At 42.6% G+C, this 57,671-nt stretch carries 56 protein-coding genes and 4 pseudogenes (2 of these 60 running past the window's edge); all 60 read right to left on the bottom strand.

Going from position 1 to position 57,671, the window contains the following annotated elements; all coding sequences use genetic code 11:
- Positions 1-281: the 5' portion of a dipicolinate synthase subunit B gene (dpaB, locus tag B9Z54_RS18910; RefSeq protein WP_113929943.1), read on the bottom strand. It extends 316 nt beyond the left edge of the window; only the first 281 of its 597 coding nucleotides appear in the window; it begins with the start codon at positions 279-281; the stop codon falls past the left edge of the window.
- Positions 282-286: 5 nt separating this feature from the next.
- Positions 287-1,180 carry a dipicolinic acid synthetase subunit A gene (dpaA, locus tag B9Z54_RS18905; protein WP_113929942.1) on the bottom strand — a complete coding sequence of 298 codons (894 nt, stop codon included), beginning with the start codon at positions 1,178-1,180 and terminating at the stop codon, positions 287-289.
- Between the two features lie 336 nt (positions 1,181-1,516).
- A complete protein-coding gene (locus tag B9Z54_RS18900) occupies positions 1,517-1,765 on the bottom strand; it encodes a hypothetical protein (RefSeq protein ID WP_113929941.1) in 249 nt (82 codons plus the stop codon).
- 187 nt (positions 1,766-1,952) lie between these two features.
- Positions 1,953-2,327, bottom strand: a complete 375-nt coding sequence (locus B9Z54_RS18895; protein ID WP_162785290.1) for a hypothetical protein — start codon at positions 2,325-2,327, stop codon at positions 1,953-1,955.
- A 137-nt stretch (positions 2,328-2,464) separates the two neighbouring features.
- Positions 2,465-2,698: a YlmC/YmxH family sporulation protein gene (locus tag B9Z54_RS18890; protein ID WP_113929939.1), complete on the bottom strand. Its 234-nt coding sequence runs from the start codon at positions 2,696-2,698 to the stop codon at positions 2,465-2,467.
- 172 nt (positions 2,699-2,870) lie between these two features.
- Positions 2,871-4,115, bottom strand: a complete 1,245-nt coding sequence (locus tag B9Z54_RS18885) for a M16 family metallopeptidase (RefSeq protein ID WP_113929938.1) — start codon at positions 4,113-4,115, stop codon at positions 2,871-2,873.
- A gap of 33 nt (positions 4,116-4,148) precedes the next feature.
- Complete coding sequence (locus B9Z54_RS18880; RefSeq protein WP_113929937.1) at positions 4,149-5,147, bottom strand: polysaccharide deacetylase family protein; 999 nt, start codon at positions 5,145-5,147, stop codon at positions 4,149-4,151.
- Positions 5,148-5,496: 349 nt separating this feature from the next.
- Positions 5,497-7,617, bottom strand: coding sequence for a polyribonucleotide nucleotidyltransferase (pnp, locus tag B9Z54_RS18875; protein ID WP_113929936.1), 2,121 nt, complete (start codon positions 7,615-7,617; stop codon positions 5,497-5,499).
- Between the two features lie 359 nt (positions 7,618-7,976).
- Positions 7,977-8,246, bottom strand: coding sequence for a 30S ribosomal protein S15 (gene rpsO, locus B9Z54_RS18870; protein ID WP_113929935.1), 270 nt, complete (start codon positions 8,244-8,246; stop codon positions 7,977-7,979).
- Positions 8,247-8,380: 134 nt separating this feature from the next.
- Positions 8,381-9,325 (bottom strand): bifunctional riboflavin kinase/FAD synthetase, encoded by a 945-nt coding sequence (gene ribF / locus B9Z54_RS18865; protein ID WP_113929934.1) that lies wholly within the window; start codon positions 9,323-9,325, stop codon positions 8,381-8,383.
- A gap of 19 nt (positions 9,326-9,344) precedes the next feature.
- Entirely contained in the window at positions 9,345-10,250 is a 906-nt protein-coding gene (truB, locus tag B9Z54_RS18860; protein WP_113929933.1) for a tRNA pseudouridine(55) synthase TruB, read from the bottom strand.
- A 470-nt stretch (positions 10,251-10,720) separates the two neighbouring features.
- Positions 10,721-11,893, bottom strand: a pseudogene (gene tnpB, locus B9Z54_RS18855) (IS200/IS605 family element RNA-guided endonuclease TnpB).
- Between the two features lie 253 nt (positions 11,894-12,146).
- The gene (rbfA, locus tag B9Z54_RS18850) at positions 12,147-12,506 is read right to left on the bottom strand and encodes a 30S ribosome-binding factor RbfA (RefSeq protein ID WP_113929932.1); all 360 of its coding nucleotides are present in this window, start codon (positions 12,504-12,506) and stop codon (positions 12,147-12,149) included.
- A gap of 47 nt (positions 12,507-12,553) precedes the next feature.
- Positions 12,554-12,832 (bottom strand): DUF503 domain-containing protein, encoded by a 279-nt coding sequence (locus B9Z54_RS18845; protein WP_113929931.1) that lies wholly within the window; start codon positions 12,830-12,832, stop codon positions 12,554-12,556.
- The gene (gene infB, locus B9Z54_RS18840; protein ID WP_113929930.1) at positions 12,832-14,979 is read right to left on the bottom strand and encodes a translation initiation factor IF-2; all 2,148 of its coding nucleotides are present in this window, start codon (positions 14,977-14,979) and stop codon (positions 12,832-12,834) included. The genes B9Z54_RS18845 and infB overlap by 1 nt, the downstream gene beginning before the upstream one ends.
- Positions 14,980-14,983: 4 nt before the next feature.
- A pseudogene (locus B9Z54_RS18835) lies at positions 14,984-15,303 on the bottom strand (YlxQ family RNA-binding protein).
- A gap of 11 nt (positions 15,304-15,314) precedes the next feature.
- Entirely contained in the window at positions 15,315-15,584 is a 270-nt protein-coding gene (gene rnpM, locus B9Z54_RS18830; RefSeq protein WP_113929929.1) for an RNase P modulator RnpM, read from the bottom strand.
- An 11-nt stretch (positions 15,585-15,595) separates the two neighbouring features.
- The gene (gene nusA, locus B9Z54_RS18825; RefSeq protein ID WP_113929928.1) at positions 15,596-16,720 is read right to left on the bottom strand and encodes a transcription termination factor NusA; all 1,125 of its coding nucleotides are present in this window, start codon (positions 16,718-16,720) and stop codon (positions 15,596-15,598) included.
- Between the two features lie 38 nt (positions 16,721-16,758).
- Entirely contained in the window at positions 16,759-17,229 is a 471-nt protein-coding gene (gene rimP / locus B9Z54_RS18820) for a ribosome maturation factor RimP (protein ID WP_113929927.1), read from the bottom strand.
- 465 nt (positions 17,230-17,694) lie between these two features.
- Positions 17,695-21,967: pseudogene (locus tag B9Z54_RS18815) on the bottom strand (PolC-type DNA polymerase III).
- Between the two features lie 207 nt (positions 21,968-22,174).
- On the bottom strand, positions 22,175-22,312 hold the full coding sequence (locus B9Z54_RS24995) for a hypothetical protein (protein ID WP_162785289.1): 138 nt from the start codon (positions 22,310-22,312) through the stop codon (positions 22,175-22,177).
- A gap of 381 nt (positions 22,313-22,693) precedes the next feature.
- Complete coding sequence (locus B9Z54_RS18810; protein WP_113929926.1) at positions 22,694-24,400, bottom strand: proline--tRNA ligase; 1,707 nt, start codon at positions 24,398-24,400, stop codon at positions 22,694-22,696.
- A 208-nt stretch (positions 24,401-24,608) separates the two neighbouring features.
- Positions 24,609-25,865: an RIP metalloprotease RseP gene (gene rseP / locus B9Z54_RS18805; protein WP_113929925.1), complete on the bottom strand. Its 1,257-nt coding sequence runs from the start codon at positions 25,863-25,865 to the stop codon at positions 24,609-24,611.
- Positions 25,866-26,236: 371 nt separating this feature from the next.
- Positions 26,237-27,388, bottom strand: coding sequence for a 1-deoxy-D-xylulose-5-phosphate reductoisomerase (gene dxr / locus B9Z54_RS18800; RefSeq protein WP_113929924.1), 1,152 nt, complete (start codon positions 27,386-27,388; stop codon positions 26,237-26,239).
- 71 nt (positions 27,389-27,459) lie between these two features.
- A complete protein-coding gene (locus B9Z54_RS18795) occupies positions 27,460-28,254 on the bottom strand; it encodes a phosphatidate cytidylyltransferase (protein ID WP_113929923.1) in 795 nt (264 codons plus the stop codon).
- Positions 28,251-29,045 (bottom strand): isoprenyl transferase, encoded by a 795-nt coding sequence (locus tag B9Z54_RS18790; RefSeq protein WP_113929922.1) that lies wholly within the window; start codon positions 29,043-29,045, stop codon positions 28,251-28,253. The genes B9Z54_RS18795 and B9Z54_RS18790 overlap by 4 nt, the downstream gene beginning before the upstream one ends.
- A gap of 797 nt (positions 29,046-29,842) precedes the next feature.
- Positions 29,843-30,400, bottom strand: coding sequence for a ribosome recycling factor (gene frr, locus B9Z54_RS18785; protein ID WP_113929921.1), 558 nt, complete (start codon positions 30,398-30,400; stop codon positions 29,843-29,845).
- Positions 30,400-31,125: a UMP kinase gene (pyrH, locus tag B9Z54_RS18780; protein ID WP_113929920.1), complete on the bottom strand. Its 726-nt coding sequence runs from the start codon at positions 31,123-31,125 to the stop codon at positions 30,400-30,402. The genes frr and pyrH overlap by 1 nt, the downstream gene beginning before the upstream one ends.
- Before the next feature lie 120 nt (positions 31,126-31,245).
- Positions 31,246-32,130 carry a translation elongation factor Ts gene (gene tsf, locus B9Z54_RS18775; protein ID WP_113929919.1) on the bottom strand — a complete coding sequence of 295 codons (885 nt, stop codon included), beginning with the start codon at positions 32,128-32,130 and terminating at the stop codon, positions 31,246-31,248.
- 220 nt (positions 32,131-32,350) lie between these two features.
- Entirely contained in the window at positions 32,351-33,061 is a 711-nt protein-coding gene (rpsB, locus tag B9Z54_RS18770) for a 30S ribosomal protein S2 (protein ID WP_113929918.1), read from the bottom strand.
- A 156-nt stretch (positions 33,062-33,217) separates the two neighbouring features.
- Positions 33,218-33,754 (bottom strand): hypothetical protein, encoded by a 537-nt coding sequence (locus tag B9Z54_RS18765; RefSeq protein ID WP_162785288.1) that lies wholly within the window; start codon positions 33,752-33,754, stop codon positions 33,218-33,220.
- A 96-nt stretch (positions 33,755-33,850) separates the two neighbouring features.
- Positions 33,851-34,606 carry a FliA/WhiG family RNA polymerase sigma factor gene (locus tag B9Z54_RS18760; protein WP_113929916.1) on the bottom strand — a complete coding sequence of 252 codons (756 nt, stop codon included), beginning with the start codon at positions 34,604-34,606 and terminating at the stop codon, positions 33,851-33,853.
- Between the two features lie 67 nt (positions 34,607-34,673).
- On the bottom strand, positions 34,674-35,027 hold the full coding sequence (locus B9Z54_RS18755) for a hypothetical protein (RefSeq protein ID WP_162785287.1): 354 nt from the start codon (positions 35,025-35,027) through the stop codon (positions 34,674-34,676).
- Positions 34,990-35,445, bottom strand: coding sequence for a chemotaxis protein CheD (locus B9Z54_RS18750; RefSeq protein ID WP_113930126.1), 456 nt, complete (start codon positions 35,443-35,445; stop codon positions 34,990-34,992). The genes B9Z54_RS18755 and B9Z54_RS18750 overlap by 38 nt, the downstream gene beginning before the upstream one ends.
- A 38-nt stretch (positions 35,446-35,483) precedes the next feature.
- Positions 35,484-36,119 (bottom strand): chemotaxis protein CheC, encoded by a 636-nt coding sequence (locus B9Z54_RS18745; RefSeq protein WP_113929914.1) that lies wholly within the window; start codon positions 36,117-36,119, stop codon positions 35,484-35,486.
- An 85-nt stretch (positions 36,120-36,204) separates the two neighbouring features.
- Positions 36,205-36,645: a chemotaxis protein CheW gene (locus B9Z54_RS18740; RefSeq protein ID WP_113929913.1), complete on the bottom strand. Its 441-nt coding sequence runs from the start codon at positions 36,643-36,645 to the stop codon at positions 36,205-36,207.
- Between the two features lie 16 nt (positions 36,646-36,661).
- Positions 36,662-38,731: a chemotaxis protein CheA gene (locus tag B9Z54_RS18735; RefSeq protein ID WP_113929912.1), complete on the bottom strand. Its 2,070-nt coding sequence runs from the start codon at positions 38,729-38,731 to the stop codon at positions 36,662-36,664.
- Between the two features lie 15 nt (positions 38,732-38,746).
- The gene (locus B9Z54_RS18730; protein WP_113929911.1) at positions 38,747-39,823 is read right to left on the bottom strand and encodes a protein-glutamate methylesterase/protein-glutamine glutaminase; all 1,077 of its coding nucleotides are present in this window, start codon (positions 39,821-39,823) and stop codon (positions 38,747-38,749) included.
- Entirely contained in the window at positions 39,820-40,692 is an 873-nt protein-coding gene (locus B9Z54_RS18725) for a MinD/ParA family protein (RefSeq protein WP_113929910.1), read from the bottom strand. The genes B9Z54_RS18730 and B9Z54_RS18725 overlap by 4 nt, the downstream gene beginning before the upstream one ends.
- On the bottom strand, positions 40,689-41,837 hold the full coding sequence (gene flhF, locus B9Z54_RS18720; protein WP_113929909.1) for a flagellar biosynthesis GTPase FlhF: 1,149 nt from the start codon (positions 41,835-41,837) through the stop codon (positions 40,689-40,691). Before flhF ends, B9Z54_RS18725 begins: the two co-directional genes overlap by 4 nt.
- Positions 41,834-43,870 carry a flagellar biosynthesis protein FlhA gene (gene flhA / locus B9Z54_RS18715; protein ID WP_113929908.1) on the bottom strand — a complete coding sequence of 679 codons (2,037 nt, stop codon included), beginning with the start codon at positions 43,868-43,870 and terminating at the stop codon, positions 41,834-41,836. The genes flhF and flhA overlap by 4 nt, the downstream gene beginning before the upstream one ends.
- Positions 43,871-43,895: 25 nt before the next feature.
- Positions 43,896-44,978: a flagellar biosynthesis protein FlhB gene (gene flhB / locus B9Z54_RS18710; protein ID WP_113929907.1), complete on the bottom strand. Its 1,083-nt coding sequence runs from the start codon at positions 44,976-44,978 to the stop codon at positions 43,896-43,898.
- Between the two features lies 1 nt (position 44,979).
- Positions 44,980-45,756 (bottom strand): flagellar biosynthetic protein FliR, encoded by a 777-nt coding sequence (gene fliR, locus B9Z54_RS18705; RefSeq protein WP_113929906.1) that lies wholly within the window; start codon positions 45,754-45,756, stop codon positions 44,980-44,982.
- A 5-nt stretch (positions 45,757-45,761) separates the two neighbouring features.
- Positions 45,762-46,031: a flagellar biosynthesis protein FliQ gene (fliQ, locus tag B9Z54_RS18700; protein WP_113929905.1), complete on the bottom strand. Its 270-nt coding sequence runs from the start codon at positions 46,029-46,031 to the stop codon at positions 45,762-45,764.
- A gap of 13 nt (positions 46,032-46,044) precedes the next feature.
- Positions 46,045-46,595 (bottom strand): annotated as a pseudogene (fliP, locus tag B9Z54_RS18695) (flagellar type III secretion system pore protein FliP).
- Positions 46,596-46,701: 106 nt separating this feature from the next.
- Positions 46,702-47,367 carry a flagellar biosynthetic protein FliO gene (locus tag B9Z54_RS18690; protein WP_113929904.1) on the bottom strand — a complete coding sequence of 222 codons (666 nt, stop codon included), beginning with the start codon at positions 47,365-47,367 and terminating at the stop codon, positions 46,702-46,704.
- Positions 47,368-47,443: 76 nt separating this feature from the next.
- Complete coding sequence (locus B9Z54_RS18685) at positions 47,444-47,806, bottom strand: response regulator (RefSeq protein WP_113929903.1); 363 nt, start codon at positions 47,804-47,806, stop codon at positions 47,444-47,446.
- Positions 47,807-47,822: 16 nt separating this feature from the next.
- Positions 47,823-49,019 carry a flagellar motor switch phosphatase FliY gene (gene fliY, locus B9Z54_RS18680; protein ID WP_113929902.1) on the bottom strand — a complete coding sequence of 399 codons (1,197 nt, stop codon included), beginning with the start codon at positions 49,017-49,019 and terminating at the stop codon, positions 47,823-47,825.
- Positions 49,009-50,007 carry a flagellar motor switch protein FliM gene (fliM, locus tag B9Z54_RS18675; protein ID WP_113929901.1) on the bottom strand — a complete coding sequence of 333 codons (999 nt, stop codon included), beginning with the start codon at positions 50,005-50,007 and terminating at the stop codon, positions 49,009-49,011. The genes fliY and fliM overlap by 11 nt, the downstream gene beginning before the upstream one ends.
- 30 nt (positions 50,008-50,037) lie before the next feature.
- Positions 50,038-50,460 (bottom strand): flagellar basal body-associated protein FliL, encoded by a 423-nt coding sequence (fliL, locus tag B9Z54_RS18670; RefSeq protein WP_113929900.1) that lies wholly within the window; start codon positions 50,458-50,460, stop codon positions 50,038-50,040.
- Positions 50,450-50,671 carry a flagellar FlbD family protein gene (locus B9Z54_RS18665; protein ID WP_113929899.1) on the bottom strand — a complete coding sequence of 74 codons (222 nt, stop codon included), beginning with the start codon at positions 50,669-50,671 and terminating at the stop codon, positions 50,450-50,452. The genes fliL and B9Z54_RS18665 overlap by 11 nt, the downstream gene beginning before the upstream one ends.
- Positions 50,672-50,729: 58 nt before the next feature.
- Complete coding sequence (locus B9Z54_RS18660) at positions 50,730-51,947, bottom strand: flagellar hook protein FlgE (RefSeq protein ID WP_205207735.1); 1,218 nt, start codon at positions 51,945-51,947, stop codon at positions 50,730-50,732.
- 73 nt (positions 51,948-52,020) lie between these two features.
- Positions 52,021-52,410: a TIGR02530 family flagellar biosynthesis protein gene (locus tag B9Z54_RS18655; RefSeq protein WP_113929898.1), complete on the bottom strand. Its 390-nt coding sequence runs from the start codon at positions 52,408-52,410 to the stop codon at positions 52,021-52,023.
- 16 nt (positions 52,411-52,426) lie between these two features.
- Complete coding sequence (gene flgD, locus B9Z54_RS18650) at positions 52,427-53,068, bottom strand: flagellar hook assembly protein FlgD (protein WP_113929897.1); 642 nt, start codon at positions 53,066-53,068, stop codon at positions 52,427-52,429.
- 9 nt (positions 53,069-53,077) lie between these two features.
- Positions 53,078-54,430: a flagellar hook-length control protein FliK gene (locus B9Z54_RS18645; RefSeq protein ID WP_113929896.1), complete on the bottom strand. Its 1,353-nt coding sequence runs from the start codon at positions 54,428-54,430 to the stop codon at positions 53,078-53,080.
- Between the two features lie 28 nt (positions 54,431-54,458).
- On the bottom strand, positions 54,459-55,004 hold the full coding sequence (locus B9Z54_RS18640; protein ID WP_240190003.1) for a MotE family protein: 546 nt from the start codon (positions 55,002-55,004) through the stop codon (positions 54,459-54,461).
- 67 nt (positions 55,005-55,071) lie between these two features.
- Entirely contained in the window at positions 55,072-55,515 is a 444-nt protein-coding gene (fliJ, locus tag B9Z54_RS18635; RefSeq protein ID WP_113929894.1) for a flagellar export protein FliJ, read from the bottom strand.
- On the bottom strand, positions 55,512-56,834 hold the full coding sequence (gene fliI, locus B9Z54_RS18630; RefSeq protein ID WP_113929893.1) for a flagellar protein export ATPase FliI: 1,323 nt from the start codon (positions 56,832-56,834) through the stop codon (positions 55,512-55,514). Before fliI ends, fliJ begins: the two co-directional genes overlap by 4 nt.
- Positions 56,835-56,847: 13 nt before the next feature.
- Positions 56,848-57,609, bottom strand: coding sequence for a flagellar assembly protein FliH (fliH, locus tag B9Z54_RS18625; RefSeq protein WP_162785286.1), 762 nt, complete (start codon positions 57,607-57,609; stop codon positions 56,848-56,850).
- Positions 57,602-57,671, bottom strand: partial view of a flagellar motor switch protein FliG gene (gene fliG / locus B9Z54_RS18620; RefSeq protein WP_113929891.1) — the end only. The gene runs 947 nt beyond the window's last position; the window shows 70 of its 1,017 coding nt (coding positions 948-1,017); its start codon lies off the right edge, out of view — the gene reads right to left on this strand; it ends in the stop codon at positions 57,602-57,604. Before fliG ends, fliH begins: the two co-directional genes overlap by 8 nt.

Raw genomic sequence — 57,671 nt, 5'->3', positions numbered from 1 at the left:
GTTAATGGAGCAATGACCATGCAGTCAAGCGGCAGCTTAGGACCAAGAGGCTCAGCTTTCACGATGGTATCGACTACCTTATTTCCTGTCACCTCTTCAATTCTCTGGATCCAGTCTTCGCCATCTCCAAATCTTGTAACCGTGTTTTTAACTGTAGAAGTAACGACCGGGATGACATCGGCTCCTTCGTTCACCAATCTTTCAATCTCTGGGAATACAGCGTCATAGGTACAATGTGAGCCAGTCAAGCCAAAGCCGATACGTTTTCCTTTTACACTCATTTCAACTACTCCTTTCTTGATGTTGAGTCTTGAAGCAAGAGCTGTGATAAAACGTTGGCCAGAATCTGTCCGGCTGACTTAGGAGCCACAATGCCCGGCAGGCCCGGAGCAAGCAGGGCTTTCACTCCACGTTTTTCTGCATAACGAAAGTCGGTTCCTCCTGGTTTCGATGCAAGATCGATAATCAAGGTGTGAGCCGGCATCTTTGCAATGACTCCAGCCGTCACCACTTGTGCGGGAATGGTATTAATAAGCATGTCACAATCCCTGACTTCCTTTTCCAGGTCATCCATATGAAACGGAGACAGCCCCATTTCAGAGATACGTGCTAAATGTTCGCTCTTCCTGGCCCCTACCTTCACCCTGGCTCCTAAATGGTGGAATGTCCGGGCAACACTCATTCCCACACGTCCAAGACCGAGAACAATTAAATTGGAGCCGTGAATGGTAAAGTCCGTATGCTGGATAGCCATCATGATCGTTCCTTCCACAGTTGGGATAGAATTATAGATGGCCACATCATCCCTCTCAAACAGCTGTATCAGCTCTCTCCCGGAAGAAGAAGTAATATCGCTTAGGTACTTATTCGAAATTCCTGAATAGATTTTGCAGTGGGAAGGGGTCTCTTTCAAAACTTCTTCCGTAAGTTTTATCTTTTCATTAGAAAAAATCGTTTCGATTTCTCCCTCCAGATTCGTTCCGGGTACCGGGAGGATGATCGCGTCGACCGTATTGAATTCGACTTCATCTATCTTTTCTTTAACCGCACCTGTAAAAGCATGGTCCAATTGCTCAAATCCTATCAAGGATATTTTCGCATCGAGCTCTGTAAGCTTACGAATAATCTCGAGTTGACGAGCATCTCCGCCTAAGACTGCGATCTGCATTCCAGTCAACATCAATGCTTTCACCTTCTTTTTACGTAATCGCGTTGCCACCTGCAAAGGTTTATCACTTCAACATTGTATGAAGGGGAAAGGGAATGGGTGAGTGGCGCATGAAAAAAACCATATTCTTAGGGTAATCAGGGCTCTTTTGAAAGAGTGAACCTTAGTTCGGATAATAAATTTATGGTTGTTGAGTTTCAATAATTGTTGCTCAAAAACTGCTCACTCGTGTATCCACCTCTCTCTTCTGAGGACATGAGTTGCCTAAAAACCGCTCACTCATGTATCCGCCTCTCTCTTCTGAGGACATGAGCTGCCTGAAAACCGCCCACTCGTGTATCCACTCCATTATTTTGAGTACACGAGTTGCTTTATTAACGTCCACTCGTGTATCCACTGCTCTCTTCTGAGGTCATGAGCTGCCTGAAAATCGTTCACTCGTGTATCCACCGCTCTCTTCTGAGGACATGAGTTGCCTGAAAACCGTTCACTCGTGTATCCACTGCTCTCTTCTGAGGACATGAGTTGCCTGAAAACCGTCCACTCGTGTATCCACCGCTCTCTTCTGAGGACATGAGCTGCCTGAAAACCGCTCACTCGTGTATCCACCTCTCTCTTCTGAGGACACGAGTTGCTTTATTAACGTCCACTTATGTATCCACCGCTCTCTTCTGAGGTCATGAGATGCCTGAAAACCGTTCACTCGTGTATCCACCGCTCTCTTCTGAGGACATGAGCTGCCTGAAAACCGGCTCACTCGTGTATCCACCGCTCTCTTCTGAGGTCATGAGATGCCTGAAAACCGTTCACTCGTGTATCCACCGCTCTCTTCTGAGGACATGAGATGCCTGAAAACCGCCCACTCATGTATCCACCGCTCTCTTCTGAGGACATGAGTTGTCCATAAACCGCCCACTCGTGTATCCATCTCTCTCTTCTGAGGACATGAGATGCCTGAAAACCACCCACTCATGTATCCACCTCTCTCTTCTGAGGACATGAGTTGCCCATAAACCGCCCACTCGTGTATCCACCGCTCTCTTCTGAGGACATGAGATGCCTGAAAAGCGTTCACTCGTGTATCCACCTCTCTCTTCTGAGGACATGAGATGCCTGAAAAGCGTTCACTCGTGTATCCACCTCTCTCTATTGAGGTCATGAGCTGCCTGAAATCCTTCCTCACTTCTCTGCACTAGCAGTCATATGAACTTACCTATAAATAAACGTAAATCTTCCCTTGATCTTCAAAAGTTTCTATCCATAAAAAACCTCCTTAGGCAAGGAGGTTTTTTACTGCTAATCTTCCGAAACTTCCAATATAATCATGTCTGAACCAATTGTTCTGATATGATGCCAGGGCACCCTGATTTCAGCGCTCTGCTTTCTCATCCACTTGCCAGTAGGAATGACAAGTGCATTGATTTGACCTGTTCGTTCATTGAATTCAAGGTCGGTCTGCCCGAGCACCCCAAGTCTCTCAGCTCTTTTGTAATCCACTATTTCCTTTCCGCTCAACTCACTAAGACGCATATGAATCCCCCGCTTTTTAGTTATAGACCCTTCGAGATCCAGCTCTATATATTTTAATCCCTATACTAAATGTATAAAATGCTTTTCCATTTTAGAAGTGTAGATAGAAATTTCCGTGATTTTAAGACTGAGATAAAAAAAGCTCCGTCCCCTTTAAGGGCGAAGCTGGAAATTACGCTAGCTTTATATTGGAAGGCATTTGGCCATCGGGACTGATAAGTGCAACAGAAAAGTCATTGCTGAAAATTTCTTTGCCCAGGTTGTTAACCCTGTCAATTGATACTCCATCTATTTCCTCAACGATTTCATCAAGTGAGCGGTGTTTTTTAAGTAATAATTCATTCTTTCCATTTCTGCTCATTCTGCTGTTTGTGCTTTCAAGGCTGAGCATCAAATTCCCTTTGAGCTGCTCTTTGCTGTTAGTCAATTCTTTCGCAGTGATTCCTTCTGCTGTCAAGGTATCCAGTGTGGATTGAATTGTATCAAACAATTGGTTCAATTGCTTGGCTCCTGTACCTCCATAGATTGTAAGCATTCCGCTGTCTTCATAGGCAGAATGATAGGAAAACACAGAATAAGCAAGTCCCCTCTGTTCACGTACTTCCTGGAACAAGCGGGAAGACATGCTGCCTCCCAGAACATTGTTCAGCACAATCAAACTGTATACATCATCATGGCCGATTTGCAGCCCTGGATATCCAAGGCATAAGTGAGCCTGTTCTGTTTCTTTCTTCTTGGATACTTTATTCTGATGGAATGAAGGAACCTCGTTTTTCTCGTGTCCTTTACCGCCCTCATAGTTCCCAAAAAGATTTTCAACTTCTTTAATGAACGAAGCATCTACATTTCCAGCGACTGAAACGACTACATTATCAGGAGTGTACATATTATGCATGTAATCCCTTAGTGTCTGGCCATTGAATTTATCAAGAGTCTCCTCTGTGCCCAAGATTGGATATCCCAAAGGGTGACTCTCGTAGACTGCCTTGCTGAGTACGTCATGGACGATATCATCAGGAGTATCTTCATACATTTTAATTTCCTCATACACAACGTTCTTTTCCTTCTTTAATTCTTCTTCGTCAAATGCAGAGTTAAAGAACATGTCCGCAAGAGTATCCAGTGCATACTTCGCATGATTATCAAGTACTTTAGCGTAATAACACGTATATTCTTTTGACGTAAACGCATTGACCTGTCCTCCGATGCTATCGAAGGATTCAGCGATTTCCCGGGCACTGCGGGTTTCCGTACCTTTAAAAAACATGTGCTCGAGGAAATGGGAAATGCCGTTGTTTTCTTTATTCTCATGACGAGAACCAGTACCAATCCATATGCCGATCGCAACGGAGCGGACAGTCGGAATCTCTTCCAGAACGATTCTTAGACCATTTGAGCATGTATATTTTTTAATCAAAAAAATTCCTCCTGTTCATGTTGTCAACATCTTCTAGTTCTTATGATTACTTTTTCCTTTTAGGAGAGAATTATTTCCTGTTTTTATAATTCTTTCTTCCTTCAGTAAACTAGAGACTGTTCCAATTCTTAATTCTTCTTTTTTAATTGCGGTTATAAGAGCAGGCAGCGCTGATGAAGTTGACGATGTGGGATGCATCAAAATGAGCGCACCATTATGCAATTTTGTAGTTACTCTTTCTACTATGACACTTGGTGAAGGTTTTTGCCAGTCTATTGTATCAACACTCCACAAAATCGTTTTCATTTTGTGCTCGTCCGCAATTTTCACAACTTCCTCATTAAACCCGCCGCTCGGAGGGCCGAATAGATTCACTCTTCTGCCGGTTGTCGCTTCGATGATTTCATTTGTCTTTGATATTTCTTCCCTGATTTTTTCAGGAGACAATGTTTCCATTTTAGGATGCGAATAAGAATGATTTCCAATTTCATGTCCAGACTCTGCAATCATCTTTGCCAGTTCAGGATTCTCCTTCACCCATCTTCCTTCCAAAAAAAACGTTGCATACACCTGGTGCTTTTTCAAAGTTGCCAGCATATCCGGTATGTATTCATTTCCCCAAGCTACATTGATTATAAACGAAGCCATAGGTTTTTCCGGATTTCCTCTATATATAGGAAGCGGCGGCAGAGCAGAGAGATGCACTTTTGGCGGGACCTGTTCGAAAACTAAACGCTCACTGTCAAAATTGCCGTCTTCTTTCATTTTCTCATAAGAACTCTTAATATTCACCTTTAAGCCATTATATCCTGGTGTTGCTTTCCATACAGGATCATTTTTGGCATTCACGGGAGGAACTTCATATTTACCGGCTTCTGATTTAATTTTCCCAAGCAATTCTCCAGGCTTTCCATCTACAGGAACCGCCGTCTCTTTTAAACTGCTGACATATTGGGCTGTCATTGGATTGCTGACAGATAATACGGCCAGAGCAATACAAACCGCTGCGCCTGTCAGTATTTTATAATTCATCTTTCGATCACCCTTTCTTATCCCTAACAGCATATGATAAACAGGGACAGGCTAGAACCCGTCAAATCAGGCTGTTAAGGATACGGTGTCTCCAAATGTACAACCACAAGAACAAAGAATAAGCGCCATGATTCAGCCCCGGCTGGCAACCGTACACAAGAGAAATAACCGATCTTCCCATTTGATATGTTAGAAATTATTTGACCCCGACGAGCTAAGTCCGTTTCAGTGGATACGGTCCCTTGTGTGCTGAAGATGAACCTGCTTCCCATCGTTTTAGTCACCAGCCAAGGTCTTAGAAAATAAAAAAGAGCTGACCATAACGGCCAGCTCTAATCTGTTGTAGTTCTTATTTTTCTGCCTGCTCAGCCTTTTCGCGCTGCTCTTTGATTACCGCTTTACGGGAAAGGTTTACACGGCCTTGTCGATCGATTTCAGTCACTTTCACTAACAGTTCGTCACCAATGCTGACAACATCTTCAACTTTGCCGATTCGTTCTTCCGCAAGTTCGGAGATATGAACCAATCCGTCTTTTCCGTTAAAGATTTCAACAAAAGCTCCGAATTTCTCGATACGTTTCACTTTACCAAGATATAACTGCCCGACTTCGACTTCACGAACAATGTCCTCAATGATCTTTTTGGCCTTTTTGTTCATTTCTTCATCGATGGAAGAGATGAATACAGTGCCATCTTGTTCTATATCGATTTTCACGCCGGTTTCTTCAATGATTTTATTGATTTGTTTTCCGCTTGGCCCGATAACATCTCTGATTTTATCAGGATTGATAGCCATCATAAGGATCTTAGGCGCGTATTGTGACAGTTCTCCGCGGGATTCAGAAATTGTTGAGAGCATGCTGTCAAGGATATGCATGCGGCCGCTCTTAGCCTGCTGAAGCGCTTCTTCAAGGATTTCCCTTGAAAGGCCTTCGATTTTAATATCCATTTGCAGTGCTGTTACACCTTTAGAAGTACCTGCCACTTTAAAGTCCATGTCTCCTAAATGGTCTTCCATACCTTGAATATCAGTCAGGATTGAGTAGTGCTCTCCAGATTGAATCAGACCCATGGCAATACCGGCTACAGGTGCTTTGATTGGCACCCCGGCATCCATCATGGCAAGAGTACTGGCGCAAATACTCGCTTGTGAAGTAGAACCATTGGATTCCAACACTTCAGAAACAAGACGGATTGTATAAGGGAAATCCTTCTCATTAGGAATGATTGGTTCCAGCGCTCTTTCTCCCAAAGCTCCATGACCGATTTCGCGGCGGCCCGGTCCACGTATCGGTCCTGTTTCTCCGACACTGAATAATGGGAAATTATAATGATGCATGAAACGTTTGGTTTCTTCAAGGCCCAGCCCATCAAGGATCTGTACATCTCCAAGCGCTCCAAGCGTACAAATGCTTAACGCCTGAGTCTGGCCTCTTGTGAACAAGCCTGAACCGTGCGTTCTTGGAAGCAGGCCGACTTGTGAAGCAAGCGGGCGGATTTCATCCAGGCCGCGCCCATCAGGACGTAACTTTTCTTCTGTGATCAAGCGGCGCACTTCACCTTTGACCAGCTTGTCCAGTACCTGCTTGACTTGTTTAAGCTGAACATCATCCGCTTCTTTCTCTTCGAATTTAGCAATGACTTCATCTTTAACTTCTTTGATCGCTGATTCGCGTGCATGTTTCTCCTGTACTTGAATCGCTTTGATCATATCTTCCTCACAAATGCCGCGGACTTCCGCTTCAAGTTCCTGGTCGATTTGATAAAGCTCAACTTCCATCTTCTCTTTGCCGACTTGTGCTGCAATTTCTTCCTGGAAGGAAATCAATTTTTTGATTTCTTCATGACCGAACATGATCGCTTCAAGCATCGTTTCTTCAGGAACTTCGTCAGCACCTGCTTCAACCATGTTGATAGCGTCTTTAGTTCCGGCAACAATCAGGTTGATTTCACTCTTTTCAAGCTGTTCAACATTCGGGTTGATAATAAAGTCGCCTTGAATCAATCCAACCTGCACACCGGCAATCGGTCCTTGGAAGGGAATATCAGATACAGTCAATGCAAGGGAAGAACCAAACATTGCAGCCATTTCAGAAGAACAATCCTGATCCACACTCATGACCATGCTGATGACCTGCACTTCATTTCTAAACCCGTCAGCGAATAATGGACGGATAGGTCTGTCAATCAAGCGGCTTGCCAGGATCGCCCTTTCACTTGGACGCCCTTCACGCTTGATGAACCCTCCTGGGATTTTACCTACTGCGTATAATCGCTCTTCATAGTTGACCGTCAACGGGAAGAAATCAAGCGGCTTTGGCTGTTTCGATGCTGTTGCCGAGCTTAGTACAGCTGTATCACCATAACGGATCATTACCGCTCCGTTTGCCTGCTTAGCCAGTTGGCCATATTCTACTGTTAAATTCCTGCCTGCCCAATCTATGGAAAATTCTTTTGTTTCTTGTCCCATAATGAACCCCTCTCTTTACTTCTCAATTAAGAGTATTCGGTTTCTCTCATACCCTTGAAGCTGATATACACCATTTTTAATTGAATTAACGACTTTTATATGTATTGTGACTTATCCTAAAAGGGAATATTCTCACATACCGCCACTTTTAGAATTATAAAGTTTCCAGCAGCACCATTGAAAATACTGTCCAGCGAATAAATCCGCAAACTTCCAAGTATGAAAGTAAACAATCAAAAATGAAAAAGCAAAAGCTTTTTGCTGCTTCATTCTTGATTGTTTGGTTAGCAGTATTCCCATCATAGCGATTGCCTAAAACCTAAATAAAAAGCGGGAAAAAATCCCGCTTCCTGAGTCACTTATCGGCGTAAACCTAATTTGTTGATCAAATCACGGTAGCGCGCAACATCTTTATTACGCAGGTACGTTAAAAGATTACGACGACGTCCTACCATTTTCAAAAGACCGCGACGAGAGTGGTGGTCTTTCTTATGCGTACGCAAATGGTCGTTCAGAGTGTTAATTTCTTCTGTAAGGATAGCAATTTGAACTTCTGCAGATCCAGTATCGTTCTCATGAGTTTTGTACTCATTGATTAGTTCGTTTTTACGTGTTTGTGTGATAGCCATCCGTTTCACCTCCAAATATTTTTTCAAAATCCCCTGTGACCCAGCAGCCGTTGGTGAATCGCGCTGCCAAGTAAAGGTTCATTGTCATACGTTAAATAGAATACTACTATTTCTAAAATAAATCAAGTCTAATACTATAATTTTTCAAAGTACGAGACCGCTTCCTGTTTATCCTTCTCGATTTGTGAAATCAATTGGTCAATCCCATCGAACTTTTTCTCTGATCGAATATATTTATACCATTTAACCTGTACTTCCTCACCATAGATAGAAGAGTCATAATCAAAGATGTGGACTTCTATAGACAGAACCTTATCGTCAGGATTGTTGAAAGTGGGCTTGTATCCAAGGTTCGCAACTCCATTATGCCAATGGTTTTGTACAAATATCCGGACGGCATACACGCCGATCCTCGGTATGATGTAATCATCGGCCAACTCTATATTGGCAGTAGGGAATCCTATTTTCCTTCCCCGCTTATCACCATGAATGACTGTTCCGTATGCAGCATAATAGCGCCCCAGAAGATCTGCCGCCTTTTCAGTTTCACCTTCACTCAAGTATTTCCTGATCAAGGTCGAACTGATTTTCTCTTCATGTTCAGTCTGTTTGTGCACCGTGGTATAGGTGAACTTGTCCCTTGAATGAAATTGCAAGGTCTCCATATTCCCTTTCCCAAGCTTTCCATAGGAAAAGTCGAATCCTGCTGAAACATGGCGGACATTCAAATTAATAATATATTGATCAACGTATTCTTGTGGGTGGAGATTGGCAAAATCAGATGTAAACCTGACTATGAATAGAAAATCGACACCCAGTTCTTCCATCTGCTTAATCTTATCATCAAGCGGTGTAATATAGTGTACATGCTTATGCTTGCGCCCCAAAACTACTGAAGGATGTGGATCGAATGTCATGACAGCTGTATTCCAGCCGTTTTTCTCCGCTTCCTTGACTGCCGTTTTGATAACCTTTTGATGTCCTTTATGGACTCCGTCAAAATACCCTAACGCCATCGACAACGGAGGAAAATCCTCTGGAGTGTAAGAATGGGGATGATGGACCGTAATAACCTTCATGTGACTTCACCTATTTTCGCTAATCATTAAATAATACTTTAACAGGCTTAATAATGCCCTTTTTCTCAGGATGTGCCTGATAGATCGCTAAAGTCCTTCCATTATGGTTCATAGCAACTTGATTATCCGGCCACTCATTCGGCATATCGAGCACTGCACCGTTCTTTACTTTCATAGCTAATGTATCACTTAAATCCCATTTCGGCAAATGAGAGATTCCAGCTTCTATCGGAAATAAAGCTTCATCAACATCTCCTGCACCTGCCAGTTCTTCAAGTTCTTTAAACGTGACGCAGTCTTTTTCTTCAAAGGCTGCCGACCGTATCCTGCACAATTCAGACATGTGAGCCGGATAGCCGAGTTTTTCGCCGATTTCAACCGCGAGTGTCCTGATATAGGTTCCTTTGCTGCACGAAACACGGAATCTGAAGCTGATCGTCTCTCCTTCGAAGACAGGCCGTTCATCCAGCAGTTCAATAGCATGGATGGATACCTTTCTGCTTGGACGGTCGATGGTTTTCCCTTCCCGCGCATATTCATACAGCCTTCTGCCGTTCACTTTCACTGCAGAAAACATGGGAGGTGTCTGGGTGATTTCTCCCTCAAACGAATGAAGAGTGCGCAGGATCTGTTCTCTGCTAAATGGTTCACTCACCTTTTTTTCAGAGACAGTTTCGCCCCAGGCATCCTCAGTTGTTGTGGACCTGCCAAGAGTGACTTCACCTTCATATGCTTTTCCGCCGTTCATTATGTATTCGGCAATCTTTGTTCCCCTGCCGATGCAGAGCGGCAGGACACCAGTCACTTCAGGGTCCAGTGTTCCTGTATGGCCGACCTTCTTTGTCCTTAATATCTTTCTGACTTTAAAAACACAGTCGTGAGAGGTCATCCCTCTCGGCTTCCATAACGGTAAAATTCCATTCATGTTTTTCCCTGCCTTTCTTTTATAGTTTGCTCTTCATTCCGTCCAACTCTCTTCTAGGCTGGCTTTCTATAATTGCATGTTCCATGCTGCATTTTGAAGACATCTTCTCAGGCTGGACACCATCTTCATGTACCTATGCTGCTCTCTTGGGGACATCTTCTTAAGCTGAGCACCACTTTCATGTACCCATGCTGCTCTTTTGGGGACATCTTTTCAGGGTGGACACCACTTTCATGTACCCATGCTGCTCTCTTGGGAACATCTTCTTAAGCTGAGCACCACTTTCATGTACCCATGCTGCTCTCTTGGGGACATCTTCTCAGCGTGGACACCACTTTCTTGTGCCCATACAGCCCGCTTATGGTCATGTTAGTATTATGTACCAATTGGACTACCCACCACTTACCGCCCTTACAGGTCGCTTGAAGTGGGGGATTCCTAAGAACACAAACCCATCGATTCGTTTTTAATTAGGCTATCTCCGCAGTCCCTGCGGTTAATCGCAATGCTTCATTGCGAAGATTTATACTTGCGTTAAGATCCCTTTGATGGCTGCTTTTACAGTTTGGACAGGTCCATTCACGCAACGCAAGATCTTTAACGGCTTTATACTTATGATTACATACAGAACATAGCTGGCTGGAAGGGAAATTTTTCGCTGCGGCTATCACCTGTTTGCCGTACCATAATGATTTGTATTCCAACATAGACCTGAATTGGGCCCAGCTTACTTCGCTGATTCCTTTTGAAAGATCTTTGTTTTTTAACATTTTATCGACGGACAAATCTTCAATGCCGATAATGTCGTGGTTTTTGACTATTTCGGTAGAGATTTTGTCCAACATATCTTTTCTTGCATTAGCGATTTTTTCGGGCAGCCGGGCAACTTTCTTTTTTTGTTTATTCCAATTCGAAGAACTCAATTGCCTCCTTGAAAGAATGCGTTGGGCATTAATTATTTTCTTTTCTAGTGTACGGAAAAAGCGGGGGTTTTTATAAGTTGTGCCATCTGAAAGAGTTGCGAAATCCTTCAAACCTACGTCGATTCCGACAGAGGTGCCGGTTTTCTTATAGTGTAGAACTTCTGATTCAGCCGTAATCGAAACGAAGAACTTACCTGAAGGGTTTCGTCTAATGGTGGCGTTCATTATTCGGCCTTCCACCTCTCGACTCTTGGCAAAGCGAACCAGGCCGAGTTTTGGCAATTTGATGTGTTTATCTTTCACTTGTATATTCCCGTTCACAAACTTTGTGGTATAGGATTGAACAGGGTTCTTCTTCGATTTGAAGCGAGGTAAACGATTTTGTTTCTTGTAATACCGTGTGTAGGAATCATGAACGATTTCAACTGATTACTGAAGGGCAATACTATCGACTTCTTTCAAGAATGAATAGGTCTTCTTGAGCTCTCGAACAGCTTTAATGGATTGGTTCTTGTTGAAAAATTCACCTTTCCAATTGTTCTGTGAAAGCTGCCCATTTTGTACCATTTCATTTACGATAGACCAATAAGCGTCTTTGTTCTTTTGTTTCCCAACAAAATAGTTGTAGATGAACCGGGAACAACCGAACGTTTTATTGATTAATTCAATTTGTTGGTGATTTGGATAGATCCTGAATTTAAAGGATTTTTTAACATTCAAATGGTTTCACCTCCTGGTAGTAATTATACCAAGAAAGATTGTATTTCGGGAACATATGTTTCTTTCGAAGTTTTTTTAGTAGAGACCAAAAGGCAGGCGATTCATCTCCCCCTTACCGTTGGGCTATTGGGCTATGCCCTTCACACGCTTGAAGAGGGAGTTTTCTCGCCATTTTTTAGATAAAAAGGCTGACCAGTATCAATTGGTCAGCCCTTGTTCAATAATGAAGCAAGCAGCTGTTTCCTTAAGGAAATCAGTCCTGCTTTTCTTCTGGATCATCTTGAATTTTTTTAAGCAATGATTCGATGCGGTTACCATAGTCGATCGATTCATCAAATTCAAAAATGAGTTCAGGTGTTTTGCGCAAACGAACTCGCTGTCCGATTTCCGAACGAATAAATCCTTTAGCTTTAGCCAATCCCTTTAAAGTGTTTTCCCTTTGCTCTTCATCTCCGAGGCAGGTTATAAACACTTTGGCCTGCTGCAGATCACCTGATACTTCTACATCAGTGACTGTAACAAAGCCGACTCTTGGATCTTTGATTTTTCGTCCGATAATATCGCTGAGCTCCTTTTTCATCTGCTCGCCAACACGGTTAGAACGATGGCTCATCAATATCACCTCTTAACTTCCTTGTTTATATCTGAAGCTCTTTGAGATTAAAGAAGTTCGTGTACTGTTTCCCCTCTTTCCCATTCAGGAAATGAATCAGTCAGCTTCAGAGCACTGTCAATCACTGCGCGGGCCGATTGACTGGATGACGCCACAGTGACAATGGCTATTCTTGTCCTCTGCCAAACATCCTGGTGGTCAATTTCAGACACCGCTACATTGTATTTTTGCTTCAAGCGGGTTAACACCCGCTGAAGCACCGATCTTTTGTCCTTAAGAGAATGAGAATCATGGATAATAAACTCACATTCCACATAAGCGATCATTATCTTTTGATTTCCTGCATTACGAAGGCTTCAATGATATCTCCTTCTTTGATATCGTTGAAGTTCTTGATTGTGATACCGCACTCATAGTTAGTGGCAACTTCTTTCACGTCGTCTTTAAAGCGTTTCAGGACATCGAGTTCGCCTTCATATACGACGACTCCATCACGGATTACGCGGACACCGCTGTCACGGGTAATTTTCCCGTCTGTTACATAGCTTCCCGCAATTGTTCCGACTTTAGACACTTTAAATGTTTGGCGCACTTCTGCCTGGCCGATGATTTTCTCTTCAAATTCAGGATCAAGCATACCTTTCATTGCAGATTCAATCTCTTCAATGACCTTATAAATGATACGGTGAAGACGGATTTCAACACCCTCTGCATCGGCCGCACGCTTAGCATTGACATCCGGCCTTACATTAAAGCCAATGACAATTGCATTCGATGCGGCGGCAAGAGTGATGTCTGATTCATTTAATGCACCGACACCGGTGTGGATGATTTTAACATTAACTCCTTCAACTTCTATTTTCTGAAGTGAAGCAGCCAAAGCTTCTGCAGATCCTTGAACATCCGCTTTCATAACAATATTAAGGTCTTTCATTTCTCCTTGTTTCATCTGTTCAAACAGGTTATCAAGGCTGACACGTGATTTTTCACCACGCTGCGCTTGCAGGGCTTGCTGTGCACGGTTTTCCCCTACGGAACGTGCTGTTTTTTCATCTTCGAACACGACGAATCTATCGCCTGCTTGAGGCACATCATTCAATCCAGTGATTTCAACAGGGGTTGAAGGGCCAGCTTCTTTTACTCGGCGGCCGATATCATTGACCATTGCACGTACACGGCCATATGTGGTTCCGACTACAATCGGATCACCGACTCTCAACGTACCGTTCTGTACAAGAAGAGTTGCCACTGAGCCGCGGCCTTTATCAAGTTCTGCTTCAATGACAGTACCTTGAGCCAGGCGGTTAGGATTAGCTTTTAACTCTTCCACTTCAGTTACAAGCAGGATCATTTCAAGAAGGTCATCGATGCCCTCGCCTTTCAGGGCAGAAAGCGGTACGAAGATTGTATCGCCGCCCCATGCTTCAGGAACAAGCTGATACTCGGTAAGTTCCTGCATGACACGGTCAGGATTCGCTGCTTCTTTATCCATTTTGTTTACAGCAATAATAATTGGAACTTCTGCCGCTTTAGCATGGTTGATGGCTTCAACAGTCTGCGGCATAACACCGTCATCCGCTGCGACCACGATGATCGCAATGTCCGTTACCTGAGCACCGCGTGCACGCATAGTTGTAAAAGCAGCATGTCCCGGTGTGTCAAGGAAAGTGATTTTTTTGTCATTCTCAACTATTTGATAGGCACCAATATGCTGGGTGATCCCGCCTGCTTCCCCTTCAGTTACCTTTGTGTTCCTGATGGAATCAAGAAGCGTCGTTTTACCATGGTCAACGTGACCCATGATCGTTACAACAGATGGGCGTTCCACCTGATCTTCTTGTGAATCTTCCGTGAAGTACACTTCCAGATCTGATGTATCAACAAGGATTTCTTCCTCTACTTCAACACCATATTCAGCAGCGACAAGTTCAATCGCTTCCTTCTCAAGCTCTTGGTTGATTGTTGCCATTACACCTAGCATGAACAGCTTCTTGATGATTTCAGAAGGTTCACGATGTAATTTTTTCGCCATTTCTGCAACCGTAAGCGATTCAGTAAAAGTGATTTTTTCAGGAAGCTCTTTTTCCTTTTTCTTTTGAGGAGGCTGATTGTTTGTCTGGCTTCCTCTATTATTGTTTCTGTTGTTATTCTTGCTGTTAGGCTTATTGTTGTTTTTACCTTTTTTATTGTTGTTAAACCCTTTTTTATCTTTTGACTGGCTAGGCTGTTCAGGCTTTTTGCCATCACGGTTACTCGGTGTGCTGTTTTTTGCTGCTTCTTTGTTTGGAGATGCAGCTGAAGCAGTTCCTTCAGCTTTTCCTCCATAAGACTTGTCTAATTTCTTAACGGTGTCGTCCTCCAGTGTCGCCATATGATTTGATACCTCGATATTCATTTCTTTCAGTTTGGAAATTACGTCCTTGCTTGAAACGTTATGTTTTTTTGCATATTCATATATACGTATTTTGCTCATATGTTCACCCCCATTGAGATTCATCGAGCAGCTGGGAAATCTTACTTGCGAAACCGGCATCGAGAACAGCCACTGTCACCCTTGCTTCTTTACCAATTGCCCTTCCAAGAACATTTCTGTCTTCAACTTGATAAACAGGAATCTTGTAAAAGCTGCATTTATCGGTAATTTTTTTCTGGTGTTTTCAGATGCATCGCCTGCGATAATGACGACTTTCGCCCGGTTGTTTCTGATTTCCTTAATAACAAGCTCTTCGCCTGAAATCACTTTGCGTGCCCGATTGGCCAATCCTAGCAGAGACATCCATCGATTTTCCTGATTCATATAATCGAGAATTACTCCTTTTCCACCAGCGCAAGCAGTTCATCGTAAATCGATTCATCCACTTTTGTCTGTAATTGATTGGCTATTGCATTTTTCTTCTTTGCAGCGAGAACAGCATCTTTCGTTTTCGAAAGATATGCCCCTCTGCCTGATTTCTTGCCTGTCTGGTCAACGGAAACTTCGCCTTCTTTAGAACGAACGATCCTGATCATTTCTTTTTTCGGTTTCATTTCCCCTGTGGCCAAGCATTTTCTTAAAGGAATTTTCTTTTGCGTACTCATCGCTATCACCTTTATTCCAGATCTTCGGAAGGATTATCTTCATAGTCCTCTTCTTCATTCACCGGAAGAAGCGGTTCATCACTGCGCGGATAAAGACCTAATTCCCGGGCATCCGTTTCACTCTTGATATCAATCTTCCATCCCGTCAGTTTTGCTGCAAGGCGGGCATTCTGGCCTCTTTTCCCGATTGCCAGGGAAAGCTGATAATCCGGAACAACAACCCTTGTTGCCTTTGCATCTTCATCCACTTGCACATCTAATACCTTGGAAGGACTGAGAGCATTGGCGACAAATGTAACAGGATCTTCAGACCATTGGACGATATCAATTTTTTCGCCTTTGAGTTCATTGACGATCGCCTGGACACGGGCTCCCCTGGTACCTACACATGCTCCGACAGGATCGATTTCCTCATTGGCCGCAGACACGGAAATTTTGGAACGGTCGCCGGCTTCACGGGCAACAGATTTAATTTCAACTGTTCCGTCAAAAATTTCAGGAACTTCAATTTCAAACAACCTTTTCAGCAATCCCGGGTGGGTTCTGGACACAAAAATCTGCGGTCCTTTTGTTGTTTTTTCCACCTTTGTAATAAACACTTTAATACGGTCATGAGGTTTGTAAGATTCGTTGGGCATCTGCTCATTAACCGGCAGAAGCGCTTCGATCTTGCCCAGCGCAACATAAATAAAACGTCCGTCCTGCCTTTGGACGATGCCTGTCATGATGTCTTCTTCCCTATCAGCGAATTCAGAATAAATAATGCCGCGTTCTGCTTCTCTTACACGCTGTGTAACAACCTGTTTGGCTGTCTGTGCTGCTATACGGCCAAAGTCTTTAGGCGTAACTTCAAGCTCTACTATATCGCCTGTATCATAACCAGGGTTGATTTGTTTAGCATCTTCCAAGGAAATCTCAAGACGCGAGTCAAAAACTTCATCCACGATTTCCTTGCGGGCAAATACGCGCATGGAGCCTGTCTCAAGATTAAGGTCGACCCTCACATTTTGCGCCTGGTTGAAGTTTCGCTTATAAGCAGAAACAAGGGCGGCTTCGATAGCTTCAATAATAACATCCCTAGAGATGCCTTTTTCTTTTTCAAGTACATTAAGAGCCTCAAGTAATTGTGAACTCATTGATATGTCATCCCCCTTCTAATAAAGGTCCTTCCGTCTTATGAAAAAGTGACAGCCAAACGGGCTTTAGCTACTTTTTCCATCGGAATATCTACCTGCTTTTTCCTTGTCTTAATTGTCATTTCTATTGATAAAGAGTCTCCATCATACGATAAGAGCTTCCCTTCAATCGCTTTTTCTCCATTGATAGGTTCATATGTTTTAACCAGGACGTTTTTCCCGATTGCTTTCTCAAAATCTTTCTCTCTTTTCAGCGGGCGTTCAGCCCCCGGGGAAGAAACCTCAAGAAAGTAATTATGTGTAATCGGGTCGAGTTCATCCAGTTTTTCACTCAGCCGCTCACTTACGATTCCGCATTCTTCAATGTCGACTCCTGTTTCTTTGTCTACAAATACACGCAGGAACCAGTTCGAGCCTTCTTTAACATATTCAACATCTACCAATTCAAGTGACATGTCATCTAAAATCGGTGTCACGAGTTCATCTACGAGTTCAGTGATTTTACTCATACATACCTCCTGGATTATAAAAGAAATCTTGGACCAGGAATAATCATTCCCAGCTAATAAAATATCGGACGCCTAGTAATATAGACAGGCATTGCCACAACCTTCGCTGCAACCCCTGTCTATCACCTTAACTCTCGTTAGTCTGGTTACCAAGCCTGAAAGACTTGTCAGGGCTCGAAGCCGGAAAGCAGCTGCTGACCGGCTGTATTCCGAAACCCACTTGAAAGATATTTTATCATTCCTGCTACAAGATGACTTTCGGCTTGAGGGATGAAAGGCAGAGCAAGATTCGATTCTGTCATGAGATGAACAAATAGAATCCAGTCAAGCAAAAATCCCTAATCAACAACGAAAGAGTGGGGGCGCCCCACTCTTTCTTCAGAGTTATCATTAGTATTTCCAATAAAAATATACCATAACCAACATTTTTTTGCAAACAAAACCCTTGACAGCCAAGGGTCCGCATCAGAATAAGGACAATTGGTTCTGGTCGGGAAGGGCGTCGAGACATCCATGATTCGTCAAGTACTCTATGATAGTCTTGGATACTCTTCCTCTTTGCTGAAGGTCTTCCTTAGAAAGGAATTCTCCTTCTTTTCTCGCATTGACAATGTTGATCGCAGCATTAGTGCCAAGTCCCGGTATCGCGTTGAATGGCGGAATGAGGGAATCTCCATCAATGATAAATTCCGTCGCTGAAGATCTATATAAATCCACCTTCTGGAACTTATAGCCTCTTTCACACATTTCAAGGGCCAGTTCAAGGACCGTCAATGTATTTTTTCTTTAGGTGAAGCATCAAGTCCCTTGCTGTTGATTTCTTCAACCTTCGCCTTGACAGCCTGGCTTCCCCTTACCATCGCCTCTATATCAAAGTCTTCTGCACGGACAGTAAAGTATGCAGAATAATAGAGCAGGGCATGGTGGACTTTAAAATAGGCGATCCTTACCGCCATCAATACATAGGCAGCAGCATGGGCTTTAGGGAACATATATTTAATTTTTTACAGGAATCTACATACCAGCCGGGAACGCCATTCTTGGCCATTTCCTCTTCCCATTCCGGTTGAAGTCCTTTTCCTTTTCGGACAAATTCCATAATTTTAAATGCCAATGAAGGCTCCAGCCCCTGATAGATCAGGTATACCATGATATCATCACGGCACCCGATTACTTCACTCAGGTTACAAATGTTATTATGGATTAATTCCTGGGCATTTCCAAGCCACACATCTGTTCCATGCGAAAGACCGGAAATCTGAACAAGTTCTGAGAACGTAGTCGGTTTGGTATCTTCAAGCATCTGGCGGACGAACCGGGTCCCAAATTCAGGTATTCCCAATGTTCCGGTTTTACACATGATTTGATCCTCTGTCACACCCAGGGACTCGGTGCCGCTGAAAATCTTCATAACCTCAGGGTCATCTGTAGGAATCGTTTTGGGATCTATGCCTGATAGGTCTTGAAGCATACGGATGACTGTCGGGTCATCGTGGCCAAGAATATCAAGTTTTAACAGGTTATCATGAATGGAATGGAAATCAAAGTGAGTTGTTTTCCATTCTGAATTTTTATCATCCGCTGGAAATTGGATAGGTGAGAAGTCGAAAATGTCCATATAATCCGGTACAACTATAATTCCCCCTGGATGCTGTCCAGTGGTTCTCTTAACACCTGTACAACCCTTTGCCAGCCTGTCGACCTCCGCTCCCCTGATTTGAAGATTGTTGTCCGAAGCGTAGCCTTTAACATAACCAAAGGCCGTCTTATCAGCTACCGTTCCAATTGTTCCGGCACGGTAAACGTTATCCTCTCCGAACAGGACTTTTGTATAGTCATGCGCCTGCGGCTGGTACTCACCAGAAAAGTTCAAATCGATATCAGGAACTTTATCTCCTTTAAAACCTAGGAAAGTTTCAAAAGGAATATCATGTCCATCTTTTTTAAATTGAGTTCCGCATTCAGGACATTTTTTATTCGGAAGGTCAAACCCAGATCCTACTGATCCATCATCAAAGAACTCTGAATGCTTGCATGATGGGCATACATAATGAGGCGGCAGCGGGTTAACTTCCGTGATTTCCGTCATTGTGGCAACCAGGGACGAGCCGACTGATCCACGCGACCCTACCAGATATCCATCACTCAGAGATTTTTTAACAAGTTTTGCTGATATTAAATAGATAACAGCAAACCCATGGCCAATAATGCTCTTCAATTCTTTTTCAAGTCTTGCTTCGACGATTTCAGGAAGTTCCTCCCCGTAGATACTCTTTGCCATCGCATAACTCATCCGGCGCATTTCTTCGTCTGCACCTTCGATTTTAGGAGTATATAAATCATCTTTAATCGGTTTGATATCCTCGATTAAGTCTGCGATCTTATTCGTGTTCGTCACCACGATTTCTTTCGCTTTGTCTTTCCCAAGGAATGAAAAACAATCAAGCATTTCATTTGTTGTCCTGAAATGAACATCAGGAAGTTTGTGACGGTTAAGCGGATTGGCTCCCCCCTGTGAACCGACAAGGATTTCCCGGTGGACTTTATCAGTCGGATTGAGATAATGGACATTTCCTGTCGCCACTACTGGAAGGTCCAGCTTTTCCCCAAGCTTAACTATGTTTCCGATGATTTCTTCAAGGTTCTGATTGGATTGAATAAGTTCCAGTTCTATCAAATGCTGATAGACTTCTTTCGGATGGACCTCGAGATAATCATAAAACCTGGCAACTTCTTCCACTTCTTCCGGAGCCTTCTGCATCATCCCTTCAAAGACTTCACCTTTGTCGCACCCTGATCCTATGAGAATGCCGCTCCTGTATTTGCGGAGCAGTGAACGGGGAATCCTCGGTACACGGAAGAAGTATTCCAAATGAGACCTTGTCACAAGCTGAAACAAATTCTTTAACCCTTCTTCGTTCTGTGCAAGCAGAGTCACATGGGATGGACGTGAGCGTTTGTAAGAGTCGCCTTTCCCCATATAATCATTGAACTGATCATGATAGACAATTCCTTTTTCATGAGCATCTTTCAGCATCTTGAGCAGGAGATAGCCTGTTGCCTCTGCATCATATATTGCCCGGTGATGCTGAGTCAGTTCTATATCAAACTTCTTGGCCAGTGTATTCAGACGGTGGTTTTTCATCTCCGGATACAGAAGCCTTCCCAATTCGAGAGTATCTATGACTGGATTTTCAGCTTTATCAAGTCCTGCCTTTCCATATCCTACATTCAGGAAGCCCATATCGAAGGAAGCATTATGGGCGACCAGGACAGCATCCCCTGCCCATTTTTTAAATGATTTAAGTGCCTCCTCAATTTCCGGGGCATCTTTTACCATTTCATCTGTGATGCCTGTCAAATTAATGGTTGTTGCAGATAATGGATGATGAGGATTAGCAAATGATTCAAATCGGTCTATGATCTCACCATCGCGGATCTTGACCGCTGCCAGTTCAATAATCGTGTTGTACATCGCAGAAAGACCGGTCGTTTCCACATCAAATACCACATAACTATCTTCTTCCAGGTTACGATGCGCATCATTATAGGCGATTGGCACGCCATCATCCACCAGATTTGCCTCAAGCCCGTATAGAATTTTGACTCCGTTTTTCTTGCTGGCATTATACGCTTCAGGGAACGATTGAACGACAGCGTGATCTGTGATCGCTACAGCTTTATGGCCCCATTTTTTTGCTTGTCCTACAAGATCAGCCACTGAAGAAATACCATCCATTTGACTCATAGGTGTATGCAGGTGAAGTTCAACCCTTTTCTCATCTTCAGGTGCTGTATCTTTCCTCAGGACAGGAGTGATTTCATTGACATCATTGGCAATCATGACTAAGTCCCTTACAAATGTATCATTCTGAATGCTTCCTCTGCAGCGGACCCACATTCCTTTTTTCACATTGCCCATGATAGCTGCATCTTCTTTATCACGGGAGAACATTTTAACAAGGATTGAACTTGAATAATCAGTGATTTTGAATGTTAATAAGGTCCTGCCGCTTCGAAGTTCTTTTGTTTCAGCATCGAAAATATATCCTTCAAGAGCAATTCTTCTTTCCTCATCATAGATTTGCTCGATCTTTCGGAAGTCAGCATCATCTTTGATGGTCAGGCCGATATTGACTGGTCCGGATGGTGCACCGTCCTGTTCTTTCTCATTAGCCTGCTTCTGCATCTCGATTACTGCTTGCTTTGCTCTTTCTTCGTCTTCTTTTCTTTTAGCTTCGAGGAATTGCTTATAGTCATCGTTACCGCTGTCTGACTGCTTGACTTCCGCATCGATCGTGTAAGCAGGAAAACCGAAATTTTGAAATACAGAAGCAATAAAGCCTGCATACTTTCTTTTTAAGGCAGTGGCCTCTGTTTCATTTGATGTTTCCACAATGATCTTGCTGCCTTTTATCCTTGGAACCTGTTTATTTAAAAGAGCCAGAAGCGGCGGCGAAATTCCGTCAATTTCTTTGATGCATTCGCCCCAATATTCGAGAAGCTGCTCTTCGGTGTGCGAGTCATCGACCAGCTTGATGGAGTATTGGACTTTTGCTATATGTTGAAAGGCTTGCTGCAATCTTATGGAGAAGGTACTCCATACTGAACAAGGAACAAGCTTCTCTAATGTAAAGTGAAAATGCCATCTCTTTTCCTGGCGGTCAACCAGCAGCTTTTCAATCTGGGCAGATTGAAAATGCTTTACAACAGCATCTTCTGTCATCCCAAGCTGCATGAGAAGAACTTGAAATCTTTCTTTTTTACCGGCGGGATTCTCCTGCAAATCATTTCTCCCCCATTCTTTTATCTATGTCTATTATAAATTCGTGAACTTCCATATGTTAAAACTACATGCTTTCAGTTTATCAAATTTGTCCGGGCTTGGTTAGAGAATCGCCCTTTTAATTTGAGTTATCTTGTAAAGCTTAGTGATTCCCTAACCTCATGCGAGAGCCCTGAAATCTGTACGTCGCTGAACGGCCGCTTCCGCTTTATACCATTCCAGCTGCAGCGGCCACCGCCTAGCAGATTTCGGTCTCTCTCCTTGCGATAAGTCAACAAGTTCATTTCCTTTTCTCATTCAATGTTGTTCTTAGAAAAAGCAGGTATTAGGGCTTTTTCTTTGATTAAGCAACTCCTCGTAAAAAACAGAAGTAAAGGCAATGGAAATGAACATCAGCTCACTGCGTTCGCTGTGTTTCCTTTATCTCATGCGAGAGCCCTGAAATCTGTACGTCGCTGAACGGCCGCTTCCGCTTTATAATCAATCCAGCTGCAGCGCCTAGCCCCTCGGGGTCAAATAACCCTCAGAGAATAAAAGGAAAGACCGCCTTTTTTCTCTGAAAAAATTTGCCTGTCGGGGCTGAACAAGGCGCTTCCGCTTTATACATAAGAAAGGGACTGACCTATTGATCAGACCCTTTTTAGTCTTCTTAAATTTATCTTACCATAAATTCAGCGTTCATTGACTGCGAAATAATTCCTGCAGTTTAGCGGATAGTTCATCTTTATGAACCTCTATGACTTCACCGCTTTTTCTGATTTTCACTTCCACCACTCCATCAGCTGCTTTCTTGCCTACAGTGATACGGAAAGGAATTCCAATTAGATCTGAATCAGTAAATTTCACTCCCGGGCGCTCCTGACGGTCGTCGAGCAGCACATCAAATCTATCTTCTTTCAATTTCGCATACAGTTGTTCGGCGAGCTCTCTTTGATCATCATTTTTAATATTGACCGGAATGATGTGGGCATGGAATGGCGTCAAGCTGGATGGCCATTGCAAGCCATTTTCATCACTGTACTGCTCCGCTGCAGCAGCAAGTGTACGTGATACACCTATACCGTAACAACCCATAATCATAGACTGCGCCCTGCCATTTTCATCAAGATACTCAGCACCCATGGCGTCACTGTAGCGTGTACCAAGTTTGAAGACATGACCTACTTCAATTCCTTTTGCAAATTGGATGGTTCCTTCACCGTCAGGAGATGGGTCTCCTTCTTGAATGAAGCGGAGGTCAGCAAATTGATCAACCTCAAAATCTCTTCCATAATTAACATTCACGAAATGGAACCCTTCTTCATTTGCACCGCAAACAGCATTTTTAATATATTGCACTGACTCATCAGCAATGATTTTCATTTCACCCTTAAGTTTCACAGGGCCGATTGAACCAACTGGGGCATTCAGCAGCTCTTTTGTTTCTTCTGCAGAAGCCAATTCCACAACAGAAGCGTTCAGTTGATTTTTCACTTTGATATCATTCACTTCGTGATCACCACGCACGATTACAAGCACAAAGTCTTCGTCCACTTTAAAAAGAAGTGACTTTAAGCACTTGTCTTTCCCCGCTTCCAACTGGGTGCTGATTTCATCAATGGTTTTAACACCTGGAGTTTCGACTTTGTCAAGTTCCCTTGCTTCTTCCGCTGATTCTTCGTACTTCGTCGTGACAGGAGCCATTTCAATGTTTGCCGCATAACGGGACGTGTCAGAGTAAGCGATTGTATCTTCTCCTATTTCAGAGAGAACCATGAATTCATGGGTATCTTTTCCGCCCATTGCCCCAGAATCAGCGATAACTGCCCTAAAATTCAAGCCGCAGCGCTTAAAAACATTGGAGTAAGCCTGAAACATTTTTTCATACGTATCATCAAGACTTTCATATGAGGAATGGAAAGAGTATGCATCCTTCATGATGAATTCTCTTCCTCTCAGCAAACCAAACCGCGGCCTCTTTTCATCTCGAAACTTTGTCTGGATCTGGAATAAAGTAAGAGGAAGTTTTTTATATGATTTAATTTCGTCTCTGACAAGAGAGGTAATGACCTCTTCATGGGTGGCACCTAAAGCAAAACTGCGCTTATGTCTGTCTTCCATACGCATTAATTCTGGACCATATGTATTCCAGCGCCCTGATTCCTGCCATAATTCAGCTTGTTGGAGCGCAGGCATTAAAAGTTCTGACCCGCCGGCATTGATCATTTCTTCTCGGATGATTTCTTCCACTTTTTGAAGAACTTTACGTCCAAGAGGCAGAAAGCTGTAAATACCGCTTGCGTTCTGCCTGATAAAACCTGCCCGCAGTAATTGCTGATGGCTTTTCACTTCAGCATCTGCTGGTGTTTCTCTCAATGTTGGAATTAACGTCTTACTTTGTTTCATATTCTTCCACCTCTGCCAATATTAGATTTAAAAAGTGATGTCTTGTAAAATATGCTCCCCTATAAGGAAAAAGGCTTACAATACCCTTGAAAATGTACAACTGATTAAATAAAGAATAAGAATCAGACTTTCAGTAAGATAAGGATTTATCACATTTCCCAAAAGAAAAGAGAACGAACAGGTTCATTCTCTTTCCTTGCTTTACGATCTAAAGGAAGAAACGCTGGATATCATTCCAGGTTACAACCAGCATCAGAACCATCAGCAGAGCAAAACCAATGAAGTGGACCATGCCTTCTTTATGCCGGTCTACAGGTTTGCCTCTTACCGCTTCCACAAGGAAGAACATCAATCTTCCGCCATCAAGTGCAGGGATAGGAAGAAGGTTCATGATTCCCAAATTGATGCTGAGGATCGCTCCCCAATTCATTAAATTATATATTCCAGATTTGGCGACGATATCAGTCGATTGATAGATACCGACAGGACCTGATAGTGCATCAATTGAAAATTGCCCAGTTATAAGCTTGCCCAGCATGACAAAAATCAGCTTGGTCCATTCATAGGTTTGAGTAAAACCGTTACTGACAACTTTCAAGGGAGATTTTTCAACAGGATTATAAGCTCCTATAATACCTATTTCCTGGTCTTCAATCACTTGCGGCTTTGGAGTCACTGCAATTTCCTCAGTAGCTCCATCACGATCAATGGTGAATACCAGTTCGTCGCCAGGATGCTTCTGAATGATTGCAACGATATCTTCCCATGTGGAAATTTCGTTGCCGTCGACACTTAATACTTCGTCACCCTGCTGAAGCCCGGCTTCTTTTGCAGCCCCATCTTCCGTAAGCTTTCCAAGTACAGGTTCATCCACGGGAACACCTTGCATCAAGCCCACTATTAAAAAGATAAAGAACGCCAGGATAAAGTTGAATAACGGACCTGCAAAAATGGCCATCGCTCTCTGGCCTAAAGTTTTGGAAGCAAACTGACGGTCCCATGGAGCCACTTGAGTTTCAACTCCATCTTCAATAATGACCGCATCTCTTCCAATAGAGAAAGTCTTCAGCTCTTCTTCTCCATCTTCATACCCCCGGATGAACAACTTGTGTTCCAAATCACTTTCTTCTACTTCAACCACACGGATATCAGGGTATCTATCCTTATTGTTAATTATGATTTTTTGGATTGTTTCTTCATTATCAAGAACCAAACCAATTCTGTATCCAGGTTTCAAATCGACCATTTCCGGATCTTCTCCCGCCATGCGGACAAAGCCTCCAAGCGGCAGCAGCCTGATCGTATAAGTTGTTTCTGATTTTTTATATGAAAATACTTTTGGCCCAAAACCAATAGCAAACTCCCGGCACATGATTCCAGCTCTTTTGGCAAAAATCAAGTGTCCCAATTCATGGAAGAAAACAAGTGCGCCAAATATGATAATAAAGGCTATCACTGTCTGCAAATAGAAAACCACCTTTGTAAAGTATGTGTCGATGAAATTCATTTGTACTGTTAAAAAATCTGCATTCTGCAGTAATACCCTTTAACGATGCAAGAGGACTTTCTAAGTACCAACATCGTAGAGATTCTGGCTGAAAGCACTGAATTTCCGTTTTAGGTTCACAATCCAATCCTCTTCTGGTAAGGAAAGCAGCGGTAATTCACCTGTCACTAACAGCATTCATTAGAAAGTCTTGAAAAAACGAATAGAAACAAATGATTTATAGGTCCACTTTTGTTTCTGCAGGGGTAATGGCGCATCAAATTCATCGCGCTCTAGTGGTAAACATACCACATAACTATACATTAGAGCTGCAGTGTGTAGCACTTCCTTTAACCTAGTTTCAATTCATTGACAAATCGACGTGTATCAGAATCGATGACCTTGATGGTCTCTAAGTCAGGCTGTTTGATCAACTCGTGTTTTGACAGGGATTTTTCAATGAGTGTCTCTATATCCAGGAAGGATATTTCCCCATTGAGGAATCTCGCTACCGCTGCTTCATTGGCAGCATTCAGGACAGCAGGCATGGAACCGCCTGCCTTTCCTGCCTCAAAACAATAATCAAGGCAGCGGAACCGTTTAAAATCCATTTCCTCAAAATGCAGCTTCCCTATCTCCGCCAGGTTCAGCCTGCTGCCTCCCGGTCTTTCAAATCGATCAGGGTAAGTCAGGGCATATTGGATCGGAACCCTCATGTCAGGGGTACCAAGCTGACCCATGACTGAACTATCATGGAATTCCACCATAGAATGGATAATGCTTTCTCTATGTAATAAAACCTTTATATTCTCATAAGGAATTCCGAACAGCCAATGGGCTTCTATAACTTCCAAACCTTTATTCATCATTGTTGCCGAGTCTATTGTTATTTTTGCACCCATTGACCAATTAGGATGGTTGAGCGCTTCATCTACCGTTACTCCTTCAAGCTCCTCCCTGGTGCGATCACGGAAGCTGCCGCCGGAAGCTGTAATAACCAAGGATTCAATATTCTTTGGATTTTCACCTTGCAGGCATTGAAAGATAGCTGAATGCTCACTGTCAACCGGCAAGAGCGTGACTCCGTTCTTCCGGGCAGCTTCCATCACAATATGGCCGGCAGTCACAAGGGTTTCCTTATTGGCGATCGCAATTGTTTTCCCCGCCTCTATGGCTTTCAGTGTGGGGTAAAGACCGACACTTCCCAAGACGGCATTCACCAGAATTTCCGTATCCTGGTGACAGGCTGCTTCAAGAAGCCCTTCCTCTCCCCAAAGAACTTTTGTACCCGCCGGCACCTCATTCTTCAGCACAAGTGCATCTTCTTCCATTTGGACTGAAACAAACTTGGGTTTGAATTCATTAATAATTTTGCGGGTCTCAGCAATATTTCTTCCCGTTGAGATAGCTGTTAGTTCGAATTGTTCCTTGTTTTCTCGAATAACATCAAGGGTTTGCATTCCGATAGAACCGGTTGCCCCCATTAGACTAATCTTCTTCAAAAGCATTCACTCCTACAATAAGACCATTCAATAAGCCTATTTTGTCTGCTGGATTGGTTATTCCAAAAATCTTATAATACGTTTAAAAAATGAAGCAAGGGCAGTACGAATAACAAGCTGTCAAAACGGTCCAAGATCCCGCCATGGCCAGGCAGTAAATGGCCGGAATCTTTCACATTATAATGGCGTTTCAAAGCTGATTCCACCAAATCGCCTATTTGTCCAAAAACAGACAAGATTGCAGAAACGATTAATAACTTAGGAAGTGAAACTGTCAAGTCAGCAAATAATGTGAAAATGATGGCCACCAGCATGGCACAAATAACTCCGCCTACCGATCCTTCGATTGTCTTGTTTGGACTTATATCCGGCCAGAGCTTCCGTTTACCAAAAGCCCGTCCAATGAAATAAGCTCCTGAATCAGTTGCCCATATCAAAAACAGCGAGTAAAAAACAAACTCTATTCCGGCATCCGCATTCCTGGTTTCGATAAAGTAGTAAAAACCGATCCCGACATACAGGGTTGCCAAAATTGAAAATGCCGCATCATCAAAGGAAAAACGGTTTTTTGCAGCAACCGTGTACGTCAGGAATAACAATACGGCAAGCAAAGCAAGCTCAATCTTGCTGTATCCCAACCCCTCTATTACTCCAATATATTGATCAGGCAGTAAAAAAATCCATAAAAGTGCAATAGAAATTATGCCGGGTATTGAAAGTATGTTCAAATTCCTCATCTTCAAGGCTTCATAAAGCCCGATAGTCGCAATAAGATAAGTTAAAATTAAAAATGGCGTACCGCCGAACAGTACTATCGGCAGAAAAACTGCCGCTGCTATGACACCAGTCAGTATTCTTTGTTTCATTCCAATTCCTCACTTTGTATACCGCCGAACCTTCTTGACCTGCCTTGATAAGCTTCAATCGCTTCTATCAAATGTTCTTCCTGAAAATCCGGCCACAGAACAGGTGTAAACCAAAATTCAGTATACGCCAGCTGCCAAAGCATAAAATTGCTGAGCCTGATTTCCCCGCTGGTTCGAATTAAAAGATCAGGGTCGGGAAGATCTTTTGTCAATAAGTAATTAGAGAAGGTTTCTTCGTTTATTTCATTTTTATCTATTATACCATTGCTGACATCATTTAAGACATCCTTTACAGCTTCTATGATTTCAAAACGGCTGCCATAGTTAAGGGCGAAGTTTAAAATCAGCCCATCGTTTTGTTCAGTTTCTTTCATGGCCCTCTTGATGGCATTAGCTGTATGTGACGGCAGTTTATCCTCATACCCCATCATCGTCACACGGACATTCTCTTCAATTAATTCAGGCAGGAAAGTCCCCAGGAACTCCTCGGGGAGCTTCATCAAATAATCGACTTCCATTTTCGGCCTTTTCCAGTTCTCTGTTGAAAAGGCATACAGTGTCAATGTTTTGACTCCAAGCTCATTAGCCATTCTTGTAATTTTGCGAACGACTTTCATTCCCTCATGATGGCCGGCTATTCTTGGCAGAGCCCTCTTTTTGGCCCATCTTCCATTGCCATCCATAATAATAGCAATATGGCCTGGAATTTTATACTTTAAGACTTCATGAAATTTTTCGTCAACATTGGACTTATCCTTTTGACTTTTCCATAATTTCATTCTATTTAACATAAATGATCCTCCACAAAAACAATAGTATCAATTTTAGTTTAACGCCAGCTTAGTACATTGTTTATTCAACAATATCCGTTTATTTTTCATATATAATCATCACTGTATTAAAATCTCTTATTCTAAACTTTACATGCATATTCAACAGCGTTTTTCCGTTGCATCTGCCAAAACAAACTCAACAAAGAATATAGACGATGCTTCAGTAATAATAACATAATTTATAAGCAAGAGGATTTTCAATAGAAACTAAAATCGGCTTTGATAACTTTTTCCCTACTATCATATCAAAAATATGTATATTTATCTTTAAAAACAGAAATCCCTTTACTTAATGTATGTTATGTATTTAGACTGGGCGCATGCTTTAAGCAGTGCTGCTATATGAATGAGTAATAGAATTCTGCTTCAATATTTTTACAAGATTCACGGTTAAGGTCAACTTAGAATAAACGGGGGCGGTCCCAAAAAGGTCCCCTGCAGTTTTAATTTGAAAGGAAATGACGTTTTCAGAAACTTCGCTGCAATTTACTATCAATTTAGCAAGATAGCGCAATGCTTCACAGGAAAATTTCCAGGCAGACAAGAAAGAATAGAGTTTCTCTCCCCTGCTTAGAGCGAAAAGCCTGGTACCACAGTGATAATCAGGCCATTAGGATTTTTCTTAAAGAAACAATATATGCGGATACAGCCTTTGAAAGACAGCGTTGAATATAATGAATACTAAGGTATATGTAAAATGTAGAGATGAAAAAAACCCCCTGAACAGAGGGTTTCGATGCACTTTCTGTATGGAATTAAACTTCCAGGATTTCTTTTTCTTTGTCTTTCGCTATAGAGTCAATTTGAGTGATATGGTCATCTGTCAGTTTTTGAACATCATCAGAATATCCGCGAAGATCATCTTCAGTGATTTCGCCATTTTTTTCTAACTTCTTCAAATCATCATTTGCATCACGACGAATATTGCGAATCGCCACTTTAGCATCTTCTGCTTCTTTTTTGACAAGTTTCACTAGATCCTTGCGGCGTTCTTCTGTTAATTGTGGAATCACAATACGCAGAATGTTTCCATCACTTGAAGGTGTGATGCCTAAATCCGACTTTAAGATAGCCTTTTCAATGTCACCCAATGCAGATTTATCGTAAGGCTGGATGACAAGCATTCTTGCTTCAGGTACAGAAATACCCGCTAATTGGTTTACTGGTGTTGGAGCCCCGTAATATTCGACAGTAATCTTATCCAGTAAAGAAGCATTTGCTCTTCCCGCACGGATAGAAGCCAGTTCCCTTGTAAAAGTTTGAATTGCTTTACTCATTCTTTCTTTTGTATTGGACATAGTATTGCTTGGCATTATCCTTTCCCCCTTACCATAGTTCCGATTGATTCGCCCATAACGGCGCGTTTAATGTTTCCATCCTCAGAAATTGAGAAGACGATGAGCGGAATATCATTGTCCATGCATAGAGATGAAGCAGTGGAATCCATGACAGCCAGCCCTTCCTTGATTACTTCCAGATAAGAAAGTTCATCGTATTTCACCGCATTTGCATCCGTTTTAGGATCAGCGGTATAAACACCATCGACATTGTTTTTAGCCATAAGGATTACTTCCGCTTCAATTTCAGCAGCTCTCAAAGCAGCAGTCGTGTCAGTTGAAAAGTATGGATTTCCAGTACCCGCTGCAAAGATTACAACCCGTTTTTTCTCAAGATGGCGTATCGCCCTGCGCCGGATATACGGTTCTGCTACCTGTCGCATATCAATTGACGTCTGGACACGGGTTTCGATTCCGATTTGTTCCAGGCTGTCCTGAAGTGCCAATGAGTTCATCACGGTTGCAAGCATTCCCATATAATCAGCAGACGCTCGGTCCATCCCCATTTCGCTGCCGACTTTGCCGCGCCAGATATTTCCCCCGCCTACTACAACAGCGACTTCCACACCCAGTTCCGCAATTTCTTTCACATCTTCGGCTACATTTTTGATGATGGAAGGGCTAAGGCCGAATCCCTGTTCACCAGCCAAAGCTTCACCACTTAGTTTTAATACTACTCTTTTATACTTTGGAATGCTCATTTGAACCTCCATATGTAGTTGAATTTTTTATACAAATCTGCTTGGTTCCTGTAATTACTTTTTGAAAAAGAGGGAACACACAGTGTGTTCCCTTTTTTGAATAAAGCATACCCTGTGGGCTTACTTCTTATTTACTTGACTCATTACTTCATCAGCGAAGTTTTCTTGGCGTTTCTCGATTCCTTCTCCAACTTCATAACGAGTGAAATCCTTCAATTCAGCTTTGTTCGTTTCAAGGAATTGACGTACTTTTTGATCAGGGTTTTTAACAAATGGCTGATCAAGAATACAAACATCTTCAAAGAATTTGCCAAGGCGGCCTTCCACCATTTTTGCTACGATGTTTTCCGGCTTGCCTTCGTTAAGTGCTTGTTGAGTAAGAAGTTCACGCTCACGCTCAACTTCTTCTTCAGATACTTGGTCACGTGATACATATTTAGGGTTCAGCGCAGCTGCGTGCATTGCAACGTCTTTAGCAACATCAGCATCAGTTGTTCCTTCAACCACACTAAGTACCGCAATTCTTCCACCCATATGCAGGTATTCACCAAATGCACCATTGTCAGTTTTTGTGCGGATTTCAAAACGGCGAAGAGTGATCTTCTCACCGATCTTAGCAATTGCAGAGTTGATGAATTCACCAACAGTGCTGCCATTAGCCATTGTCTGCTCAAGAGCTTCTTCAACATTGGCAGGCTTGTTTGTCAACAAATGTTGAGAAAGTTCTTTTACAACGCTTTGGAAGTTTTCGTTTTTGGCAACGAAATCAGTTTCAGCGTTGACTTCAAGTACAACCGCAGTATTTCCTTCACTCTGGATGAAAGTCGTACCTTCAGCTGCAATACGGTCAGCTTTTTTAGCTGCCTTTGCAATACCTTTTTCACGAAGAAAGTCGATTGCTTTGTCCATGTCGCCGTCTGTTTCTTGTAAAGCTTTTTTACAATCCATCATTCCAGCGCCAGTTTTTTCACGAAGTTCTTTTACCATTTGCGCAGTAATTGCCATAATGATATTCCTCCTTAAAGTATAATATGTAAGCTTTAGAAGCTTGTACTCTAATTTTCCAGCTCTGTTTGAACAGTGCCGCTTTTTTAAAAAAAGGTGATAAGGGGTATCCTCTCATCACCTTTTCAAGTCAACCGGACAGAATATGATCCACAGCCTTTTCTGCTAATAGAAATGGACAGAAAGCCTGTTTTGCATATCAGCCGGTCTCAAGCTTAAATTACTCTGCCGCAGTTACAGCAGCTTCTTCGCCTTGCTTAGCTTCAAGGATAGCATCTGCCATTTTTGAAGTAAGAAGTTTTACAGCACGGATTGCATCATCATTTGCAGGGATGACAACATCGATTTCATCCGGATCACAGTTCGTATCAACGATACCTACGATAGGGATGTTCAATTTGCGTGCTTCCGCAACAGCGATACGCTCTTTGCGAGGGTCGATGATGAATAGTGCATCAGGAAGTTCCTGCATATCTTTAATTCCGCCAAGGAATTTAACTAAGCGCTCATGTTCTTTTTTCAATTGTACTACTTCTTTCTTCGGAAGAACTTCAAAAGTTCCGTCTTCTTCCATCTTTTCGATTTGCTTAAGACGGGAGATACGCTTTTGAATTGTTTCGAAGTTTGTTAAAGTACCACCTAACCAGCGTTGGTTGATGAAGTACATACCAGCACGTTCTGCTTCTTCTTTAACAGACTCCTGTGCTTGTTTCTTTGTTCCAACGAAAAGGACTTTTCCGCCGTTTCCAGCTAGTTCCTTTACGAAGTTGTAAGCTTCTTCAACCTTTTTAACTGTTTTTTGAAGGTCGATGATGTAGATGCCGTTACGCTCTGTGAAGATATACTTCTTCATTTTAGGGTTCCAACGGCGGGTCTGGTGACCGAAATGAACACCAGCTTCAAGCAATTGTTTCATAGAAATTACTGACATGTGTGTTTCCTCCTAATTGGTTTTTATATTCCTCCGCTTATGATCATCTCCAGACAGAAACTTTTTTCAAGCACCTTCTGCCAGAATCCCATAGCGTGTGTAATCACACCGTTAACTAATATAGCACAATCATTCAGGGCAATCAAGAAATTTAATTTATTTTTGGCGGAATTTCAATGCAAGCTCAATTTCGGTAACACCTTTACCTAATTCCCTTGCTATCTCTTCAAGTGTATACCCTTTCTCTTGCAGTCTCTTTATTCTGCCGTAGAAGGAATTTTCATTAGAAGAAGTTTCGATCTCCTTCTGAGGAATATCCTTATCTACCGGAGGTTCGGAGCCAGGTACACTTTCCTGCTTATAGGCCCTGACTGCACTCATGCGTTTATATGAATGATTATCGACTGTCGTGTTTTCTGGGTCAATCTCTGAAGGACGGGACTCCTCTTTCAATGAGATGTCAGCCGCTGTTTTTATTTTTTCAACTTTAGCCTTGCTTCTGTCGTCTTTTTTCTCCTTGACTGCCTGGAACTGCTGTATGAATCGGTCATTGTCCTCTTTCATTTCGAGAAGGTATGAGGATATTACATCTTCCATCTCTTTAACGGCTTTTTCCTGCCTCTCCTCAATCTCCAGGAGTCTATTTTGTCTTGTATATAGCAAAGCGATGGCTAAAAAGGCTGCTATGTTCAAGGTAAAGGAAATAAAATTAAAAATGTCTGCATCATTTCACCGCAATTTCTTTTATTCAATAGTTTAAAGGGCAATCTTTCAAACTTCAATGGCTTCTCAGCCAAGTAAATTGCGAAGCTTAAATATAGCTTTTGAATGGATCTGTGAAATCCTGGATGTTGAGAGACTCATTACCTCTCCTATTTCTGTAAGGGTAAGTTCCTCATAATAGAACAAACTTAGAACAGTCTGTTCCTTTTCTGATAATGACCGAATGGTTTCTGTCAATTCTTCTATATTTTCACTTTTAAGCAATTGGGCTTCGGGAAGGATCGTTTGTTCGTCTTTAATAGAAAACGAATGCTGCCCGTCGTTTTCTTCGTCTGTCAGCTGTTCATCAATGGAAAGAACATTGGCTAGGAAGTATTCATTCATGGTCTGGTATACTTCTCCTTCATCCATTTGTAATTCCTCAGCTAATTCTTCCGGCGTTACATGGCGCAGCATTTTTTGTTCCATTGATTCAATCTTTGCCTCGATTTTCTTGGCTCTCTCCCTGGTGGAGCGCGGAAGCCAATCTTCTTTTCTAAGACCATCAATTATGGAACCCCTCACCCTGAAGGAAGCATATGTGTCGAATTTCAAATCCCTGGATGGGTCGAACTTTTCCAAGGCATCCAGTAATCCCATAAGTCCAAGGCTTTTCAGGTCTTCGCGGGAAACGTTTTTGGGCAATCCCACTGAAACTCTTTGAACATGATAAGAAACAAGCGGCAAGTACTTTTTGACCAGCATATCGCCCGCATGCGGGTCTTTTGATTTTTTCCAAAGATCCCAATACTTTTGTTCATCCATCGTAGAGGGCTGAGACATAATACTCCTCCTCCCGGCTTTTCAATATTGGCTGGTTTTCGGCAGCGAATCATCAGAAACCTGCTGATTACTCCTCTTTCATAAGGGTGCGGATTACAGCAGCTATTTCGTCCTCGCCATACTCTTTATTTGCAGCTGAAGGTGTACCCTTCCAATGCTGACCGGCTTCCGGGATTACCGGAATTCCTTCTTCCTTTTCTGCAGGAGGCTTTTCCATTCCCAAATGAATCAGCTTCCTTATACCGGACATCAGGAAGAAGAAAGCAGCTGCTGTAAGAAATGAATCTAATAAAACTTTTCCAGGTGTTCCATCAGGAAATGCAAGAAAAAATACAAACTGAAACCAAATAGAGCAAAACAGAAGTTCCAATAAAGCGTTCCCGTCATATATCCTTAATACCCATATTGACTGTCCTGACATTCAACATGAAAGAATGTAGATGGAACTCAATTGTCCTGCCATTACTGCCTCCCACATCCTTGGAGATTAATGGAATCCCAAGGTTTTCAAGGACGTTTGTTACGGCTTCCACATTTCTTGGCCCGATTCTCATTAATTCACTTCCGGTGGTGAATTGAAACATTTGGGCACCACCGGCTATTTTTGCTTTCATTCTGCTCAGCCTTCCCCCTTGTTGCGAAAGGGTGTCTGCTAATTCCCTGACACCTGTATCAGCAAACTTGGCAAGGTTGAAACTGCTGTCTTTAGCAAGGTTCGAAGAAGGAAGCATCACATGGACCATTCCAGCCAGCGGCACGACCTCATCATATAAGACTACCCCTACACAAGAACCTAATCCAGATGTTCTGATAGATTGATTTCCTTTGGCAATTTTCATATCGGCTATACCCACTCTTACTACATCTTCCACAAGAGTCACGACTCCACACCAAGCGACCTGAAAATAATATCGAAAGAATCGGGGTCGGGAAGCAGGAAGAAGTGGCCCTTGACGCTTTCTATCTCCGGTATATCATCTTCCTTTAATGCAGTATCAATCACGATTGCCGTATCACTCTTTTGAGAGACTTCCAACAGCCCGAAACTTATTACAGCCCCAGCCATGTCAACTGATAGTGCAGGTACGGAAGGGTAGAGATTAAGATTGGTGAAATCACTCAATGATGAGAGATAAGAACCTGAGAGAATATTGCCAAGTTCCTGCATTGCCGACATCCCCAGCTCAGAGTATGGAGGCTTTTCAAAAGAAAAATCTTTCTCTCCTGTCATCTGCTGAATGAAACGGGCACCCTGTGACAAAGGGAGGATGAAGAACATGCTCCCCGGCGCTTCCCCTTCAATCCTAAGAAAGACGCTCACCACAACATTATCCGGTCCACCGGCCATTTCCATCATTTCATCAAAGGACACTACTCTGACTTTCGGGACCTTCATATCAATTTTTTTATTCAACAAAGTGGATAATGCTGTTGCAGCATTCCCTGCCCCGATATTGCCGATTTCTTTCAGGATATCCAAGTGCAGGCTCGTAATCCGGTGTTCAAATCCCATAAATAATAACCCCAGTTTGATAGTATTTGGAACAATTTCATCGAACGATCTTAAAGCTCCGGCATTTCAGCGGCTCAGCCTTAAGTTAGATAAGCACTTCTTCCAGGTTCAATAGAACAAGGAGCCTCTTTTCAAGCTTGGCTACCCCGCTGATATAATCCGATTCTACTGCCCCAACGACCTCAGGCTGTGACTCGATTGCTTGAGACGGGATGTCCAGCACATCATTGGCAGCGTCTACGACCAGTCCAACTTCCTTGTCATTGACACCCGCAATAATTACCCGGGTGTCATCAGTATGGGCTTCTTCCGGTAGTGAAAACCTGATTCTTAAATCAATGACAGGAGTCACAACTCCGCGCAGATTGATGACACCTTTTACGAAAGGAGCAGCTTTTGGAACACGGGTAATATGCTGGACTTTTTCTATAGAGCGTACCTGCCTTACGGGTATGGCATATTCTTTTCCCATTAATTGAAAAACAATCACTTTTACATTTTCAGCAACTGCAGCATTCTCACTCATTCTCTTTGGCCTCCCATTATTTGATCAACGCATTGCAGTCCACTATCAAAGCGACCTGTCCGTCGCCAAGGATTGTTGCGCCTGAAATGGCAAATACGTCTGTAAGATAATTCCCAAGGGATTTTAGTACCACTTCTTGCTGCCCGATAAAGGAATCAACAACTAATCCCGCCATTCTATCTCCCTTGCGGACAATAACGACAGAATAGTATTCATTCCCCTCCCGTTCTGCAACTTGGAACACTTCTTCCAGGAACAGCAGCGGTACAACCTTGCCTCTGAAATCAATCACTTGTTGATTGTGGGCATTTAAGATGTCTTCTCTTTTTATGATGGCTGTTTCAATAATCGAAGACAATGGTATGGCGTATTTCTCTTCTTCCACTTCAACCAGCATCACAGAAATTATGGACAATGTAAGCGGAAGCTGGATGGAGAAAGTGCTTCCTTCTCCCAGTTCAGAATCAATAGTGATAGATCCGCCAAGAGATTCGATTGTTGCTTTTACAACATCCAATCCTACTCCTCTTCCAGAAATGTCGGAAATGGTTTCTGCTGTAGAAAATCCTGAGGCAAGGATCAGTTCATACACTTGCCTGTCAGATAAGGCAGTGGCAGACTCTTCTGATACCACACCTTGGGAAATAGCTTTCTTCAAAACTTTTTCCCTGCTTATTCCGCCTCCATTATCGGCGATCTCTATAAAGACATGGTTGCCGCTATGATAGGCTTTGAGAGTTACCTTTCCTTCTTCGGGCTTTCCATTTTGCCTGCGGATTTGAGGAGTTTCTATACCATGGTCTATGGCATTTCTAAGCAAATGGACGAGCGGATCTCCAATTTCATCTATTACAGTCCGGTCCAACTCTGTCTCCGCTCCTATAATTTCAAGTTCTATCTTCTTATCCAGATCTCTGGCAAGCTGTCTGATCATTCGAGGGAATCTGTTAAATACGGTTTCTACTGGTACCATTCTCATGTTAAGAATGATGTTTTGCAGGTCTCCGGAAATTCTTGACATCCTCTCAACCGTTTCATTCAATTCGGGATGATCCAGTTCTTTTGAAATCTGCTCAAGCCTTCCTCTGTCAATGACAAGCTCTTCAAAAAGATTCATTAATATATCCAACCGTTCAATGTTCACCCTGATTGTCTTATTGCCGGCAGCTGCTTGTTTGGATGGAGTATCCTTCTTATCTGTTTTTACAGCGAGAGTGGTTGAATCGTAATCCTTCTTATCTGTATCTTTACCTGATACAGGCTTGCCGACAGCAGTACCCTGGCCATCATCGATAGGCTGTTCTTCATTTTGTTTATGTAGTTGTATTGGATGGACATCAACCTTATCAACCTCTGAAACTTTCAAAACCTTTTTCTTGATTTCTTCTTGGGATTCTTTGGTGACTATGCTCACCATGAAATGATGGTCAAAGTTTTCTTCCTCTAATATATCTACAGCAGGTACTGATTTGATGACTTCTCCGCATTTTTCCAATACCTCGAAAACCATAAATACTCTCGCTGCTTTCAACAGACAGTCTTCTCTTAAGATAACTGCGATTTCAAAACAGCTAAATCCCTGCTCCTTTGACTGTTGAATGACCGTCTGTTCAAATTGGTCGTATTCAGCTCCAAGTGAGTTATGCGGCTCAATTTCCATAACAGCAGCGGCAGCTTCTTTTTGTGCCTCCATACTCTCTAAAGATTCACCTTTTTCTGCAAGTGCCAGTTTCTTGACGATTTCAGTGACGTCCCGTTTGCCGTCCCCGCCTTCAGCAATGGACATGACCATTGCTTCAAGGTCATCGACAGCCAAGAAAACAACATCCAATATCAGCGAAGATACTTTGAGTTTATTATTGCGGATAGCATCCAGGACGTTCTCCATTTGATGGGTCAAATTAGCAAGGTCTTCGTACCCCATGGTAGCCGCCATACCTTTCAATGTATGGGCAGACCTGAATATTTCATTCACAATAGATAGATCTTCCGGGTTTTTCTCCAACTCCAGCAATTGGACATTACATGTTTGTAAATGTTCTTTACTTTCTTCAATAAAAACCTCTAAATACTGATTCAATTCCATGGTTTCCACACCTCTCTAGGGCATATACTTCATAATGCAGCCAGCGATATTTTCTAAAGCTTCAATGTCATCTACCAGATTTGTAGAGATGGCAGCCTTAGGCATTCCGTAAACAATACATGTATCCTCTGATTCAGCAATGGCTTTCACTCTGCCCTCACCCTTCAATTTTACCAGACCTTTAGACCCATCTGCACCCATTCCGGTCATTATAACAGCTATTTTGTCATACCCTGGCAGTTCACTGACAGATTCAAACATTACATCAACTGCAGGGCGGTGGCTGTTTCGCGGAGGTTGGAGTTCATCAAGGACAGCTTTCACGCCAAATCTATCATGTGTAACCTTTAAATGGTATCCTCCGGGAGCAATATAGGCAGTTCCGTTCTTTAATAGCTCTCCATCTTCTGCTTCTTTAACAGTCATGTCCGATAAAGTATTCAGCCGATTGGCCAAAGATTTTGTAAACCCAGCCGGCATATGCTGAACAATCAGGACCGGTGCAGGAATGGAAGAAGGGAGAGAAGTCACAACTTGCTGAAGTGCCCTGGGACCGCCTGTTGAAGTGCCTATGCAAATGATTTTCCTTGAAAGCCGGCTCCAAAGTTCTTTTCTATTTCGTTCTGGTTCTGCACTACTCCTGCGGGGCAGCAATTTAGTATTTTCTTTAACCGTCCCGAGTCGGTGTATGGGTACCTCACTGGCATTTAGGACCTTTGAAATCAAGTCTTCCTTCACTTTATGAAGATCCAGTGAAATAGCGCCTGATGGTTTTGCAACAAAGTCTATTGCGCCATTATTCATAGCTGTAATCGTGTTCTCTGCACCTTCCCTGGTTGTTGAAGAGAGCATAACGACAGGCAGAGGGCGGTTTTCCATTATCGATTTTAAGGCTTGAATCCCGTTCATCTCAGGCATTTCAACATCCATTGTGATGACATCGGGATTGAGCCTTTCGATTTTTTCTAAAGCATCCTTGCCATTTCTGGCAGTTCCGATGACTTCCAATCGGGTCGAACTTGAGAGGAAATCTGTTATCAACTTCCTCATAAAGGCCGAATCGTCCACCACCAAAACTTTTTTCCGGATCATTTACCTTTCCTCCTGAACAGAAGCCGTTTCAAATTGGATACGAACCCCTTTTTCTCTGCAGGTGTAAATGTAGTGACCCCTGCAAGATACTGTCCAAGTATACGATTTAATGACAAGGATATTTGAGATTGAGGAAAAGAGTTCAGCAGGGGAACTTGCCTGGTGACTGCTTTCCTTACTGAAGCATCTTCCGGCAGCACACCAAATAAAAATACTTCTTTGTTCAGGAATTTTGCCATTGCCTGCTTCAATCTGTTCAGGGTTTCCGTTCCCTCTTGTTCATTTTCAGCTCTGTTGCAAATGAGGTAAAACTCCTTGCCGCTGTCTTTCATATTGATGTACTTCATCATAGAATAGGCATCCGTGACAGCAGTCGGTTCAGGGGTGGTGACGACAAAAATATCTTCCACGGCCATTAGGATTTCCAAGGTATGCTGAGCAGCCCCTGCACCCATATCAAAAACAATATAATCATAGGAGTGAATGAGTTCTGCAAGGGCATTCAACAGCCTTTCAACGTCCTGTTCATCCCATTCCATAATATTCTGCAGGCCGTTCCCGGCACTGATATAAGATGACCCCTCTTCATCCGTGTATATGATTTCGCCTATTTGGGAAACGGGATTGTTTATAAAGTCAGCAATGGTTTTGTCCGGCTGTTTTCCGAGGATAATGTGGATATTCCCCATTCCGATATCAAGGTCAAACAGGAGAACCTTTTTACCTTTTTTCTGAAGTGCCAGTGAGAAATTCACTGCAAAGTTAGTTTTCCCCACGCCTCCCTTGCCGCTGACTACTGCAATGGTTTTTGCATTCCTTGACTGTGCTTCAAGCATCTTCAGCCTTAAACCCTGTGCCTGATCCTTCATTTAGAGATACCTTCCATCACTAATTCTACGATCTCTTTAGATGATGCCTCGGATATATCTTCAGGGACACTTTGACCCGAGGTGATATAAGCTGCACCCGTTTCTTCATTTCTCAACAGGTTGTACATAGTCCCATAGCTGGAAGTTTCATCAACCTTTGAAAAGATGAACTTTTCAATTGGAATATTGGAGAAATTCCTTATGATTTCATGTAAATCTTTTTCTTTCGAAGTCATTGACAGCACTAGGAATGTTTCCATATCATTTTTGAAGTCGATTATCTTTTCCAAATCTTTCACGTACTTCTCTTCTCTAAAATTACGTCCTGCGGTATCAATGAAGATGACGTCGTAATCCGAGAATTTATCGATTGCCTTCTTAAAGTCCTCCAGCTTGTATACAACTTCCAAGGGGACATTTAACAATTGTGCATACGTCTTTAATTGTTCTATGGCAGCTATTCTGTAAGTATCAGTAGTGATGAATGCGATTTTCTTTCGCTCTTCAAGAACTGCTTCCGAAGCCATTTTGGCCAGGGTGGTTGTCTTTCCGACGCCGGTAGGGCCAATAACATTAACATATTTTTTGTGATAGCTTATCCCGCCGAATTCAAAACCGGTCAACTTCAGCTGCAGAAAATCGGATAGAGATGAATTCAGTTCTTCACTAGAGACCTCTTTATTCTGTGTCAGGAGTGACAGATGCTCTGCCGCTTCAAAGATATACTTTTCATCCACATCCTGATCTTTTAGATACAAAAGAAGGTTTCGTATGGCCTCAGGATAATGTCCAAAGTCATCCTTCGTTTTTAATTGCCTTACAATACTTTGAAGCTCTGTGATTTCTTTCTTCAGCTCATGTGAACCGTTCCCAATGTCAGCTTCTGAAGGTACTTTCATTGCGGGAAGCGGCGGCTTTTCTTTAGTTTCAGCCGGAATATGCGCTGGACGCTTTTCTCTCGCTGTCTGGTTTGAATTAGGATCGATCGCTGCAATCACTTCAATATATTTCTTTTTGAATAACCCAAGAAATCCTCCTGTATAAATGATCTTGGAGTTCAATATGACAGCACTTTCCCCCAATTCAGCCCGTATATTCTTCATGGCTTCCGGCATAGTAGGTGCTGTAAATTTTTTCACTTTCATTCGACATTCACCAACCCTAAACTTTGGACTTCTACATTTGCCTCTAATTCATTGTAAGAAAGCGTCGGTACTTGAGGGAAGTACCTTTCAATCAGCTGCCTCACATACATCCTAATGGCAGGAGAACACAAAATGACAGGTGACTCTTCCATAAGGGACAATTGTTCCACTTGTGAGGCAAGTGCCTCCAAGACCCGCTGGGAGTCATTCGGATCCATCGAAAGATAGTTTCCATGCTCTGTCTGCTGAACAGCATCAGCAATTAATTTCTCGACTCTTCCAGAGAGGGTGACCACTTTAAGGCTCCCGCCCTGATCAACATATTGGGAAGTAATCTGTCTTGCCAGCGCCTGCCTGACATACTCCGCCAACAAATCTGTATCAGTGCTCATTTTTCCATAGTCAGCCAAGGTTTCAAATATGATGGGAAGGTTTCTGATGGAAACATTCTCTTTCAATAATTTCGCAAGAACTTTTTGCACTTCACCAACAGATAATGGATTCGGTGTGACTTCTTCTACAAGAATTGGATAGGATTCCTGAAGGTGATCGATAAGCTGCTTCGTCTCCTGTCTTCCAAGCAATTCATGTGCATTATTCTTGATCACTTCAGTGATATGTGTTGAAACGACTGACGGTGGATCTACCACGGTATAACCGAAAATCTCCGCCTGCTCTTTCATGTCTTCGCCAATCCACTTAGCGGGAAGGCCGAAGGAGGGTTCAACAGTATCAATTCCTTCGATGGACTCATCTTCCACTCCTGGACTCATGGCCAGGTAGTGGTCCAGCAGCAGTTCTCCTCTTGCCATTTCGTTCCCTTTAATTTTCAGCCTGTATTCATTAGGCTGTAATTGGATATTATCCCGTATGCGTACGACAGGAATAACTAATCCTAGTTCTATCGCCAGCTGTCTACGGATCATGACAACCCGGTCAAGGAGATCGCCTCCTTGGTTGGCATCGGCTAACGGTATTAGACCGTAACCGAATTCAAACTCAATCGGATCCACATTCAACAAGCTGACCACGCTCTCAGGGCTTTTCATTTCATCCTGTTCTCTCTCTTCTTCCATTTCAATGAGGTCTTCTTCATCTTCTTTTGGTGCCCGGGACAGCATATATCCGCCAATTCCAAGAGCAGCAGCTACTGGTATGGTCAGAATATCATTAATTGGAGTAAATAATCCCAGAAGAAAAATGGTGGCTCCCGAAACATACAGCATCGGCGGAAAAGCCAAAAGCTGATTCATGATATCCTGTCCGAGGTTTCCATCGGAGGCTGCCCTGGTCACAACAATACCGGTTGCGGTCGAAATCAAAAGAGCTGGAATCTGGCTGACGATTCCATCTCCCACTGTCAATAATGAATAGCGTGTGGCCGCCTCTCCTATTGGCAGCCCCTGCTGGGTCATCCCGATGATGATTCCGAAGATCAGGTTCATCATCACGATGATGATGCCGGCTATCGCATCCCCTTTGACAAATTTGGACGCACCATCCATGGCACCATAAAAGTCTGCTTCACTGCTTACTTTCTCCCTGCGTGCCCTGGCATCATGTTCGGAAATGATCCCGGCATTCAGGTCTGCATCTATACTCATCTGCTTACCCGGCATAGCATCAAGCGTAAATCTTGCTGCTACCTCGGAAACACGCTCCGAACCTTTGGTTATAACAACAAATTGAATGATAATCAAAATGATGAAAACTACAAGACCTACCAGGACATTTCCACCGACCACAAAAGTTCCAAAAGTTTCAACAACATCGCCTGCTTCTCCGTTACTGAGAATGGAACGGGTGGTTGACACATTCAGTCCCAGCCTGAACAGCGTCAATAGAAGCAGCAATGAAGGAAATATCGCAAATTGCAGCGGTTCGTTCATATTCATCGAGATCAGAAGGACCAGGAGAGCCAAGGCAATATTTATTATGATCAGTACACTTAACAGCCAAGGCGGAAAAGGAATGATGAGCATAGCTACTATAAGAATGACACTGGATAGTACTGATAAATCTCTTACTGACATCTGCATTCCCTCCTAACTTAAGCTGTTACAGCTGATTTTTCATTCGATAGACATAGGCCAGGATTTCTGCCACTGCCTTAAAAAACTCCTCTGGTATCGCATCGCCAATTTCAGCACTGTCATAAAGCGACCGTGCCAGAGGCCTGTTTTCTACCATGATGACATCATTTTCACTGGCGATAAATTTTATTTTTTGGGCCAGATAGTCGACGCCTTTTGCCACAACATAAGGAGCATCTGATTTACTTTCATCATATTTCAATGCAATAGCAAAGTGGGTGGGGTTGGTTATGACGACATCGGCTTCAGGTACTTCCTGCATCATCCGCCTCATTGCCATTTCCCTCTGCCTTTGCTTAATCTTGGATTTGATAAGGGGGTCTCCCTCAGTGTTTTTATGTTCATCTTTAATATCCTGTTTGGACATCTTGATATTTTTTTCAAAATCATATTTTTGATATAGATAGTCAAAAACGGATAAAAACAGCAGTGCCAATGAAGCAGCAATCCCCATTTGAACAGTCAGGGACGCCATTGTCGCCAAAGAGTCATGGGTGGATTTAAACGAAAGCAGCAATACTTCTTCGATATTCCACCATAAAATGACAAATGTAATGGCGCCTACGAATCCGATTTTCAATATCGACTTCAACAATTCGACAATCGCTCTTAAGGAAAATATCCGCTTCGCTCCCTTTATCGGATCGATTTTTTCAAGTTTAGGCTGTAAGGGTTCTCCAGTAAACATGACACCGACTTGTACATAGTTGGAAAATATACCCGCCAGGAGTGCTACGAGCATAATCGGCCCAAGCAATATCGCGACCTGCTGCAAAACCTCCATCACTATCAGCATGAAGGAATCCTGGGTCAAGTCCATCATCATATAATCTTGAAAAGAAATGCGGAATAAATCAAAAACGATATTGCCGATATAAGAAGCACTAAAAGTCAAAAATAAAAATACAGCGAGTAATATGACAGCTGTATTCACATCCTGGCTTTTTGCTGTTTGACCTTTCTTCCTTGAATCCTGGCGTTTTTTAGGAGTGGCTTTTTCTGTTTTTTCACCTGCAAAAAACTGCAGATCAAGGGAAAGCAATTTCAAATCAAGCGCCTCCGATAATTTTCATTAGATCTCTCATGGTATAAACCATTAATTCAAACATTTGCTGCATAACAGTCATCATAGCACCCAGCACAATGAATAAAACCAGGAAGCTGACTGCAATTTTAATAGGAAAACCGACTACAAAGATATTAAGCTGCGGTACAGTCCGTGCCACAATCCCTAATGCAACATCTACCAGAAAGAGGGTGGCGACTACCGGAATTGACATTTGAAAAGCTATGATAAACACAGTGTTAAAGGTTTTTAGAACGTATTCTGTCAGGTTCTCATTTCCAAAAGGAATCCAAGGCTGATCTATAGGAATAAATTGATAACTGTAAAACACGCCATCGAGAAGCAGATGATGCCCATCGAGAGCAAGCAGAAGCAGGAGGGCAAAAGTATATAGATACTGTCCAACCAGCGGGGATTGAGCGCCAGTCTGCGGGTCAATGACGTTAGCAATGGCAAACCCCATCTGGAAGTCAATAAAACTCCCGGCAACCTGTATGGCGGCTATAATCATATAGGCAGTGAACCCTATCAATAGACCGATAAGTGCTTCTTTCATAACCAAAAGTATATAAGCGGCATCTATTACCATCGGGTCCGCATCGATAGAATAGTACATAATCCAGGCAACCACACCAGCGAACCCGATACGGTGCTGAGCCGGAATAGATCTGTAAGAAAATAGCGGAAGGGTCACAAAGAAAGCGGAAACCCTTGTAAAAACTAATAGAAAGATAGAAAGGCTCGGAATCAGTTCTTCCATTTCATCTATCCTACAAACCTGTTTAGGTTTGTGAAAATTTCGGATGTGTATGTGACCATTTTAGTAAGCATCCACGGTCCAAAAAAGACAACACCAATAAGGACGGCTACAATCTTTGGGATAAAGGCCAAAGTCTGCTCCTGAATCTGAGTCGTTGCCTGAAAAATACTGACAACTAGACCGACGACCAAAGCGAGCAGAAGCAAAGGTCCGCATATCACCAATGTCGTATAGACCCCTCTTTCAGCTAGAGCAATTACCGATTCTACATTCATATTAATCACCTACTTAAAAGCTTTGCAGCAAAGATTTAACGACCAGGTACCAGCCGTCCACCAAGACGAAAAGCAAAATTTTGAACGGTAACGATATCATGACGGGCGGAAGCATCATCATCCCCATCGACATAAGCACACTCGCAACGACCATATCAATGACTAGAAAAGGGATGAAAATCATAAAACCGATCTGGAAAGCCGTCTTGATTTCACTTAGTGCAAAAGCGGGTACAAGAGCTGTCAGAGGAATATCGTCTATTGATTCGGGCCTGTCTGCACCAGAGTAATTCAGGAACAGTTCCAAGTCTTTTTGTCTCGTATGCTTACTCATAAAATCCTTGAATGGGACCGCTGCGTTCTCATATGCCTCCTCCAGGTTGATCTCCTCATTAAATAAAGGAGTCAAAGCCGTTTCATTCACTTCCTGGAAAGTGGGTGCCATTATAAAAAAGTTAAAAACAGAGCTAACCCCATCAGTACTTGATTGGGAGGCATTTGCTGCGTTGCCAATGAAGTACGGACGAACGAAAGCACAATGACAATCCTTGTAAAAGAAGTCATCAGAATCAAAATGCTGGGCGCTATGGAAAGCACCGTAAAGAGGAGCAGCAGCTTCACAGATGTTGAGACAGAATCGGGAGAATTGGTATTGAAAAACTCCATGAATTCATTCATTGTTATCTGTCTCCTTGTCCAAATCTTTAAGCATTTTCTTTCTGCCTTTCCTTACATCGTCTATCTGTGATTTCAGCAAAGATTGAAATGATTCAGCCTCTTTAGGCTTATCAGAAGCAATACCCGTTTTCTTGCCAACCCATTGTGTCAGGATGTCCTTCTGCTGCTGTAACCCTTGTGATTTATCTTCATAAAAGTTAAGAATTTCTTCTTTTTCTTCTGTCTCATCAATTTCCTTCAATAATTGAATGTCTTCCCCCACGCCAAGGACGAGGATTCTCCCCCCTACTTTCACGAGCTGAACGGAGCGGTTCCCCCCAAGCGTTGTACCCCCAAGGTTGTGAATCAACTTGGTCTGCTGAAATGATTTGCTCTTTTGATTGATAAATTTTAGCAAAAAATAGATTAAGGCAATAACAAATATAAGGGCAAAAATCATTTTCATATAATCCATCGCCGTAACACCAGTGGAGGGCTGGGGATTGCTGTTTTCAGTCTGTTCTGCTGCAGGCTGTTCTTCTTCATTACGCTCTTCAGGCTGTTCCCAGTAGTCTTTCACGGTTCCATCGAACCCTGCATATGCCGGCATGGTTCCAGTCATATGCAGAGCAGCTGAACAAGCAATAATGAAAAAAAGCTTCCTTAATATGTTTCTCAAAAAAAGCACCTTCTCCTTAATTCCCTTGCTTATGTTGCTTGGAAAAAACTATCATTTATTTATCTGCTGAATACCTTTAGTTTAACGCTTTCTGTATTGCTTCGATTACGCGGTCCGCCTGGAACGGTTTAACAATGAAGTCCTTCGCACCGGCCTGAATGGCGTCGATGACCATTGCTTGCTGCCCCATTGCTGAACACATGATGATCTTGGCATTCCCATCTATTGCTTTTATTTCTTTTAATGCAGCTATTCCATCTTTTTCAGGCATCGTTATATCCATTGTGACTAAATCAGGATTTAACTCTTTAAATTTCTCGACTGCCTGATTGCCGTCTGCAGCTTCTCCTACAACTTCGAAGCCGTTCTTCGAAAGAATATCTTTGATCATCATTCTCATAAAAGCCGCGTCATCCACTATCAAAATTCTATTTGCCATTTTCTTTTCCCCCGTTTTACTTCAGTTTTTTTAATCTGTCTGTTTGACTGACAATATCTGTGATTCTAACTCCGAAGTTTTCATCAATGACGACCACTTCACCTTTTGCTATTAGTCTGCTGTTCACCAGGACATCGACCGGTTCACCGGCAAGCTTATCGAGCTCAATAATTGAACCTGAAGATAATTCCAGGATATCCTTAACAGAACGATTCGTCCTGCCAAGTTCAACTGTCACATTCAATGGAATGTCCAGGAGCATATCAAGATTTTTACTTTCAGGCTTGGCAGCCGGCGCCTGTTCAAAACTTGAAAATGAAGCCGGTTGTACATTGACAGCCTGCTCATTCACCTGATTGCTTCCATAGTGCTGAGGCTGGGTTCTTTCAGGTGCCTGTCGGGCTGGCGTTTCTTTGTAAGTTTCAGGTTCTTTATACGATGTCTCTGGAACTGTGTTCCGGTTACTATTCTCCTGATTGACCATGTCCTGTTCCATTATATCGGAATTTGTCGATGAAGTATCGTTATTATTTGTTAATTCTTCGACAAGCTGTTTGGCAAATTGCAGAGGAAGCAACTGCATGATATTTGAATCTATCAAGTTTCCTACTTTTAATGAAAAAGAGATCTTAGTCAATAAATCTTGTTCAGGAATGTTGTCTGCACCTTCTCCTTTAGGAAGATACATCATATCGACTGTCGGAGGGGATATATCCACTCTTTTACTGAACACTGTGGACATGGACGTAGCAGCCGATCCCATCATCTGGTTCATTGCTTCTTGAACCGCACTAACTTGGATTTCCCCAAGGTCCGTTGATGGGCTCAGCCCATCTCCTCCAAGCATCAGGTCAGCAATTACTGCGGCGTCTTCCTGTTTTATGACCAAGAGATTGGCACCAGAAAATCCTTCTGTATATTGAACTTGTATAGCTACATACGGATGTGGAAAATCATCTTCCAATCTGCTTCTTTCCAAGATGGAGACCTTTGGTGTAGTGATTTCAACTTTCTGGTTCAGCAGAGTAGAAAGAGCTGTGGCTGAACTGCCGAAGGATATATTACCGATTTCTCCCAAAGCGTCCTGTTCGAACTCACTCAAGTACTCTTCCACATTTAAATTTTGAGAAGAAGCTGATTCTTTCTCATCGCTGGCTGTGCCCCTCAATAGGGCATCTATTTCATCTTGTGATAACATATCATCACTCATCATCCTCTTCTCCCCCCTTTAAAGAATCAATTATTTGTACAGCAAGTTTTTTGTTCTGCTCTCCTGGCTGGGCGGTGAATTTAGGGATTTCCCCGACCTTTACCACTAAAGGCGAGTCTATTCGTCTGTTCAACTGTATAACATCACCTATATCCAGCGAGAGGAAATCATCAATTGTAATATCTGAGCTGCCTAATTCAGCCACAACCGGTACTTGCGCTGTTTTAATTCGCTTCTGAAGTTTTTCTGATTCCTGAGGATCTTTTTCCTTCGCTTTCGTCTGCATCCAGTAGCTCACCGATAATTTAGGAATGATCGGCTCCAGAACGACATGCGGTATACAAATGTTGATCATCCCGCTGGTTTCCCCGATAGTCGTATTCATTGAAATGACCACTACGGTCTCATTGGGAGAAACCATTTGCAAAAACTGAGGATTCACTTCGAACTCTGCAAGCATCGGATCTATTTCAGCTATATTGCTCCAAGCGTCACGGAGATTATCAAATGCCCTTTCGAAAAGATTGGACATGATCTTTGTTTCGATCTCCGTCAGGTTTTCTATCTTATTCATCCCAGTTCCCTTGCCGCCCATTACACGGTCCATCATGGCATAGCCGATATTAGGATTAACTTCCATCAAGATATGCCCGTCCAAAGGGGGAACGTCAAAGATATTCAATATGGTCATTTTGGGTACCGACCTGACAAACTCCTCAAATGGCACCTGATCGGCAGATACTACAGATATCTGTACATATGTTCTCAGCTGTGCTGAAAAATAGGTAGTCAGGATTCTTGCAAAATTTTCATGAATCCTCGTCAAACTTCTGATTTGATCTTTAGAGAATCTTAGCGCCCTCTTAAAATCGTAAACTTTTACTTTTTTCTCTTCTTCATCTTTTTTAAAATCATCCGCACTCATTTCACCTGTAGAAAGTGCCGATAACAATGCATCTATCTCATTTTGCGAGAGAACCTCACTGGACATTTCCTCACCCCGCTTTCTACTGCAGCATTCTTATTGAATCATATAAGAGGTGATATATACTCTTTCGATTTCTCCCTCTTGCATAAGGCTGTTAGCTTTATCCTTTATGGTCGTTTCCAGCTGCTGTTTTCCTTCTTTTCCCTGAAGTTCTTCCGATTTCAATTCAGAAAGCTCTTCTATGATGATATTCTTCACTTGAAAATCCCTTTTTTCTAATTCTTCCTTTGCTTTTTTGCCGTCCGTCTGGACTTTAAAGGAAATTCTGATGTAATCCCCGCTGAGCAGGTTTGTGGTAAGTTCCGGTACGTCGACCGATGCTTCAATCACTTCATCGATGCTCGGTTCTTTCGTTTCGTCCCCATTGAACTTTAATAAAACAACGAGGGCCAGAACACCTACCAAGGTGATGGTCACCAACAATATCAGTGTTATAGTAAGCAGTTTATTCTTCATCTTGTACCCCCGCGGTATTACGTAGTCCCAGTATGTTAATTTTCCGGTAGAAGGAGGCCGTCTTGTTCTCCACTTCTTCTACTGTCTCTTTCACAACCAATTTCTTTCCGTTGGTAAGAGTGATGGTGGTGTCAGGAAATGCTTCCGCACTTTCTATGTATAAACAATTAAGCGAGAACGTTTTGCCATTCAATTTGGTCAGCTTTATCAAATTTATTCAGGACCGGCATGATTTTCACCATCCAGTCCTGTACCTCCCTTGCAATCTATTATCGTTTCAAGTTCACAAGCTCTTGAAGGATTTCATCCGAAGTGGTGATGATTCGGGTGTTCGCCTGGAAACCGCGCTGTGCAGAAATCATTTCTGTAAACTCTTCTGACAGGTCGACATTGGACATTTCCAGGGATCCTGAGGCAATGGTTCCTCTGCCTTCCCCAGCTACATTAACATTCGCCGTACCTGAGTTTACCGACTGCTGGAAAGAGTTGCCGCCCGCCTTGGTCAAACCGGATGGGTTGCTGAATTTAGCCAATGCAAGGTAACCGATTGTGGTAATTTCTCCGTTGGAATAAACACCATTTATCTCTCCCATCGAGCCGATGTTGAAGCTTTCAAGTGATCCCGCTGTATTTCCGTCTGGATCAGCAGCGGCTGATAAATCTCCAGCAAGATTGGTAAGCTGAGAATAATCAATTGAAACGTCCAAATTCTGAGCATCACCATTCGAATCTGTATAAGGAAGATTGATTTCTTCCGGATTCAGTGGGGGAGTTACGGTTAAATTCTCACCAGGATTGTCAAAGTCAATCGTTACCGGCGGTGTATTAAGAGGCGTCTCTCCATTTTGGTTAATGAATTCCAATGACCATTTTGAAGATGGAGTGCCTATTGGTGATAATTTCATATCCAGTGTAATCTGTTCTCCTTCATCAGTTACCACGTTGATTTGCTGAACGAATGGCTCATCGCCTACTGCGTTATTTGAAAGATTTCCAGATAGCGTAATTTCCTCAGTAGTATTAGCCGGAAGCTGGGCGTTTACATTGACCTGGATATCTTCCAGAACTCCATTTTCATATGATTGAACTTTCATCCCGTCACCGTTAACCAGTGTGCCATTATCATCCAAGTAGAAGTTTCCAGCTCTCGAATAGAACTCAGCATCTCCTTGCTTGACCACGAAGTAACCATCTCCATTGATTGCCAGATCAAGCGGGCGGCCGGTTGACTGAAGGCTTGATTGAGTATGGATCGTATCAATGGTTGAAAGTGTGGACCCCAGCCCAACCTGCATAGGGTTTCTTCCTCCGCGGTTTTCCTGTGCAGCTGAAGCTCCTGTTACGGTCTGATTCATTGTATCCTTGAAAGTGACACGGCCTTTCTTAAATCCGTAGGTGTTTACGTTTGCGATATTATTACCGATTACATCAAGTTTTGTTTGGAAATTTTTCATTCCGCTGATTCCTGAATACATTGAACGTAGCATGTTTAATTTTCCCCTTTCATATTTCACTGCATCTGTCGGTCAACAGTGAATGGCTTCCTCTATAAGGTCCAGCCTATTGATCTATGATTATTGTTCCATCTATATTAGTGAAAATCTGTGAACCTGCTTCTTTTCTATCCATGGCAGTTATGACGGTGGAATTTTTCGCGCTGACAATCAATGCCGCATTTTCAAGAATAACAAGCGATTCCTTTACACCTTTTGTTTTGGCTTGAGCAACCTTACTTTCAACTTCCCTCCATGTCTCAGACGATATTTCAATCCCTCTCTGCTTCAATCGGGTATCCGCGTGCTTGCTTATCGTAAGGCTTTTTCCTTCAAAAGATTCCTTTAAGGTTTCGGCGAAAGACTTGGCAGGAGTGGTATTCTTGCCAATACTTTTAGGAGGAAATTGTGACGTAATCGGTTGAGATGGCAAACGATTGATGAACTTGCTCTGCATTCAACCACTTCCTTGATTATTCAATTTTCATAATTTGTTCTTCTTTGATCTTGCTTCCATTTTCTAAATGGAACCATAGACTGCCTTCTTTCTTTGACACCGAGGAAACGGAACTATATAATTCTTCTTCTCCGGATTTCCAGTGTACACTCCTTCCGATCAGGCTGCTTGCAGTGACTAATGAATTGCCGCCAGATGAATTCCTATTATGATTGACTTGTGATAAATTGCCAGGCGCCAGTGTTGTTCCATCTTCTAAAATAAATTGGACTTCATTATCCTTAAACCTTACAGAATTGACGATGCCCTTTCCTTCTTTGATCTCTGTTTTGCCGCCTTCACCATCTGTATTCTCAAGTTTGTGCCAGGTAATTTCTTTTCCGACAAATTGATTATATGAAATCAGGTTATTCTGTCCTTCTGCTTCAATGAATTTTTCCATCGTTTTACCTAAATTAGTGATCTGCTCCAAGGTAGAGAAAGTCGCCATTTGAGCTATAAAATCTTTGTCCTGCATTGGATTAAGAGGGTCTTGGTTCTGAAGCTGGGTCATCAGGATTTTCATGAAATCATCTTTACCCAGTACATCTTTTCCCCCTTCTCTTTCTTTCTGCTGCATTGAAGATAATAATAGATTTGAGTTGATCGTATTAGACATTTTCATCACCTATACTTCACTGTTCATTAGTAGTTCTTTGAAAGTTGTTTCAGGATTTTCATTTTCATCCTGCTGCTGGTTTGACTGCTCTTTTGGCTGCTGTCCATTATTTTGTTGTGAAGGCTGTCTTTCCTGACGGTTCATTTCATTCAGTGTATGGGCTACTTCTATTTTTTCAACCTGGAGATTCTGGCTTGATAGTGCTTGTCTTAACCCAGTCAGCTGCGAATCAAGAATATCCTTGGCTGCCTTTGTGCTTGCAAGAATCCTTGCAGTCATAACCCCATTTTGCTGCAGAATTTCAATACGCAGTGAACCAAGCTGCTCTGGATAAAGCTTGATCAGCAGTTTGCTCATGTTGGGAGTATGCATCATTTGTGATCTTCCCAGAATATTTGCAAACTCTTTAACAAATTGTTCGTAAGTAGTTCCATTTTTGTTCCTATTCAAGAAGAGAGAGAATTGCTCTATTTTTCCTGTTTGATGCTGTCCTATCAAACTTGTAAATGGAACACCATTTCCCTTTGAAGGCTTTTCCCCCTCCAATGTGCTTTCTGCAGCAGAATCAATGTTATTGGTCTGGAAGGACAATTGCTTCCCATTGAGTTGAACCAGATTAGCGGATTTCTCTCCGGAAGGTTTATTAACAGAAAGTGAATGCTGAACTTCATTTTTTGAAATCGCATCTGGATTTCTGCCTGAAAGATTAGCATCGAACGCCCGTTTGAGAATTTCACTCCATTTGGCGCTTTTCAAATCGCCGCCATTGAAAATCTGTTCCAGCTTCTGCCCGATAATTCTTAGGTTATTCTGTAAGCTTTCAGCCTTTTCAGCTTGATTATTATTGGAATCAGTTTGTCTCAAGCCCTGCTCCAGTACCTTCGAAGCTTTCAGGAGAAGCTGAAGTGACGGCTGGTCTAATTTTTTCAGGTTATCAACGGATACCAAACTGATTACTTCCAATAACTGAATTAAGGCTTCTTCTCCTTCTTCCTCTTTCAATAAAGAAACTATTTCTTTTAATTGAGGGATTTCCTTAACAATCCCCTGCATTAAAGATTGTACAGCCTCAAGGAATTCCATTTCAGTAAAACCAGCTTCAGTAAGGACCGCCTTCAAATTCACATCTGAGATTTCTTTTGTCTCAAGAGTGCCTGTGCTCTCCCCTTGAAGAATCTGGAGAAGCTTCAGAAGCTGCATCATTTCTGTCTCAATTTGTTCACCACTTGCTTCAGACTCCATCTCACTGGAAAATAAACGGCTGAAAAGAGTCCCATTCTCTCCTTCTTGACGCCCATTTGCCATTTCCCGATTGGAAAGCTGTCCTAAATTCTGCATGGATAGCATTGCACCAACGTTCATTTGTTCACCTCCTTTCAAACAAAATTCATTAAGATTCCTGATCTATATTCGCTGAAAGTAATTCTGTATATTCAGCCGCATCGGCAGGAGGCATTTTTTCAAGAATTTCAGCAAGTGTATCAGGCTTGATGTTCGATAAGATTTTTACGGCTTCCTCATTTTCCATATTCAGCAAAACAGGTGCTGCACTTTTGGCTGACATGGATTCAAAGGTAGAAATCACCTCTTTAAAGGCCCGCTTGTTTTCCTCACGGATCTGCTCTAATTCCTCAATCTGCCCTTGAAGTTGTTCTTGCTCCGCCAGCAAACGGTCTTTTTCACTTTCCTGTGAATCAATTTTGCTTTTAAGGCTGGTTATTTCTGAATCCTGACTTTCGATTTTAGATTGCAGAGAGAGTACTCTTTCTTCCAGCTTCGCCGCTTCTTCTTTGGCGTCTGTTGGTATGACAGATGAAACAATGGGGATGTTTTCTCCTGCCTCTTTTGCTTTTTCAAACACATTGATACCTAATACCGTCATTATCAGCAAGGCTATTACCACGGCAAACAGAAGAGGAATGATACCTGCAAACAAAATCCACTGAAAGGGGCTGTTTGTTTTTCGTTTCTATTCTTCCCTGCTACTTTCCCCATGTCATCACCTAATTTCTCTTATTCGTAAACTGCATGACTGCCAATTCATCTAGTACTTTGCTTTCAGAAGAGTGCAGGAATTCTTTATACTTATTAAAATCGTTCTCTTTGATTTTTTCGTACTTCTTCACTTCCACATTCATCTCTGAGAGCTTTTGTTCATGCCAGTTCATCCTGTTCCTCGCCTGGATGACCAGACCTTGGTAATACTCTATTGTTTTTTCGATATTTGTGATGAAGTTCTGATTATGCCGGATATCCTGCACGGACAAACCGCTTACCAGCCTTTCATTTTGGAAACTTTCCAAGTCCTCTTTCTTCCTTAATAGTTCATAAAGCTTCTGAGCGATATCTTCGAATTTTTCTACTGCTGCACGGTAAGATTCCCTGACTTCCTCTTTTTCTCTTTCCTTTAGAGTGAGGATTTTTTCAAACTTAAACGTATAGGTCATCCATTCCACTCCCCTTTTTCTGCAAGGTCCGTCAGAGCGTTGACACTTTCATCCATGGTCACTCTTTCCCCGGTTCCCTGCTTTAGGAATGAGAGAATCTGAGGCTGATAAGCAATGGCCATATCAATTTCCTGTGAAGTTCCTCTTTTATAGGCACCTATGTTAATCAGGTCTTCAGAATTACTATATGTACTCATAAGACCCCTGACTTTTTCAGCTGCCTTCAGGTGTTGTTCAGGTGCCAAGTGATTCATCAGCCTGCTGACACTTTTCAGGACATTTATCGCAGGAAACTGCCCTTTATTGGCAATGTTCCGATCAAGGACGATATGCCCATCCAGGATCCCTCTTGTAGTATCGGCAATCGGTTCGTTCATATCATCTCCGTCAACCAAAACAGTATAAAATGCGGTAATGGTTCCATTCTGGTTCGTGCCTGTCCTTTCGAGCAGCTTGGGTAAAATCGCAAAAACAGAAGGTGTATATCCTTTTGTGGCAGGGGGCTCTCCAACTGCAAGCCCTATTTCCCTTTGAGCCATAGCGACACGCGTAACCGAATCCATCATCAGCATGACATTCATTCCCTTATCGCGGAAATATTCGGCTATGGCCGTTGCAGTGAATGCCCCTTTGATCCTCATTAAGGCAGGCTGGTCAGATGTAGCGGCAACCACTATCGACCGCTTAAGCCCTTCCTCTCCGAGATCTCTTTCAATGAACTCCCTCACCTCTCGCCCACGCTCTCCAATAAGAGCGATGACATTCAGATCTGCTGTTGTATTCCTGGCAATCATTCCGAGGAGGGTGCTTTTGCCGACACCACTTCCTGCAAAAATCCCGACCCTCTGTCCTTTCCCTACTGTCAGCATGCTGTCAATGGCTCTGACTCCCACTTCAATTCTTTCATTGATGGGAGGCCGGCTCAGCGGACTAGGGGGCTCTTGTTCTGTGAAAGTACGCGTCAAACCCTTAGGGAGAGGCTCTCCATCTAAAGGGTTTCCCAGTGAATCAACAACCTTCCCGATTAAAGAATGACCAACCTTGATTGTAAGCGGATTGGAAGTCGCTTCCACAAGACTTCCAGGAGAGATTTCATTAATACCGGAATAAGGCATCAAAATGACAGTCTCTTCTTTGAATCCTACTACTTCCGCCTGTATTTTCCTTGTAGATTCAGCAAGATGTATCAAACACATATCTCCAATTGAACTTTTTGGACCTTGTGATTCGATCATCAAGCCCACTACCCTTTTTACTTTTCCAAACTTCTTGAAGGAGTGTAATGAAGGAATATACTCTAAAAGTTCAGCTGCTTTCATTCAATTTCACCCTCTAATATCTCAACAAGTTTATTTTTATTTCCCGCATCTGGCTGTCTACGCTGGCTATGACTCTGCCTTCTTCCGTTTCTATGAAGCATTCCAGTTGGCTGAGCTCGTCATCCGGGTACAAAAGAAGCTTGCGAAGAACAGGAAACATCGATTGGATTTCTTCTTGATTATCGCTAAGCAGCTTGTAATTAGCAGGATTGACATGTACCTTCACTTCAGGCAGGTCACGCACCTCCTTAATACCTCTTTTGACGATATCCAAAAATATTTCCGGTTCTTCTTCCACTTTTCTCCCAATGACTCTCTCTGCAGTTTTCATCCCCAGTTCCAGAATGACTCTCTCTGCTTTGGCAATATGATGATGGTAATCCTCTTTAGCCTTGGATACTACATCGACCGCTGCGTCGATTTGCTGCTTATATTCTTCACTTCCCTGGCGTCTTCCCTCATCGAGTCCCTGCAAAAAAGCTTGCTCATATGCATCCTGCTGCAGAAGCTCTTTCTCCTGGTCCCATTCGGCCCTTAAAGAAGATACTTCCTGTTTCATTCTTTCAGCTTCATTTCTTGCCGACTCCAATATAATTTGGGCTTCCTTTTTTGCAGACTCTATTAGTTTTTCTCTTTCAAGGAGACCAATGTGATTCTCCAGCACTTTTCCTTCGCCTTTTTCGATACCTGCCCCCAGAATATTCCTTACAGAAATGACCTTTGCTTTCCGTGCCTGGATATCAGGAGACTCTGTATACTTGATGACTCTAGACAATAATATCGTCTCCTCCGCCGCGGGCTATAATAATTTCACCAGCGTCTTCAAGCCTTCTAATC

Origin of the sequence: Bacillus sp. P14.5, from assembly GCF_003316765.1 — a bacterium.
In the GTDB taxonomy this organism is placed as follows: domain Bacteria; phylum Bacillota; class Bacilli; order Bacillales; family Bacillaceae_B; genus Rossellomorea.
Note: the sequence above shows the minus strand (reverse complement) of the source record. Positions and strands in the feature narration are given on the sequence as shown.

Coding starts and splice junctions, on each gene's coding strand:
- fliY (WP_113929902.1), bottom strand. CDS start 49,019: ATGATGAGTGATGATATGTTATCACAAGATGAAATAGATGCCCTATTG.
- fliL (WP_113929900.1), bottom strand. CDS start 50,460: ATGAAGAATAAACTGCTTACTATAACACTGATATTGTTGGTGACCATC.
- B9Z54_RS18890 (WP_113929939.1), bottom strand. CDS start 2,698: ATGCGTCTTAGTGAGTTGAGCGGAAAGGAAATAGTGGATTACAAAAGA.
- B9Z54_RS18685 (WP_113929903.1), bottom strand. CDS start 47,806: ATGGCAAATAGAATTTTGATAGTGGATGACGCGGCTTTTATGAGAATG.
- B9Z54_RS18760 (WP_113929916.1), bottom strand. CDS start 34,606: ATGTCTCAGCCCTCTACGATGGATGAACAAAAGTATTGGGATCTTTGG.
- B9Z54_RS18895 (WP_162785290.1), bottom strand. CDS start 2,327: ATGACCTCAATAGAGAGAGGTGGATACACGAGTGAACGCTTTTCAGGC.
- fliM (WP_113929901.1), bottom strand. CDS start 50,007: ATGTCCAGTGAGGTTCTCTCGCAAAATGAGATAGATGCATTGTTATCG.
- B9Z54_RS18745 (WP_113929914.1), bottom strand. CDS start 36,119: ATGGGATTTGAACACCGGATTACGAGCCTGCACTTGGATATCCTGAAA.
- B9Z54_RS18845 (WP_113929931.1), bottom strand. CDS start 12,832: ATGATCGCTTATGTGGAATGTGAGTTTATTATCCATGATTCTCATTCT.
- rpsO (WP_113929935.1), bottom strand. CDS start 8,246: ATGGCTATCACACAAACACGTAAAAACGAACTAATCAATGAGTACAAA.
- rimP (WP_113929927.1), bottom strand. CDS start 17,229: ATGAGTAAAATCACTGAACTCGTAGATGAACTCGTGACACCGATTTTA.
- fliJ (WP_113929894.1), bottom strand. CDS start 55,515: ATGACCTATACGTTTAAGTTTGAAAAAATCCTCACTCTAAAGGAAAGA.
- rnpM (WP_113929929.1), bottom strand. CDS start 15,584: ATGAGTACGCAAAAGAAAATTCCTTTAAGAAAATGCTTGGCCACAGGG.
- rbfA (WP_113929932.1), bottom strand. CDS start 12,506: ATGAGCCATCGTTCTAACCGTGTTGGCGAGCAGATGAAAAAGGAGCTC.
- pyrH (WP_113929920.1), bottom strand. CDS start 31,125: ATGAGCATTCCAAAGTATAAAAGAGTAGTATTAAAACTAAGTGGTGAA.
- ribF (WP_113929934.1), bottom strand. CDS start 9,325: ATGAAGGTTATTACGGTCCATCATCCCCATTCTTACACTCCAGAGGAT.
- B9Z54_RS18795 (WP_113929923.1), bottom strand. CDS start 28,254: ATGAAACAAAGAATACTGACTGGTGTCATAGCAGCGGCAGTTTTTCTG.
- B9Z54_RS24995 (WP_162785289.1), bottom strand. CDS start 22,312: ATGAGAAAAGGAAATGAACTTGTTGACTTATCGCAAGGAGAGAGACCG.
- tsf (WP_113929919.1), bottom strand. CDS start 32,130: ATGGCAATTACTGCGCAAATGGTAAAAGAACTTCGTGAAAAAACTGGC.
- truB (WP_113929933.1), bottom strand. CDS start 10,250: ATGAATGGAATTTTACCGTTATGGAAGCCGAGAGGGATGACCTCTCAC.
- B9Z54_RS18645 (WP_113929896.1), bottom strand. CDS start 54,430: ATGAACGTTGGTGCAATGCTATCCATGCAGAATTTAGGACAGCTTTCC.
- B9Z54_RS18750 (WP_113930126.1), bottom strand. CDS start 35,445: ATGAAAATTGCCAAAGGAAATCAATCTATCAGAACATCTGGATTAGGT.
- B9Z54_RS18790 (WP_113929922.1), bottom strand. CDS start 29,045: ATGTTAAATAGAATGAAATTATGGAAAAGTCAAAAGGATAAGTCCAAT.
- flgD (WP_113929897.1), bottom strand. CDS start 53,068: ATGTCTAATACGATCAACTCAAATCTATTATTATCTTCAATGCAGCAG.
- B9Z54_RS18740 (WP_113929913.1), bottom strand. CDS start 36,645: ATGAGTGAGAATGCTGCAGTTGCTGAAAATGTAAAAGTGATTGTTTTT.
- fliQ (WP_113929905.1), bottom strand. CDS start 46,031: ATGAATGTAGAATCGGTAATTGCTCTAGCTGAAAGAGGGGTCTATACG.
- B9Z54_RS18660 (WP_205207735.1), bottom strand. CDS start 51,947: ATGCTACGTTCAATGTATTCAGGAATCAGCGGAATGAAAAATTTCCAA.
- frr (WP_113929921.1), bottom strand. CDS start 30,400: ATGCCAAGCAATACTATGTCCAATACAAAAGAAAGAATGAGTAAAGCA.
- nusA (WP_113929928.1), bottom strand. CDS start 16,720: ATGAGTTCACAATTACTTGAGGCTCTTAATGTACTTGAAAAAGAAAAA.
- B9Z54_RS18810 (WP_113929926.1), bottom strand. CDS start 24,400: ATGAAACAAAGTAAGACGTTAATTCCAACATTGAGAGAAACACCAGCA.
- dpaA (WP_113929942.1), bottom strand. CDS start 1,180: ATGTTGACTGGAATGCAGATCGCAGTCTTAGGCGGAGATGCTCGTCAA.
- B9Z54_RS18655 (WP_113929898.1), bottom strand. CDS start 52,410: ATGCAGAGCAAGTTCATCAATCGTTTGCCATCTCAACCGATTACGTCA.
- fliI (WP_113929893.1), bottom strand. CDS start 56,834: ATGAAAGCAGCTGAACTTTTAGAGTATATTCCTTCATTACACTCCTTC.
- B9Z54_RS18735 (WP_113929912.1), bottom strand. CDS start 38,731: ATGGAATTGAATCAGTATTTAGAGGTTTTTATTGAAGAAAGTAAAGAA.
- pnp (WP_113929936.1), bottom strand. CDS start 7,617: ATGGGACAAGAAACAAAAGAATTTTCCATAGATTGGGCAGGCAGGAAT.
- flhF (WP_113929909.1), bottom strand. CDS start 41,837: ATGAAAGTGAAAAAATTTACAGCACCTACTATGCCGGAAGCCATGAAG.
- B9Z54_RS18755 (WP_162785287.1), bottom strand. CDS start 35,027: ATGTCAGGACAGTCAATATGGGTATTAAGGATATATGACGGGAACGCT.
- rpsB (WP_113929918.1), bottom strand. CDS start 33,061: ATGTCAGTAATTTCTATGAAACAATTGCTTGAAGCTGGTGTTCATTTC.
- infB (WP_113929930.1), bottom strand. CDS start 14,979: ATGAGCAAAATACGTATATATGAATATGCAAAAAAACATAACGTTTCA.
- flhA (WP_113929908.1), bottom strand. CDS start 43,870: ATGTCAGTAAGAGATTTATCAGTACTATCCAGTGTCATTCTTATAGTA.
- fliR (WP_113929906.1), bottom strand. CDS start 45,756: ATGGAAGAACTGATTCCGAGCCTTTCTATCTTTCTATTAGTTTTTACA.
- B9Z54_RS18730 (WP_113929911.1), bottom strand. CDS start 39,823: ATGATCCGGAAAAAAGTTTTGGTGGTGGACGATTCGGCCTTTATGAGG.
- B9Z54_RS18880 (WP_113929937.1), bottom strand. CDS start 5,147: ATGAATTATAAAATACTGACAGGCGCAGCGGTTTGTATTGCTCTGGCC.
- B9Z54_RS18725 (WP_113929910.1), bottom strand. CDS start 40,692: ATGAAGGATCAGGCACAGGGTTTAAGGCTGAAGATGCTTGAAGCACAG.